At 41.0% G+C, this 57,671-nt stretch carries 56 protein-coding genes, 2 pseudogenes and 2 riboswitches (1 of these 60 running past the window's edge); of the genes and pseudogenes, 46 read left to right on the top strand and 12 right to left on the bottom strand.

Going from position 1 to position 57,671, the window contains the following annotated elements:
• Nucleotides 1-126 precede the first annotated feature (126 nt).
• Entirely contained in the window at nt 127-636 is a 510-nt protein-coding gene (locus ACFSY7_RS03950; RefSeq protein WP_380146939.1) for a QueT transporter family protein, read from the bottom strand.
• 8 nt (nt 637-644) lie between these two features.
• Nucleotides 645-689, bottom strand: a riboswitch (PreQ1 riboswitch).
• Nucleotides 690-905: 216 nt separating this feature from the next.
• On the opposite strand from ACFSY7_RS03950, the gene ACFSY7_RS03955 reads away from it, so the two are divergent.
• The 3 genes from ACFSY7_RS03955 to ACFSY7_RS03965 are packed head-to-tail and all read left to right on the top strand — an operon-like array spanning nt 906 to nt 3,734.
• Nucleotides 906-1,895 (top strand): ABC transporter substrate-binding protein, encoded by a 990-nt coding sequence (locus ACFSY7_RS03955; RefSeq protein ID WP_020189031.1) that lies wholly within the window; start codon nt 906-908, stop codon nt 1,893-1,895.
• 17 nt (nt 1,896-1,912) lie between these two features.
• The gene (locus ACFSY7_RS03960; RefSeq protein WP_020189032.1) at nt 1,913-2,944 is read left to right on the top strand and encodes an ABC transporter permease; all 1,032 of its coding nucleotides are present in this window, start codon (nt 1,913-1,915) and stop codon (nt 2,942-2,944) included.
• Nucleotides 2,937-3,734 carry an ABC transporter ATP-binding protein gene (locus ACFSY7_RS03965; protein WP_020189033.1) on the top strand — a complete coding sequence of 266 codons (798 nt, stop codon included), beginning with the start codon at nt 2,937-2,939 and terminating at the stop codon, nt 3,732-3,734. Before ACFSY7_RS03960 ends, ACFSY7_RS03965 begins: the two co-directional genes overlap by 8 nt.
• A gap of 215 nt (nt 3,735-3,949) precedes the next feature.
• Here ACFSY7_RS03965 and ilvA read toward each other — a convergent pair whose 3' ends face one another.
• Nucleotides 3,950-5,209 carry a threonine ammonia-lyase IlvA gene (gene ilvA, locus ACFSY7_RS03970; protein WP_380146940.1) on the bottom strand — a complete coding sequence of 420 codons (1,260 nt, stop codon included), beginning with the start codon at nt 5,207-5,209 and terminating at the stop codon, nt 3,950-3,952.
• Nucleotides 5,210-5,425: 216 nt separating this feature from the next.
• On the opposite strand from ilvA, the gene ACFSY7_RS03975 reads away from it, so the two are divergent.
• Nucleotides 5,426-7,636, top strand: coding sequence for an ATP-dependent helicase (locus ACFSY7_RS03975; RefSeq protein WP_380146941.1), 2,211 nt, complete (start codon nt 5,426-5,428; stop codon nt 7,634-7,636).
• Nucleotides 7,637-7,638: 2 nt separating this feature from the next.
• Nucleotides 7,639-7,941, top strand: coding sequence for a hypothetical protein (locus tag ACFSY7_RS03980; RefSeq protein ID WP_020189036.1), 303 nt, complete (start codon nt 7,639-7,641; stop codon nt 7,939-7,941).
• Nucleotides 7,942-8,104: 163 nt separating this feature from the next.
• Here the strand turns inward: ACFSY7_RS03980 and ACFSY7_RS03985 are convergent.
• The 3 genes and pseudogenes from ACFSY7_RS03985 to ACFSY7_RS03995 all read right to left on the bottom strand — a co-directional run.
• Nucleotides 8,105-8,389 (bottom strand): annotated as a pseudogene (locus ACFSY7_RS03985) (IS3 family transposase); the annotation flags it as partial.
• Nucleotides 8,390-8,555: 166 nt separating this feature from the next.
• Nucleotides 8,556-9,251, bottom strand: coding sequence for a bacillithiol biosynthesis deacetylase BshB2 (gene bshB2 / locus ACFSY7_RS03990; protein ID WP_126990972.1), 696 nt, complete (start codon nt 9,249-9,251; stop codon nt 8,556-8,558).
• A 14-nt stretch (nt 9,252-9,265) separates the two neighbouring features.
• Nucleotides 9,266-9,619 (bottom strand): YojF family protein, encoded by a 354-nt coding sequence (locus ACFSY7_RS03995; RefSeq protein WP_126990971.1) that lies wholly within the window; start codon nt 9,617-9,619, stop codon nt 9,266-9,268.
• Between the two features lie 114 nt (nt 9,620-9,733).
• Between ACFSY7_RS03995 and ACFSY7_RS04000 the strand changes: the two genes are divergently transcribed.
• On the top strand, nt 9,734-11,152 hold the full coding sequence (locus tag ACFSY7_RS04000) for a hypothetical protein (protein ID WP_380146943.1): 1,419 nt from the start codon (nt 9,734-9,736) through the stop codon (nt 11,150-11,152).
• Nucleotides 11,153-11,414: 262 nt separating this feature from the next.
• On the opposite strand, the gene ACFSY7_RS04005 is transcribed toward ACFSY7_RS04000, so the two are convergent.
• Nucleotides 11,415-11,555, bottom strand: coding sequence for a hypothetical protein (locus ACFSY7_RS04005; RefSeq protein ID WP_380146944.1), 141 nt, complete (start codon nt 11,553-11,555; stop codon nt 11,415-11,417).
• Nucleotides 11,556-11,656: 101 nt separating this feature from the next.
• Nucleotides 11,657-12,505 carry a bifunctional hydroxymethylpyrimidine kinase/phosphomethylpyrimidine kinase gene (gene thiD / locus ACFSY7_RS04010; RefSeq protein ID WP_380146945.1) on the bottom strand — a complete coding sequence of 283 codons (849 nt, stop codon included), beginning with the start codon at nt 12,503-12,505 and terminating at the stop codon, nt 11,657-11,659.
• A gap of 184 nt (nt 12,506-12,689) precedes the next feature.
• Here thiD and ACFSY7_RS04015 point away from each other — a divergent pair, with 184 nt between their 5' ends.
• The 6 genes from ACFSY7_RS04015 to ACFSY7_RS04040 all read left to right on the top strand — a co-directional run bounded on the left by ACFSY7_RS04015 (nt 12,690) and on the right by ACFSY7_RS04040 (nt 15,903).
• A complete protein-coding gene (locus tag ACFSY7_RS04015) occupies nt 12,690-13,301 on the top strand; it encodes a DUF4230 domain-containing protein (RefSeq protein ID WP_126990968.1) in 612 nt (203 codons plus the stop codon).
• 3 nt (nt 13,302-13,304) lie between these two features.
• On the top strand, nt 13,305-13,985 hold the full coding sequence (locus ACFSY7_RS04020; protein WP_020189042.1) for a uracil-DNA glycosylase: 681 nt from the start codon (nt 13,305-13,307) through the stop codon (nt 13,983-13,985).
• 12 nt (nt 13,986-13,997) lie between these two features.
• Nucleotides 13,998-14,165 carry a hypothetical protein gene (locus ACFSY7_RS04025; RefSeq protein ID WP_020189043.1) on the top strand — a complete coding sequence of 56 codons (168 nt, stop codon included), beginning with the start codon at nt 13,998-14,000 and terminating at the stop codon, nt 14,163-14,165.
• A gap of 4 nt (nt 14,166-14,169) precedes the next feature.
• A complete protein-coding gene (locus ACFSY7_RS04030; RefSeq protein ID WP_380146946.1) occupies nt 14,170-14,460 on the top strand; it encodes a YwdI family protein in 291 nt (96 codons plus the stop codon).
• Nucleotides 14,461-14,475: 15 nt separating this feature from the next.
• The gene (locus ACFSY7_RS04035) at nt 14,476-14,859 is read left to right on the top strand and encodes a DUF423 domain-containing protein (RefSeq protein WP_020189045.1); all 384 of its coding nucleotides are present in this window, start codon (nt 14,476-14,478) and stop codon (nt 14,857-14,859) included.
• A gap of 276 nt (nt 14,860-15,135) precedes the next feature.
• Nucleotides 15,136-15,903, top strand: a complete 768-nt coding sequence (locus ACFSY7_RS04040) for an HAD hydrolase family protein (RefSeq protein ID WP_380146947.1) — start codon at nt 15,136-15,138, stop codon at nt 15,901-15,903.
• Between the two features lie 36 nt (nt 15,904-15,939).
• On the opposite strand, the gene hemQ is transcribed toward ACFSY7_RS04040, so the two are convergent.
• Nucleotides 15,940-16,704 carry a hydrogen peroxide-dependent heme synthase gene (hemQ, locus tag ACFSY7_RS04045; protein ID WP_020189047.1) on the bottom strand — a complete coding sequence of 255 codons (765 nt, stop codon included), beginning with the start codon at nt 16,702-16,704 and terminating at the stop codon, nt 15,940-15,942.
• A 154-nt stretch (nt 16,705-16,858) separates the two neighbouring features.
• On the opposite strand from hemQ, the gene ACFSY7_RS04050 reads away from it, so the two are divergent.
• The 5 genes and pseudogenes from ACFSY7_RS04050 (at nt 16,859) to abc-f (ending at nt 21,889) form a co-directional block, all read left to right on the top strand.
• Nucleotides 16,859-17,692, top strand: coding sequence for a lipoate--protein ligase family protein (locus tag ACFSY7_RS04050; RefSeq protein ID WP_020189048.1), 834 nt, complete (start codon nt 16,859-16,861; stop codon nt 17,690-17,692).
• An 84-nt stretch (nt 17,693-17,776) separates the two neighbouring features.
• Nucleotides 17,777-17,995: pseudogene (locus ACFSY7_RS04055) on the top strand (DUF1450 domain-containing protein); the annotation flags it as partial.
• 185 nt (nt 17,996-18,180) lie between these two features.
• Nucleotides 18,181-19,479, top strand: a complete 1,299-nt coding sequence (locus ACFSY7_RS04060) for an HD domain-containing protein (protein ID WP_126990963.1) — start codon at nt 18,181-18,183, stop codon at nt 19,477-19,479.
• Nucleotides 19,480-19,498: 19 nt separating this feature from the next.
• Complete coding sequence (locus ACFSY7_RS04065; RefSeq protein WP_380146948.1) at nt 19,499-20,005, top strand: YwgA family protein; 507 nt, start codon at nt 19,499-19,501, stop codon at nt 20,003-20,005.
• A 285-nt stretch (nt 20,006-20,290) separates the two neighbouring features.
• Complete coding sequence (gene abc-f / locus ACFSY7_RS04070; protein WP_380146950.1) at nt 20,291-21,889, top strand: ribosomal protection-like ABC-F family protein; 1,599 nt, start codon at nt 20,291-20,293, stop codon at nt 21,887-21,889.
• A gap of 345 nt (nt 21,890-22,234) precedes the next feature.
• On the opposite strand, the gene ACFSY7_RS04075 is transcribed toward abc-f, so the two are convergent.
• Entirely contained in the window at nt 22,235-22,420 is a 186-nt protein-coding gene (locus ACFSY7_RS04075; RefSeq protein ID WP_126990960.1) for a 2-hydroxymuconate tautomerase, read from the bottom strand.
• A 70-nt stretch (nt 22,421-22,490) separates the two neighbouring features.
• On the opposite strand from ACFSY7_RS04075, the gene ACFSY7_RS04080 reads away from it, so the two are divergent.
• On the top strand, nt 22,491-22,991 hold the full coding sequence (locus ACFSY7_RS04080) for a YwhD family protein (protein WP_020189054.1): 501 nt from the start codon (nt 22,491-22,493) through the stop codon (nt 22,989-22,991).
• A 226-nt stretch (nt 22,992-23,217) separates the two neighbouring features.
• On the opposite strand, the gene ACFSY7_RS04085 is transcribed toward ACFSY7_RS04080, so the two are convergent.
• Nucleotides 23,218-24,309, bottom strand: coding sequence for a GGDEF domain-containing protein (locus tag ACFSY7_RS04085; protein WP_380146951.1), 1,092 nt, complete (start codon nt 24,307-24,309; stop codon nt 23,218-23,220).
• A gap of 149 nt (nt 24,310-24,458) precedes the next feature.
• Here ACFSY7_RS04085 and ACFSY7_RS04090 point away from each other — a divergent pair, with 149 nt between their 5' ends.
• The 3 genes from ACFSY7_RS04090 (at nt 24,459) to tnpB (ending at nt 28,134) form a co-directional block, all read left to right on the top strand.
• Entirely contained in the window at nt 24,459-24,899 is a 441-nt protein-coding gene (locus ACFSY7_RS04090) for a DUF1934 domain-containing protein (RefSeq protein ID WP_020189056.1), read from the top strand.
• A complete protein-coding gene (argS, locus tag ACFSY7_RS04095; RefSeq protein WP_380146952.1) occupies nt 24,899-26,566 on the top strand; it encodes an arginine--tRNA ligase in 1,668 nt (555 codons plus the stop codon). The genes ACFSY7_RS04090 and argS overlap by 1 nt, the downstream gene beginning before the upstream one ends.
• A gap of 422 nt (nt 26,567-26,988) precedes the next feature.
• Nucleotides 26,989-28,134: an IS200/IS605 family element RNA-guided endonuclease TnpB gene (gene tnpB / locus ACFSY7_RS04100; protein ID WP_126990957.1), complete on the top strand. Its 1,146-nt coding sequence runs from the start codon at nt 26,989-26,991 to the stop codon at nt 28,132-28,134.
• A 123-nt stretch (nt 28,135-28,257) separates the two neighbouring features.
• On the opposite strand, the gene ACFSY7_RS04105 is transcribed toward tnpB, so the two are convergent.
• Entirely contained in the window at nt 28,258-28,632 is a 375-nt protein-coding gene (locus tag ACFSY7_RS04105; protein ID WP_126990956.1) for an SIS domain-containing protein, read from the bottom strand.
• 244 nt (nt 28,633-28,876) lie between these two features.
• Nucleotides 28,877-29,008: riboswitch (adenosylcobalamin (AdoCbl) riboswitch) on the top strand.
• A 58-nt stretch (nt 29,009-29,066) separates the two neighbouring features.
• On the opposite strand from ACFSY7_RS04105, the gene ACFSY7_RS04110 reads away from it, so the two are divergent.
• The 20 genes from ACFSY7_RS04110 (at nt 29,067) to ACFSY7_RS04205 (ending at nt 52,683) form a co-directional block, all read left to right on the top strand.
• Nucleotides 29,067-30,026, top strand: a complete 960-nt coding sequence (locus ACFSY7_RS04110) for an ABC transporter substrate-binding protein (RefSeq protein ID WP_020189062.1) — start codon at nt 29,067-29,069, stop codon at nt 30,024-30,026.
• Nucleotides 30,026-31,021 carry a FecCD family ABC transporter permease gene (locus ACFSY7_RS04115; RefSeq protein ID WP_126990954.1) on the top strand — a complete coding sequence of 332 codons (996 nt, stop codon included), beginning with the start codon at nt 30,026-30,028 and terminating at the stop codon, nt 31,019-31,021. The genes ACFSY7_RS04110 and ACFSY7_RS04115 overlap by 1 nt, the downstream gene beginning before the upstream one ends.
• 2 nt (nt 31,022-31,023) lie before the next feature.
• The gene (locus ACFSY7_RS04120; protein ID WP_380146953.1) at nt 31,024-32,490 is read left to right on the top strand and encodes an adenosylcobinamide amidohydrolase; all 1,467 of its coding nucleotides are present in this window, start codon (nt 31,024-31,026) and stop codon (nt 32,488-32,490) included.
• Nucleotides 32,487-33,443, top strand: coding sequence for an adenosylcobinamide-phosphate synthase CbiB (cbiB, locus tag ACFSY7_RS04125; protein ID WP_380146954.1), 957 nt, complete (start codon nt 32,487-32,489; stop codon nt 33,441-33,443). Before ACFSY7_RS04120 ends, cbiB begins: the two co-directional genes overlap by 4 nt.
• A complete protein-coding gene (locus ACFSY7_RS04130; protein ID WP_380146955.1) occupies nt 33,433-34,500 on the top strand; it encodes a pyridoxal phosphate-dependent aminotransferase in 1,068 nt (355 codons plus the stop codon). The genes cbiB and ACFSY7_RS04130 overlap by 11 nt, the downstream gene beginning before the upstream one ends.
• On the top strand, nt 34,485-35,072 hold the full coding sequence (locus ACFSY7_RS04135) for a bifunctional adenosylcobinamide kinase/adenosylcobinamide-phosphate guanylyltransferase (RefSeq protein WP_380146956.1): 588 nt from the start codon (nt 34,485-34,487) through the stop codon (nt 35,070-35,072). The genes ACFSY7_RS04130 and ACFSY7_RS04135 overlap by 16 nt, the downstream gene beginning before the upstream one ends.
• The gene (cobS, locus tag ACFSY7_RS04140) at nt 35,053-35,823 is read left to right on the top strand and encodes an adenosylcobinamide-GDP ribazoletransferase (RefSeq protein ID WP_380146957.1); all 771 of its coding nucleotides are present in this window, start codon (nt 35,053-35,055) and stop codon (nt 35,821-35,823) included. Before ACFSY7_RS04135 ends, cobS begins: the two co-directional genes overlap by 20 nt.
• Nucleotides 35,796-36,398: a histidine phosphatase family protein gene (locus ACFSY7_RS04145; RefSeq protein ID WP_380146959.1), complete on the top strand. Its 603-nt coding sequence runs from the start codon at nt 35,796-35,798 to the stop codon at nt 36,396-36,398. The genes cobS and ACFSY7_RS04145 overlap by 28 nt, the downstream gene beginning before the upstream one ends.
• Complete coding sequence (locus tag ACFSY7_RS04150; RefSeq protein ID WP_380146960.1) at nt 36,341-36,736, top strand: bifunctional adenosylcobinamide kinase/adenosylcobinamide-phosphate guanylyltransferase; 396 nt, start codon at nt 36,341-36,343, stop codon at nt 36,734-36,736. The genes ACFSY7_RS04145 and ACFSY7_RS04150 overlap by 58 nt, the downstream gene beginning before the upstream one ends.
• Nucleotides 36,733-37,323, top strand: coding sequence for a cob(I)yrinic acid a,c-diamide adenosyltransferase (locus ACFSY7_RS04155; RefSeq protein WP_380146961.1), 591 nt, complete (start codon nt 36,733-36,735; stop codon nt 37,321-37,323). The genes ACFSY7_RS04150 and ACFSY7_RS04155 overlap by 4 nt, the downstream gene beginning before the upstream one ends.
• A gap of 287 nt (nt 37,324-37,610) precedes the next feature.
• Nucleotides 37,611-39,791, top strand: coding sequence for a (Fe-S)-binding protein (locus tag ACFSY7_RS04160; RefSeq protein ID WP_380146962.1), 2,181 nt, complete (start codon nt 37,611-37,613; stop codon nt 39,789-39,791).
• An 87-nt stretch (nt 39,792-39,878) separates the two neighbouring features.
• Complete coding sequence (locus tag ACFSY7_RS04165) at nt 39,879-41,069, top strand: acetyl-CoA C-acetyltransferase (RefSeq protein WP_044527189.1); 1,191 nt, start codon at nt 39,879-39,881, stop codon at nt 41,067-41,069.
• An 80-nt stretch (nt 41,070-41,149) separates the two neighbouring features.
• Nucleotides 41,150-42,307 (top strand): acyl-CoA dehydrogenase, encoded by a 1,158-nt coding sequence (locus tag ACFSY7_RS04170; protein ID WP_380146963.1) that lies wholly within the window; start codon nt 41,150-41,152, stop codon nt 42,305-42,307.
• A 132-nt stretch (nt 42,308-42,439) separates the two neighbouring features.
• On the top strand, nt 42,440-45,664 hold the full coding sequence (gene icmF, locus ACFSY7_RS04175; RefSeq protein ID WP_380146964.1) for a fused isobutyryl-CoA mutase/GTPase IcmF: 3,225 nt from the start codon (nt 42,440-42,442) through the stop codon (nt 45,662-45,664).
• A gap of 310 nt (nt 45,665-45,974) precedes the next feature.
• A complete protein-coding gene (gene rpoE, locus ACFSY7_RS04180) occupies nt 45,975-46,505 on the top strand; it encodes a DNA-directed RNA polymerase subunit delta (RefSeq protein WP_380146965.1) in 531 nt (176 codons plus the stop codon).
• A gap of 182 nt (nt 46,506-46,687) precedes the next feature.
• A complete protein-coding gene (locus ACFSY7_RS04185) occupies nt 46,688-48,277 on the top strand; it encodes a CTP synthase (protein WP_020189076.1) in 1,590 nt (529 codons plus the stop codon).
• Between the two features lie 173 nt (nt 48,278-48,450).
• Nucleotides 48,451-49,920 carry a hypothetical protein gene (locus ACFSY7_RS04190; RefSeq protein WP_380146966.1) on the top strand — a complete coding sequence of 490 codons (1,470 nt, stop codon included), beginning with the start codon at nt 48,451-48,453 and terminating at the stop codon, nt 49,918-49,920.
• Between the two features lie 35 nt (nt 49,921-49,955).
• The gene (locus tag ACFSY7_RS04195; RefSeq protein WP_380146967.1) at nt 49,956-51,101 is read left to right on the top strand and encodes an ABC transporter permease; all 1,146 of its coding nucleotides are present in this window, start codon (nt 49,956-49,958) and stop codon (nt 51,099-51,101) included.
• A complete protein-coding gene (locus ACFSY7_RS04200) occupies nt 51,098-52,024 on the top strand; it encodes an ABC transporter permease (RefSeq protein ID WP_380146968.1) in 927 nt (308 codons plus the stop codon). Before ACFSY7_RS04195 ends, ACFSY7_RS04200 begins: the two co-directional genes overlap by 4 nt.
• Nucleotides 52,021-52,683: an ABC transporter ATP-binding protein gene (locus tag ACFSY7_RS04205; RefSeq protein ID WP_126990940.1), complete on the top strand. Its 663-nt coding sequence runs from the start codon at nt 52,021-52,023 to the stop codon at nt 52,681-52,683. Before ACFSY7_RS04200 ends, ACFSY7_RS04205 begins: the two co-directional genes overlap by 4 nt.
• Nucleotides 52,684-53,392: 709 nt before the next feature.
• Here the strand turns inward: ACFSY7_RS04205 and ACFSY7_RS04210 are convergent.
• Complete coding sequence (locus tag ACFSY7_RS04210; protein WP_380146969.1) at nt 53,393-53,917, bottom strand: DUF2529 family protein; 525 nt, start codon at nt 53,915-53,917, stop codon at nt 53,393-53,395.
• Nucleotides 53,918-54,008: 91 nt separating this feature from the next.
• On the opposite strand from ACFSY7_RS04210, the gene ACFSY7_RS04215 reads away from it, so the two are divergent.
• The 5 genes from ACFSY7_RS04215 to glpX all read left to right on the top strand — a co-directional run.
• A complete protein-coding gene (locus ACFSY7_RS04215) occupies nt 54,009-54,380 on the top strand; it encodes a response regulator (RefSeq protein WP_020189082.1) in 372 nt (123 codons plus the stop codon).
• A gap of 84 nt (nt 54,381-54,464) precedes the next feature.
• Nucleotides 54,465-55,319 (top strand): class II fructose-1,6-bisphosphate aldolase, encoded by an 855-nt coding sequence (gene fba / locus ACFSY7_RS04220; RefSeq protein ID WP_020189083.1) that lies wholly within the window; start codon nt 54,465-54,467, stop codon nt 55,317-55,319.
• Between the two features lie 56 nt (nt 55,320-55,375).
• Nucleotides 55,376-56,023, top strand: a complete 648-nt coding sequence (gene fsa / locus ACFSY7_RS04225; RefSeq protein ID WP_020189084.1) for a fructose-6-phosphate aldolase — start codon at nt 55,376-55,378, stop codon at nt 56,021-56,023.
• 97 nt (nt 56,024-56,120) lie between these two features.
• Nucleotides 56,121-57,380: a UDP-N-acetylglucosamine 1-carboxyvinyltransferase gene (locus ACFSY7_RS04230; protein WP_380146970.1), complete on the top strand. Its 1,260-nt coding sequence runs from the start codon at nt 56,121-56,123 to the stop codon at nt 57,378-57,380.
• 129 nt (nt 57,381-57,509) lie between these two features.
• Nucleotides 57,510-57,671 carry the 5' end (the start) of a class II fructose-bisphosphatase gene (gene glpX / locus ACFSY7_RS04235; RefSeq protein WP_020189086.1) on the top strand. The gene runs 807 nt beyond the window's last position, so 162 of the gene's 969 nt are visible here — the first part of the coding sequence; the start codon lies at nt 57,510-57,512; the stop codon falls past the right edge of the window.

The raw sequence follows: 57,671 nt of genomic DNA on the forward strand, positions 1-57,671 counted from the left end.
TAAATCCCTGTACAATCGCTAATTTTAATGCGCTCGTAAATTTCGTCATAAAAAAACCACACCTCCAATTGTTAGATTGTGTCTAACAATTGGGGTGCAGTTCAGTGTGGGGAGTGCCTTCTTTTTTTAAATCAATTCCTTAAAGTTCAAGCGTTTGTTGAGGGCTTTCATAATTGGAATACCAGCAAGTAGCACAACAAATTCGCCAACTGCACATGTAAACCATGTTAGCAGGAAGGGAAGTTGAAAGGCTAAATGTAGCTCAAACGCAATAATCGACATCGTGAATGTAAAGACAAGCATCGTCGCGATCATACGCGCTGTTTCACCCTTAATATAGCGACTGATTAAAATAACGGCAACAAGTGAAATCACTGTTTGACCAACGCCGAATACTAAATCATACCAACCAAGTGGTGAAAATAAATTCGTTATGAAAACACCTAACACGATAGGAACGATATATTTTTTATTGAACGCAATTAAATGATTGAACATTTCAGCAACACGGAATTGAATCTGCGTAAAACCAAAAGGTGCAACGAGCATGGCAACGGCAACATAGAGTGCTGCGATGATGCCACTGATTGCGATAGATCGTACTTTAGAAGACGATCGTTGTATTGTATTTTGCATATTTTTTTCGCTCCTTAGTTTTTTTACGTGGGATGGTCTCGAACCACGGTCAGAAGTATATTTTAGCGATTTTTATAAAGAAAGTCAAAAAAGACGTAAAATGTTCATGCCATAAAAGTGTTGTTAAAACTAAATTTTTATGCTTTAATACTTTAAAGCGTAACTGTTTAACGTATAAAATTATCTAAATATTCATAATTTTATTGACGATTTAATTTTCAGTTGCAATAATAGCAAATAAGACTACATAGAACATGGGGGAAATAGGGATGAAGAAACGTTTTAGCTTACTAGCATTAACAGCGACAGCAGCGTTAGCACTAGCTGCATGTGGCGGGGATAAAGCAGCAGATGACAGTTCAAAAGCAGAGTCAGGTGACAAAACATATAATGTTGGCATTTTACAATATGTGGAGCACCCTTCGTTAAATGAAGCAACAAAAGGTTTTAAAGCAGCGCTTGATGAAGCGGGTCTTGACGTGAAATATCAGGAGGAAAATGCACAGGGTGATGCGAGTATTAATACGACAGCGGCAAATAACTTAGTCGCAGCAGCACCAGATGTTATTTTCACAAATGCAACTCCATCTGCACAAGCTGTGGCGGCAGCAACGTCAGATATTCCAACCTTATTTACATCTGTAACAGATGCGGTAGGTGCGGAACTAATCGATTCAATGGAAAAACCAGGCGGCAATGTAACCGGTACAGTAGATACACATCCAGATGCGATTCCAAATACAGTGAAGTTTTTAGCGGAGGAATTAGAGGCGAAAAAAATTGGCATGGTCTTTAACTCAGGTGAGCAAAATTCACGTGTGCAAGTAGATCGTGCGAAAGAAGCAGCAAAAGAGAATGGTGTCACAATCGTTGAGGCATCAGCTTCTACTTCAGCAGAAGTAAAACAAGCAACGGAATCATTAGTTGATAAAGTAGATGCATTCTACATTATCACAGATAATACAGTAGTTTCAGCATTAGAGTCTGTATTAGACGTAGCAGAAGCAAAGAAAAAACCAGTTATGGTTGGTGAGCTTGATTCTGTAGCACGTGGTGGTTTAGGTGCTTACGGCTTCAGCTATTATGATATTGGTAAAGAAGCGGGCGAAATGGCGGCTGAGATTTTAGAGGACGGTAAAAAACCTGCCGATATTCCAGCAGCATACCCAGCAAATTTAAAATTCGAAATTAATAAAGAAACTGCAGATAAATTAGGCATCGACATCGATAAAGACTGGGATGCAGAGGTAGTTGAATAAATAGGAGATGATTCAGTATGTTTACAGCACTCTTTGGATCTGTTGAACAGGGGATTATCTACGCAATTATGGCACTTGGCGTGTACCTTACATTCCGGGTTTTAGATTTTCCAGACTTAACAGTAGACGGTAGCTTTGTAACGGGCGCTGCAACAGCCGCGACGATGATTACATTTGGTTATAATCCATTACTTGCAACATTATGTGCACTACTAGCGGGCTTTGTCGCTGGTAGCATCACAGGGATTTTACACACGAAAGCACATATTAATGAGCTTTTAGCCGGGATTTTAATGATGATTGCACTGTATTCGATTAATCTTCGAATTATGGGCTTAACGACAGAAAATGCTGTAGGACGACCAAATATTCCATTATCGAATTCAGATACCGTATTCACGATGCTACATAATTTTTGGTCAAAATTAGGCATTGATGACACACTTAACAATCTTTTAGCCGCAACAGGCTTAACGAGCTTACCTCGTACATGGGGTATCGTGATTGTGATGTTTATCGTCGTCTTTATTCTTAAATTTATTTTAGACTGGTTCTTAAAAACAGAGTTCGGCTTAGCATTACGCGCTACAGGCGACAATGTGAAAATGATTCGTAGCTTTTCAGCGAATACAGATAGTGTGAAAATTTTTGCATTAGGATTATCGAATGCATTAGTGGCATTATCAGGTGCATTAATCGCACAGCTAAATAAATTTGCGGATGCCGGTATGGGGATTGGGATGATTGTTATCGGCCTTGCATCGGTGATTATCGGAGAAGCTATCTTCGGTAAGAAAACGATTGTCCGTGCAACACTTGCGGTTATTTTCGGGGCGATTATTTACCGCGTCGTCATTTCACTTGCATTACAAGTGGAATTCCTAGATACAGGTGATTTAAAGTTAATTACAGCAATCGTCGTTATTATCGCACTTGTTATTCCATATGCAATGGGTAAATATAAAGAGAAAAAACGTCGTGCAAAACGTCGAGCTGAGCTGATGAGACAAGTCGCTACGATGCCGGAAGGGGAGAAGCCACTTGCTTAATTTACAACATATTCATAAAATTTTTAACGAGGGCACTCCCGATGAAAAAATCGCGCTTAATCATATTAATTTAACGCTTGAAGCGGGCGATTTTGTGACGATTATTGGGAGTAACGGTGCGGGTAAGTCAACGATGATGAATATGATTTCAGGCGCACTCACACCAGATGTGGGCTCGATTACAATTAATCATAAGGACGTCACAGCGCTCCCTGAATATAAGCGCTCAAAATACATTGGTCGCGTATTCCAGGATCCAATGGCGGGTACTGCACCGACGATGACGATTCAAGAAAATTTGGCGCTAGCCTATTCGCGTAATAAACCACGTGGCCTGCGTAGTGGTGTATCCAAGGCACGTAAGGAAATTTTCTTAACGGCACTTGAGTCACTTCACTTAAACTTAGAAAATCGTCTAAATGCTAAGGTTGGGATGCTATCAGGCGGGGAACGTCAGGCATTATCGCTTTTAATGGCGACCTTTACAAAGCCAGATATTTTACTGCTAGATGAGCATACAGCCGCGCTTGATCCGTCACGCGCCGCGTTGATTACTGGCCTAACAAAAGAGCTTGTTGAAAAGGATCAATTAACGACGCTAATGATTACGCATGATATGCAGCAAGCGATTGATTTAGGCAATCGCCTAATTATGATGGATAAGGGTCAAATCATTTTAGAAGTATCACCTGAGGATAAAAAGAACTTAACAATTGAAGATTTAATGAATGAGTTCCAGCGTATTCGTGGTGAAAAAATGGTATCGGACCGCGCCTTATTATCGACGTGAAAAATGCAGACACTTTCAAAGATGTACAAATCTTTGAAAGTGTTTTTTTGTATAACAAAAGAGACTGGGACAAAACACGTCATTTTCCTTTTTTTTTCGCGTGCGCAATGAAAAACCGGAACCGCGCTATGGCACGATTCCGGTTTTTCTTATACTCCTAGGAGCGGCTGTTTTTACACGTATGTCAAAGCCTCTGTGTTTATTTATGGACTGAATTAAACGAGTAATGTAAATAAAGTGCTGTCATTATTAACTTCCATATAATCAAAGCCATTTGATTTAAAGCGTGCGAGCAGCGCATTGTAGTCGCCAGGATGTTTTAACTCGATGCCGACTAATGCAGGGCCGCTTTCTTTATTGTTTTTCTTCGTATATTCAAATGTTGTAATATCATCATTTGGACCAAGCACCTCTGTTAGGAACTGGCGAAGTGCGCCGGCACGTTGTGGGAAGCTGACGATGAAGTAATAAAGTAGCCCTTCATGAATCAATGACTTCTCTTTGATTTCCTGCATACGACCAATATCATTGTTACCGCCGCTGATAATACAAACAACGGCTTTGCCTTTGATTTGATCCTTGTAGTAATCAAGTGCAGACACGGATAATGCGCCCGCTGGTTCAGCGACGATGGCTTGCTTATTATAAAGCTCTAAAATAGACGTACACACTTTACCTTCTGGCACGACAACGATGTCATCGACCAATTGCTCACAAATTTTTGATGTAAGTTCACCGGCACATTGTACAGCAGCGCCATCGACGAACTTATCAATTTTTGGTAGCTCGACTGGATGATGCTCAGCAAGTGCTGCTTTCATGCTGGCAGCTCCTGCAGGTTCGACGCCAATAATTTGAGATTTAGGAGACAAATTTTTAATATATGTTGAGACACCAGAAATCAGTCCGCCACCGCCAATACTACCGAAAATGTAGTCGATTGGCTCCTCAATATCATTCATAATTTCTACGGCAACGGTGCCCTGACCCGCAATAACATCTAAGTCATCAAATGGGTGAATGAAGATATGATTTTCGGCTTCGCAAAATTCCTGTGCCGCTTTAGAAGAGGCATCAAATGTATCACCTGCTAAAATAATTTCAACATAGTCGCGTCCAAACATGCGTACTTGCTCGATTTTTTGATTCGGCGTAGTCGTTGGCATAAAGATATGCGCGTGAATGCCTAGATGGGCACACGCGAAAGCAACGCCTTGTGCATGATTTCCTGCTGATGCACATACGACGCCACTTTCACGGGCAGTCTCCTCAATTGTTTTAATTTTATAGAATGCACCACGTAATTTAAATGAACGTACATGTTGTAAGTCCTCACGTTTTAAATAGACGGTACAATCGTATTTTTTTGATAAGAAATCATCCTTCTCAAGCGGGGTGTGTTTGACGACATCTTTTAATAATTGATGTGCGATTAACACATTCTCAACTTGAACGCGTTTTTCAGTTGCTTCCATAGTATTGCCTCCTAGGTAAAATTATATTTGTTCATTTTAACATACTATTCCTAATAAAGTACGCAATTTTTAGTCAATTCAAAATATTTCGTTCATTATGCAGAAGAAAAGCGTTGTAGTGAGGTGGCCACGTTTTTTGAAAGCACCTACTGCCTTGTCAAAAGCAGAAATGTGTATAATAGAGGATAGATGATTTTTGAACGGAGGAAGTAATACATGGATTTTTTTAAGACGATGGAGCGTGTGACGGGTGTGGATCTAAATGATGTACAACGTAAGGCCGTACAATGTGCGGACGGGCCATTGTTGTTACTCGCATCACCTGGTTCTGGGAAAACGACGACATTAAATATGAAAATTGGCTATTTATTACTTGAGAAAAAAATCGCACCACAGCGCATTTTAGCAATGACGTTTAGTAAAGCGGCGGCACGTGATATGAGTGAGCGCTTTGAACGCTTTTTTGGCACATTGACGCATGAACGTATTCATTTCTCAACGATTCATAGCTTGGCTTATCAAATTGTGCGGCAATATTTTTATAAAACCGGTCGTCAGTTCCGTTTAATTGAAGGTACGAAGGATATGCAGTGGAATAAAAAAATCATTTTACGTAATCTCTTTACAGAAAAGCGAAAAACGCAGCCAACAGAAGATGAGATGGATGAGCTGTTGACGTATATTAGCTATGTGAAAAACCGTATGCTAGAAGGTGAGCGTTTAAAGGAAGCTCCTTGTAGTCTAACGGATGCGGCAGAAATTTTAACTCGCTATGAGGAATTCAAGCGCCGTGATGGGGTCAATGTGCTCTTAGATTTTGATGATATGCTAACATATTGCTATGAGATTTTACGCGATGACGAAGCAATTCGCACACATTATCAGCAGCAGTTTGAATATGTTTTAACCGATGAGGGCCAGGATAATTCTGTTATTCAGCATGAAATTGTCCGTATTTTAGCGGCACCACATAATAATTTGTGTATTGTAGCAGATGATGACCAATCGATTTTTTCTTGGCGAGGCTCAGATGTAGAAAAGTTACTCGAGTTTCCAAAAGTCTATCCAGATGCAGTCGTACTGACGATGGCACAAAATTATCGCTCGACAAAGGAAATTACCGATGTGGCAGACCATTTTATTAAGCGCAATAAAAAGCGCTATGATAAGAAAATGTTTACTGAAAATGGGCATGGGCGGCCACCAATCATTCATAATATGCGCCGTTATACGTTACAGCTCAATTATGTAGTAGAGGAAATTGAACGTACACAAGATGCGGGGGAAATTGCGGTATTGTATCGTAATAATACATCTGCTATCCGACTTGTAGATGCGCTTGAAAAGCATCAAATTCCATTTTATATGAAGGAAGTCGATGTGAAGTTTTTCCGTCATTTCATTATTGAAGATATTTTAAACTTTATGCGTCTGACATTTAATGATAAGCGAGCGGATATTTTAGAGCGCATTTACCCGAAAATGAATGCCTATATTAAAAAAGCGCAAATCACACAGTTGCTAAATAAAAATGACCGTACGACGTCTGTTTTCGATCAGCTTGCGACAAATGTGCATGCGCCTTATCAGGAGCAGGCACTTCGCAAGGCGAAAAAGAAAATTCGTACATTAAAAGATTTGCCACCAAAGGACGCCATTCAAATGATTCGTCATGACTTAGGTTATGAGAAGAGCTTGCAGCGTACGGCAGAGCATTTGAAATTAAATGAGGACCGTTTACTTGGTATCGTCACGCAGCTCGAGTATATTGCGGAGGGATTACCGGATTTAACGGCATTCGCGAAGCGTCTGACACGTCTTGAGGAAATTATGCGACAATCAAACGAGAAGCGCCCTGGGGTGGTGACATTGTCGACGTTCCATAGTGCCAAAGGGTTAGAGTTTGACCGGGTATATATGATAGACCTTGTGGATGGCATTATTCCAGCGCCAGATGATATTAAGGAATACAAAGACGGTAAAGAAGCGAAGATGGAAGAGGCTGTGCGCTTGTTTTATGTCGGTATGACGCGTGCCAAAACGAGATTAGAGCTATTAACCTATGAGCAAAATAATGAAGAAAAAACGGCACCCTCTGTCTTCTTAGATGATGTGAAAGCTATCTTACAAGGTGAGAAGGTAAAAGACTTTGATTTTAAGGAGCCAGCAATTGAACGTAAGGCAGTAGTGACAAATAAATCCTATCAGCAAAAAAAAGTGGCACGTGACATTCCAGAGGATGCAATTACAGAACGTAGTGACTTGCATCGTGGCATGGAAATTGAACATCATTTATATAGTAAAGGCTATATTAAACGAATTAATGGCAATGAGATTGAACTAGTTTTTGAGCATTATGGTACGAAGCAATTTATGATTGATTTTTGTTTGCAAAAAGGAATGCTTCGTCGTGTTGGAGAGGTTTAGCAATGGATGTACAACAAAAAGCACAGCAAACGTTTGAGCGTGTGTTAAAATTTTATGAAAAAGATGACCGTGTTGCATTGACGAAGGAAATGCAACAATTAATCGCCTTCGCTGCCAAGCAAGGCTATATTGATTATCAAATGCAGGTATTAATTTCACCGACAGAATTAGGTGAAGGCCAGATGACACATTTTTTACAAGCGATTATTTCCGCACAGGAAAATAATTGGCGTAAGAAATTACTGACGCATTCAAAAATTATGCGCCAGTGGTTCCGTTTAAATCGTGTCGTACGAGAATGGTAGAATAAAAAAAGAAGGAATCACGTTGGAACTGATCCACGAAAGTGAGACAAAGAAAAAGACACGTTCTTTCAGCTAAATTTGACGGACGCTTTCCTGGGGCATGGCGGAAGCCGCCTCGCTCGCAAGCTCACTGCGGGGTCTTCCACTCATGCTAGGGGCTCCCCTAGGAGTCGCCGTCAAATTCTTGTTTTGCCACCTTTTTTCGGTACTGAACTGGAGAAAGGTGGTTTAACTTTGCTAAAATTTGCGTATGATTATCGTAGTTGATGTATGCTTGAACAGTTTGAACGACAACGTCATTTGTCGTTCTCAAAAGCCCTTCAAGATAAAACGTTTCGCACTTTAGACTGGCGTGAAACGTTTCAATGATGGCGTTATCAGCGGGCGTGCCTTTACGGGACATGCTCATGATAATGCCTTTTTCTTTGACCGCTTGCTGGTATTCATATATGATGTGCCTTTAACTTTTATTTCATATGAATACGTTTGTTTTTTGCCCATCAAAAAACACTTCCAAAGATTTTTCTCTTTGAAAGTGTCTGTTTCTTTTTATATTGTCTCAGATTTTTAGGTCAGTTCGCGTTGGCGATTCCTTCTTTTTTTATAAACCGATATTAAAACGATTCTTCGAAATCTTGGTCCCATTTATACGAATACATCGACTCGTCAGTAAACCAATTACTTTCCGCTGTATCGCCTTCTTCTCGGCGTTTTTCTTCCTCTTGTAGCATCCAGCCAGTTTGAGAGGCATGTGCTTTCATTGAACCTAATTTATGTTCATAGACATCGCGAATATCATTAACGATGTCTGGTTCGCCAAGGCCTTCTACTGTATCATTAGCGAACGCGACACCATAGAGGCGAGGTCGTTCATTAACAGGCATACGACGAATGGCACGTACAACCGCTTTACATGTTGCTTCGTGGTCAGGGTGTACGGCATAGTTTGGATAGAATGTAATGACTAATGATGGTTGTAATTCATCGATTAATTTTGTCATCATTTGAACCATTTTTTCATCATCTTCAAACTCAACTGTTTTATCACGTAAGCCCATCATACGAAGGTCTTGAATCCCGATTGAATCACAAGAGGCTTGTAATTCTTTTTTGCGGATTTCTGGTAAACTTTCGCGTGTTGCAAACGGTGGGTTTCCTAAATTACGACCCATTTCACCTAATGTTAAGCAAGCGTATGTAATCGGCACACCCGCATTAGCATATTGCGCAAGCGTACCAGAGACACCGAATGCTTCGTCATCTGGGTGTGGGAATACGACTAAAATTTGGCTTTCTTGTTGTTCTAACATGAAAAAATCCTCCCTTAATAAGCGAAAGGCGTTTTACTAATTTCAAGCGCCACTGCTAATTTGCCCTCATAATCATGGCCAGCCATCAATAGGCGGCCTTGGTCATCTAACTCAAAATGTGTAATCCCTTGAGCATAAATCCAACCACCATTTGCTAGCTTTAAGCCAACGCGGTGAGGTGCCTCAGGTGTTACCTTTCCTAATTCGTATTGCACGACAACATTACGGATGAAGCAACCCGCATTAAATACTTTTTCATCAAAGTGGCTTGCGTAAGCACCGTTTGTTGTTTCTAAGTGAATATATACATCTTCGTTTGCGAAAGAGTTAATTAGCTCTTGTAGCTTTGTAATCTCAACTGTTTCCATTGTAAATCTCCTTCCGACGTTTCAAATCTATTTCTAATTATAGTGAAGTTGTCGCAGTTTGGCGATTTGTAAGCTCGGGAAAAGTGTTAAAAACAGTAAATGGGAGGTGAGGTTATGGGGATTTCAACAACTTATGTTACTTGTATGATGCCATTTTCATATCATGAGAGATCTAAATATAAATTGTACGATGCGCTAAAAGAGCAGGGATACACGTTTTTTACGTTAGATAATTTACAGCTTCAAAAGGCGTTTTACGGGGACATTTGTGTGCTTCACGAAGAAATGGACCAGTATTTTTTGCCGTATATTGAACGACGTATTTTTCCGAAAAAAGAAAAATCACAGGCTTTTCTGCGCTATTCAAAAAAAGTAGAACAATTTGCTACATTGCACATTCATCAAAAAGCGTATCAATTTAACGTCCTGAGTGTCGATATTATCGCATGCCCATTTCAAGTAGGTTTTATCTCTTTTCGTATTGAGCTAAAAGGAGACTACACTTTTGATGAAGTAGTGGATTTCATGCATCATATTCGTATTTTAGAGCCAAAGATGCCAGATGAGACAGGCATTCAGGTTCGTCGTAATGACCAGGTTTTTAAAAGTGTTAGTGAATATATGCTAAATGATTTATGTGCGTTTATGCATGACTTTATTAATCATGATGCAGTACGTGGAGGCTATTTTGGTAGCCTACCTTTTTTTGAAGACGAACGAATGCTTTTAGCTGGTTATATTGAGCCAGAGGAAGCCTTGTCGACAGCGGAACTCTATCGTTTGAGTCAACTTGATGGGCTTGATGAGCATGGCAACCCTTATATTTCGGCTGAGAATGATGAGTATATGGAAAATTATTTAGATAAACGAATGAATAAGCGGTTTTCACCTAAAATAGAAAAGCTTATAACCGAGCATGTGTATATGTCGATTGTGCTGCCTCATATTCCTAAAAAAATGCAGGCAATCGCTCAGTCTCGCTTTATGGGCACGGAATATTATCAGTTGATTTTGCATTATTTTTACAAGCTCACATTATTAAAATTATCGTATTTATATAGTGAAGTAAGCGTATTGCATGACCAGGATTATACAGAGCAGCTGATGGAGCAAATTGATCAGTTTTCGGCGTCGTATTATTTCCAGGAAGTGAGCAGTCGTTCGACAGGTATTGAGCTAGCGAATAAACTGCAAGAAGTGTTTAAAATCGAGCAACAATATACCGAGGCGAAGGAAACACTTGAGAGTTTATATCGTAATCAAGAGAGTACATCGACACGTCGACAAAATAGTCTATTATTTATGCTAACGATTTTTACGGTCCTCTCAGGTATTTATGGCATGAACCTGATTATCGACGAATGGAAAGAGCCGTACAAATTGTCGTATTTAAAAAGCTATACGTTTTTTGAATGGATTTCTTTTATCACAGCCATTTTTGGTATTGGCTTATCGATTGCGGTTATTGCAACATCAGGCTTTAGCAAGATACGTCTCCAATTACGCAAAAGGAAACGGCGACGTTATGAATAAAAAAGAAGGAATCGCGCCAAGAACTGACCCACGGAAATGAGACAAAGAAAAAGACAATATTTTTCAGCTGAATTTGACGGACGCTTTCCTGAGGCATGGCAGAAGCCTCCTCGCGGGATCTGAGCCCTTTAGGAGTCGCCGTCAAATTCTTGATTCATCATCTTTTTAGGTAGTCAACTGCGTTAGAATTACCAAAAGTCGTTTATTATTTTCGTAGCTGAGCTATTCTTGAACGACAACGTCATTTGTTGTCAAAAGCACTTTAAGATAAAACGGCGTTATCAGCGAGCGTGCCTTTGCAGGACATGCTCATGATAACGCCGTTTTCTTTGACCACTTGCTGATACTCATATGATGTGCCTTTAACTTTTATTTCATATGAATACGTCTGTTTTTTGTCCATCAAAAAACACCTCCAAAGATTTTTCTCCTTGAAAGTGTCTTTTTATGTTGCCTCAGATTTTTAGGTCCTTACGCGTTGGCGATTCCTTCTTTTTGGATAGCTTAATAAGTGATTGGTTCTAATTCTGTTAGCGTCACTTTTGGCGCACCAAAGCGTGATTTAGCACCGTGATGAACGGGGCCGACGAATTCATTTAATTTCCAGCCATGCTCAATACCTGCTGCGACAAATTCCTTCGCTTCAAAAACAGCCTCTTTGACAGATAGGCCAAGCGCTAAGTTTGCAGTGACAGAGGCTGCGAATGTACAGCCAGCACCGTGATTATACGTTGTATCGATTTTTGCTGTTTCTAATAAATAATGCTTTTCACCATCATAGAATAAGTCGAAAGCTTGGTCATGCGCAATACCACGGCTACCTTTAATAACAACATTTTTCGCACCTAATTGTGTGATTTTTTCAGCGGCAATTTGCATTTCAGCAATGGTCTTTGGTGTTTTAACACCTGCAAGTTGACCGGCTTCAAAAAGGTTTGGTGTTGTGACAAGCGCATGTGGTAATAAATATTGTACCATTGCTGTCACATTTCCAGGATTCAGCACTTCATCCTCACCCTTACAAACCATCACAGGGTCAATAACGACGTTTTTGACACCAGCTTCTGCTATTGCTTTACCGGCTGTTATAATTACTTCTTCAGTTGATAACATGCCTGTTTTTACAGCGTCAATCGTCGTTGAAAACGCTGTTTTTAGTTGTGCTTCAAGGACGTCGATTGGTAATGTATAGACACCGTGTGCCCAGTTATTATCAGGGTCCATTGTAGCGATAACCGATACTGCAGCCATGCCGTATGTGTTATGCTCTTGGAATGCTTTTAAATCTGCCTCAAGACCAGCGCCACCTGAAGCGTCTGAGCCTGCAATTGTTAAGGTTTTTGGTAATGCCATAATGGAAAACTCCTTCATTATCATATTTTTCAGTAAATACTAAGTACTGTCCATTATGCGCTGAAACTGATTATTTGAAAATGGTCAAAAAATGCTTTTTTTATAAGGTCAGATTACAGAGTATGCAAAAAACATAAAACTCTCTTATAATAATTCAGAGATTGTATTTAGGAGGAATAAACACATGAAAAAAGGCCGCGTTTTAGTGACGTCAGCCATTGTTCTATTTATTGCGGCGATTATTGCGCCGTTTGCTATTTGGAAAGCACTAACAGGAAGTAACGAAAAAATTGAAACCGCTGTATTAGTTGAGCGCATGAATGATTTGAATGAGCTAACGACAGCAGAAGCCTATACAAAAGTATTAATTGAACGTACGAATAATAAAATTTTTGGACAAGAAATTAGCATCGCCATTCCAGGAACGGAGCAAAAGGTGCTCGTTGTCGTGCCAGGAACGGTGCGAGCAGGCGTTGATCTAAGTGAGCTAACAGAAAAACAAGTGCGTGTGGATGAATCACAAAAAACATTAGAGATTACGCTACCAAAGCCTGCAATTTTAGGCACACCATCACTCGCATTAGATAAAGTAAAAGTATTCTCGAGCGAAGGGATTTTCCGCGACGAGGCGACGATTAAAGAGGGTTATGATTTAGCAAATCAGGCACAGAAAGAAATGCTAAAAGAAGTAGAGGCAGAGGGGCTTTTAACAAAAGCCCAAGACAATGCAGAGGAATCGTTGAAAAATATGTTTGGTTTAGTAAACTATAAAGTAGAGGTCAAATTTGAGGAGTAGGTTATGACGAAGCAAATTTTTGATAATACATGGCAGCAAGTTGTAGGGGAAGAGTTCGACAAGCCGTATTATTTACAACTACGTGAATTTTTAAAGCAGGAATATTTTAACGAGACTGTCTATCCGCCGATGGAAGATATGTGGAATGCTTTTCGTTACACAGATTATCCAGATGTAAAAGTCGTAATTTTAGGACAGGATCCCTATCATGGACCAGGTCAGGCACATGGCTTGAGCTTTTCTGTGAAGGAAGGCGTCAAGCATCCACCGAGTCTGCAAAACATTTTCAAAGAAATGCATGCGGATATTGGTGTGCCGATTCCACAGCAAGGAACATTAACGAAATGGGCCAAGCAGGGTGTGTTATTACTGAACACGGTGCTGACTGTGCGTGCGCATGAAGCACATTCACATAAAAACCAAGGCTGGGAGCAGTTCACAGATCGTGTCATTGAAAAGCTATCTGAGCGCGAGGAGCCGATTATTTTTGTGCTATGGGGTCGCCCAGCACAGCAAAAAGAGCGCCTTATTGATACGTCGCGTCATGCGATTATTAAAGCGCCACATCCAAGTCCGTTAAGTGCCCATCGAGGCTTTTTTGGCAGTCGACCATTTTCACAAATTAATGAGCAACTAGCATCTTTTGGTACGGCACCAATCGATTTTGATTTAACAAAATCATAAGGAGGATTTCCGATGAAGCCCAATTGTTTTAAATGCCAATATTTCCAGGTGACGTGGGACCAAGCATCACCACGTGCTTGTCGTGCATATGGCTTTAAATCGAGAGCCGTACCTTCCGTTGTTGTAAAAAACTCATCTGGTATGGATTGTTTAAAATTCGCACCGAAGCAGAAAGGATAGTTGTATGATTTCCTATGAAACGATTATTACAGAAATTCAAAAACATGCAGGTATAGCAACTGGTAGTGATGCGAAAATTCGTGAGGAGTTAGCCGCAATTCGTGCATTATGTGATGTAGCATTAGCAGATAATCATACCGCTGCGCCTACTCAAACGGTAGTACCACAGCAGCCTGTTCAACAAATGCAGTATGTACCAGTAGAGCCTGCCGTGATTCAACAGGCGGCTCCTAGCTTACCAACGAAGAAAATCCATGAAGAAGATGCGAATGGTGATTCGCTATTTGATTTTTAGATAAGGGAGAAAACAATGAAAAAGAATATAATTATCGGTGCAGTATTTGGCTTTTTAGCCGTTGCACTAGGCGCGTTTGGCGCACATGCACTAGAAGATTTACTTGTGAAAAACGGTTATGAGGATGTCTGGGAAACAGGTGTGCATTATCAAATGTTCCATGCAGTAGCGATTATGGTCATTGGGGTATTAATGAGTAAAAATATCATCGGCAATGTAAAATCATTACGTGTTGCCGGAACAGCTATGCTTATCGGAACGATTTTATTCTCTGGTAGCCTGTATGTTATGGCGCTTACAAAAATTACGGTATTAGGTGCGATTACACCGATTGGTGGCGTAGCCTTTTTAGTTGGTTGGATTGCCGTTGTGATGTCAGCCAAGCATATTAAAGAATAAGGGTAGATAAGCAGGAATCACATTATTGGTGATTCCTTTTTTAATTGACGTTAAAAGCTATGTTTCTTTTTTAGCATGATTATGTGGAAAAATGATGATATAGGTAATACATATTCATTGGAATAAACGATTTTTCTATAAAAAATATTAAAATGACATAATGATTCTCATCATAACTAATGCTATTTTCGCGAATCGTATAAAAGAGGCTTGTTTTCACTATATGGAGGGTATTAATACACTAAGCCCATATTAATACAGAAAGAAGTGGAACGTATGCAATTTGTCTTTAACTTAGACCAAGCCATTTCTTACGATAACCAACCCGTATCACTGAACTTACAATATATGTTTGATTTTTTGAAGGATAATGGACATCAATTGATTTTTACATCAACAGGAGCAGTGCGCAATATGTTGCTGAAGCTAGATCGACGCTTTCATAATGAAGCAATGATTAGCTTAGAAGGCGCGGTTATTTGTAAAGAAGGTGCACTAGAGCAATTATCAACATTTAATCAAATCGATTTCCAAACAATACAACAGTTAATTGAAAAATATGACGCGACATTTTTAATGGAGGGTGAGTGGGATTACTGTTATACAGGTGGCGACTATTATGCGATTGCACCGACAGTTGATCCGGCAAAGCTTGGACAAAATGTCTCGCTTAAAAAAGTTGGGCCTATTTCACATATAACAATTTTAGCTGCAGATGGTATCGAAGACATGCGCTTACAATTATCAAACCAGGGCTTTAATGTTCAAAGTAAGGGGCAAGAAAATCCCCAGCTACTCATTACACCAAAGCGCATCAATAAATGGCATGCACTACAAAAATTAGGTGTGTCTGAAAAAAACTATGTTGCAATTGGTTCAGACTTAACGGATTTAGCGGTGCTAGAACATGCTGAGCACGCGTCCATGATTGGTTTTACAATGGAGCTCGAGGATTATGCGGAGTCTCGTTTACCAAATGATGAAAAAGTAGAAAAATATATTATTGATAAATGCTATGAGTTATCGAAGAAATATACGGTATAAAAAAGAGGCTGGATATCCAGCCTCTTTTTCGTGCGATTAAAGTGCTAATAAGTTGCGTAATTTTTCTTCATTTAAAATATTACCAACGAAGAATTCGCCGAAGTCTGCATAGCGAGCAGATACTTCATCAAAGCGCATTTCATAAATTAATTTCTTGAATTGTAGTACGTCATTTGCGAATAGTGTAACGCCCCATTCATGGTCATCAAAGCCGATTGAACCAGAGATGATTTGCTTCACTTTGCCTGCATAGCTGCGTCCAATCATTCCGTGAGAGCGCATCATTGCTTGACGTGCGTCCATTTCTAGCATGTACCAGTTGGCGCCTTTTTCACGACGTTTATCCATTGGGTAGAAGCAAATATGTTCCCAGCGAGGTAGCTCAGGATATAGGCGAGCGCGTACATGTTCATTTTGATATGGATCTTGAGCAGGCTCGTCGCCAGCTTTTGCCTTTGCAAGATAGTTCGAAAGCTCAACAACGGATACATAAGAATATGTTGGGATTGTGAAATCAGCAATTGTAAGTTTCGCAAATTTTGTTTCGATTTCATTTAATTCTTCCATTGTTTCGCGTAATGTCATAAGCACGAAATCTGCTTTTTGACCGACGATTGAGTAAAAGGCATGAGAACCTGTTTTTGCTTCATCTGCTTTATTTAATTCGGCAAGGAATGCGATAAATTCATCGGTAGCTTCTTTACGGAAGTCCTCATCCATCTGTTTCCACATTGTCCAGTTCATTGCGCGGAAATCATGTAATACATACCAGCCATCTAATGTTTGTGCTGCTTCGATCATGTGTAACACTCCTTATTAAGTAAGAATCTTCTTCCATGCAATTTTAGCACAACTTCTGAAATTCGTCCGTTGAACAGGTAACGACATTTTCAAAAAATGACGAATTCGTGTACACTGAGTAAGAATTAGATTATGAGTACGGGAGATAACAGTTATGAAGGATTTTTTAACGCAAAAAACATGGCGCTACATCGATCAATCGGTTAGTGGTATCGGTCGTTCTCCATTAGAATCATTTGCGGCGGATGATACGCTTTGCCATTTAATCGGTGCAGGGATTTCACCTGCGACAGTACGAACATGGGTGCACAGTGCCTCAGTCGTAATGGGTATCCAGGATCATCGTTTGCCGTATGTACAAGCAGGGATGGATTTACTAGAAGAGCGCGGCTATCATCCAATCGTGCGCAACTCAGGTGGGTTAGCGGTTGTATTAGATGAGGGTGTGCTTAATATTTCGATTGTCATTAGCGAAAAAGAAGGACATATCGATATTAATACAGGCTATGACATGATGGTGGATTTGATTAAAGCGCTATTTCCAGAAATTGCAGCGCGTATTGAAGCATATGAAATCGTCGGCTCTTATTGCCCGGGGTCATATGATTTAAGCGTGGATGGTAAAAAATTTGCGGGCATTGCACAGCGTCGTATTCGCGGTGGGATTGCCGTTCAGATTTATTTATCTGTTGAGGGAAGTGGTGGCGAACGAGCTGAATTGATTCGTGATTTTTATGAACGTGCACTTCAGCAGGAGCCAACAAAGTTTGAGTATCCAAAAGTACGTCCAGAAGTGATGGCATCATTATCGGAAATCATTGGTCAGTCATTGACGGTACAAGAGGTAAATGCACGCTTGCAGCAATTTTTGTATACACATTCAGATGAATTACGTATGGGGCCTTTCGTGGAAGATGAGATGGAACAATATATGTATTATTTAAAGCGCGTTTTTGAGCGTAATAAAAAGTTGTTAATCGAATCGTAAATTTTTAGACACTTGAATGTCACAGTAGATTTCCGTACACTAAAATGGGTATATATTTAAGTATAGAAAGGGTTGCATTTACGAATGGCAAACGAATTTCGAGTTTGCGATGAATGTCAGGCCGTTAATTTAAAAACGTTGATTCCAAAATTAAAGGAAATCGATCCGGATGCAGAGATTGACATCAAATGCCAATCATATTGTGGACCGGGACTTCGTAAAACATTTACGATCGTTAATAACCGTCCATGCGCGGCACATACAGAAGAAGAATTAATGCCGAAAATCATCAAAAAATTAAAATCACAGAAAAAGCTTCCAGAAGGTTTTGTCGATAAATGGACGCCAGTAGAAGCAGAAGAAAAATAAGTATTTTAGCAGGTTGCGCAGTCGACCTGCTCTATTTTTTTCTCTAAAAGACAAAGGACAAAAGCCATCTTGTTTCGAAAATAGAGATGGTCGTACAATGGAATAAGGGGGTAATGCGTGTGAGTTATGCAACGAAAAAGTTAGCAGAAGAAAAGGTATTTAAAGATCCCGTCCATCGCTATGTGCATGTGCGAGATCAGGTGATTTGGGATTTAGTCGCAACGCGTGAATTCCAGCGCCTACGCCGAATTAAACAGCTCGGTACAACCTATTTAGTATTCCACGGTGCGGAACATAGCCGCTTCAGCCATTCATTAGGGGTGTATGAAATTACGCGTCGTGTCGTCGATGATGTATTTGTCGATTATCCAGAGTGGGATAATTCAGAGCGTCTTGTGGCGTTATGTGCGGCACTTTTACATGATCTCGGTCACGGGCCGTTTTCACACGCGTTTGAACATGTTTTTAATTTGGATCACGAGGCGTATACACGTGCCATTATTTTAGGGGATACAGAAGTCAATGAAGTGCTTCGTCGTGTCGCAGAGGATTTTCCGCAGAAAGTGTCAGATGTTATTGAAAAAACATATGAGAATCAACAGGTGGTCAGTCTAATTTCAAGTCAAATTGATGCAGACCGCATGGATTACTTACAGCGAGATGCATATTTTACTGGTGTAAGTTATGGTCATTTTGATATGGAGCGCATTTTGCGTGTTATGCGTCCGCGCGAGGACCAAATCGTCATTAAATCGAGTGGTATGCATGCCGTAGAGGACTATATTATGAGCCGCTATCAAATGTACTGGCAAGTTTATTTCCACCCGGTATCACGCAGCGCAGAGGTGATTTTGCGTAAGACATTAGAGCGTGCGCAGGAGTTATATCATGAGGGCTACACATTTAAAGTAGAACCAACGCCATTTAAATCATTTTTTGATGGCAATATTGAGCTTCAACAATATATTGAGCTAGATGAAACTATCATTATGACGTACTTCCATTTTTGGACGCATGAAGAAGATGCGATTTTAAGTGATTTAAGTAGTCGATTTTTAAATCGTCGTCTATTCAAATATATTGAGTATGACCCAGGTGCAGATTTTAAAAAGGTTTTAGAGTTAGAGGAATTATATAAAAAGGCCGGTCTGAATGCGAATTATTATTTAGTGCATGATTCGACATCAGACCTACCGTATGATTTTTACCGTCCAGGTGAAGAAGAGGGGCGCTTGCCGATTCATTTACTGCGCTCGAATGGTGAATTATCTGAGCTATCTCGTAGTTCAGAGGTGGTTGAGTCGATTTCAGGGAAACGACGCTTTGACCATAAAATTTATTTTCCAGAAGACGTATTATTAGAAAATGGCAAAAAGCGTATGCTACGTAAACAAATATTAGAAGTATTAAATCGATAGTTTGAAAGGGGAGCGACTTGTGTTAGAAGAACATGCCAATGTCGTACGTGTTGTATCATTAGCCGGTGAAGTAACAGGTCGAAAGAAGTTACAAAAAATCGTCTATATCGCGAAAAAATTGAATTATCCATTCCATGAAAAATATCATTTTCATATGTATGGACCTTATTCCGAAGAATTAACGATGCGTGTAGAAGAATTATGCACAATGGGCTTTTTAACAGAACGCAAGGAAGATAGAGGCTCTTATCAACAGTATCGTTATGAAGTAACGGATAAAGGAACGACATTTACAGAGAGCTTTTGTAAGGAAGCGGGCGGGTTGCCGCAAATCATTGAAGAGCTGAATACACAAAGTGCGCGCTTCTTAGAATTAGTATCGTCTCTGCTTTATTTCGACGAGCTTTCACGGGAGCAGCAAATAGTAAAAGTACGTACCGTAAAAGCAAAATTAAACTTTACAGATGAAGAGTTCGAGCATGCTTTTACGTTTATGACGAAACTAAATCAGTTTAAAAATAATTAAAACGGTGTATAATAACACTATCCTATAAACGAAAGGAATGAGGGTGGCCGATGAAGTAGTCTTATTTTTTAACGAACGAAGTGAACAAAACTTTGCGTAAAAAATAGGATTAGTCTGCCCAAATTCAATTTATACAGAGAAACGTCATCAGCATGGCTTTCTTATACAACCGCTAGAGTGGCGGAGTATGCCTGAATTTCAGGAAACACTCTCTGACTAATCCTTCCAAAATTTTTTGGAGGGATTTTTATATAGTGAAAAGTCCCTCTTTAGGAGGACAACCCCATGACAGAATTATGTCGTATACATCAACTTTCATATAAAGAAATTTTAACGAATAATACTGTATCGATAAAGGCAGGTGCGCGCATTGGCATCGTTGGCGCAAACGGTGCAGGGAAATCAACATTATTGAAGCTTTTAGCAGGGAAAATACAGCCGACAGAGGGGCATATAGAATGGTTCAAAAAAGCGTCGACCTTTTTAGTAGAGCAGGAGCAGGAAACGTTTGAGCGAGAGGTGGCGAAAAATGTACAGCAAGTTTGGCAGGTGCCAGCACGTAGTTATGAGCAGCTAAGTGGTGGGGAAAAGCTGAAGTTACGTTTAGCAGAGGCCTTTGCAAAGAAGCCACAGCTTTTATTACTCGATGAACCAACCAATCATCTTGATGCAGCTAGCTTAGCACTACTCACAAAGCAGCTAAAGCGCTACCGCGGCACAGTCATTGTCGTATCACATAATCGTGCTTTTTTAAATGATGTTGTAAATGAAATTTGGCATATCAAGGAGCAACAGGTAACGCGTTATAAGGGCAATTATGCGGCGTATCGTGAGCAGTACGAGGCAAAGCTTCTACGTCAGCAAAAAGAATATGACAAGCAGCAACAAGAGGTGGCGCGCATTGAACATCAAATGGCGAAAATCACCTCATGGAGTGAGCAAGCGCATGCCGATTCAACGAAGCATGAATTTGCGAAGGAATTTTATCGTGTGAAGGCCAAGCGTATGGATGCACAAGTGAAATCGAAGCAAAAGCGCCTCGAAAAAGAGCTTGATAAGCATCAGATTGAACAACCTAAAAAGAAGTACGCGGTGCAATTTGAATTTCAGCAAAGTGATCCAACAGGAAAGCATTTGCTAGAGCTGAAGCATGTATCGAAAAAATTTGGTGAGCAGGTCATTTTTAATGATGTGAATGCGACGATTGGCTACGGTGAGCGTATTGCACTCGTTGGCGCAAATGGTGCGGGCAAGACGACACTACTACGTATGCTGTTGAATCAAGAAAGCTATGACGGTGAAATTTGGCGTTCGCCGGCTGCAGACATTGGCTATTTAACACAGCAGGTTTTTGATTTGCCAGACGATCAAACACCGAGTGAACTATTTGAGCGCCCCACATTTGAAGAGCGTGGGCTTGTACAGACACTGATGATTCACCTCGGTTTTACGAGTGCGCAGTGGGAGGAGCCGATTGCACGAATGAGTATGGGGGAACGTGTGAAATGTAAGCTGATGGCCCTTATTTTAGCGAAGAAAAATGTGCTTATTTTAGATGAGCCGACGAATCATCTAGATTTGGAATCACGTGAGCAGCTTGAACAGGTGTTGGGCGACTATAATGGTACGATTATCGTCGTATCGCATGATGCCTACTTTGTTGAAAAAACGACGACAACACGTTTCTTTATTGAAAATCATCAATTAATTACACCAGCACAGGACGTAGAGACAGCAGATGATAAAGAGCGTATGCAACTCGAAAATCGTCTACAAGATGTGCTCGGTCAGCTAAGCTTTTTGACGGCAAAGGACGCGCAGTATGAGGAGCTTGATGAGGAGTTTCACCGATTGACGGTGCAATTACGACAATTAAAGTCATAGCAAAAAAGGAATCGTTTAAAGGAACTGACCCACGAAAGTGAGACAAAGAAAAAGACAATATTTTTCAACTGAATTTGACGGACGCTTTCCCGGGGCATGGCGGAAGCCTCCTCGCTCGCAAGCTCACTGCGGGGTCTTCCACTCATGCTAAGGGCTAGGGCTTCCCTAGGAGTCGCCGTCAAATTCTTGTCCCATCCTTTTTTTCGGTACGTACTTTTTTGTGCTATAGGCACCTTTTGGTTTCATTTGAACGGCGATAAGCGATGACGTAATGAAAAAAATAATCATAAAAAAAGCAGAAATCGCATTTTACTGCGATTTCTGCTTTTTTTATGATTATTCAAACTATTTATCAGACGCGCGTACGCCACCGTTTGCATAATGCTCTTTTTTCATTTCTTCAATGATGATGGTGATGTTTTCCTTTGGTGCGTTAACTGTGCGAGAAATTGCATCCGTAACTTCTGTTACAAGCGCACGTTTTTGGTCATCATTACGACCTTCAATCATTTTAATCGTTACTACAGGCATTTGTGACACTCCTCGTTTATAATGATATAGTGAATCTTAGTTAATCATATCAGAACGGAGGATTTTTGGAATGGCTGAAAAGAAAAAAATGGAATTTAATATTATAAAAAATGCACCTACAGATGGGCATAAAGGATACGGGATTGGTTCGTTATCATTAGAAAATGTATCACCTGTTATTATTGATGTAGAAGAGGGCACTGCTGCTGTTGACATCGGTGCGATGCATGCGCGTAGCGTTGTTGAAAAAGGCATTAAATTTACAACCAATCGTGAAGACTCAGAGGGTGGTAAAAACTACTGGCTTGTCTGGGTAACGATTGAACAAAAACCAGAGGGCGGCTACTATGCGGGGGTGACAGCTTGTGAAATGGTCGTCAATCGCGAAAAACGTCGTGGCTATAAAATTTTAGCAGACCACGTGAATCGCATGGACAAATCAATGAAACGTAAAATTATGGTCGACAATATGGACGAGAAGTCAAAACACGTTTTGGCTGATTTCTTAAGAGGCTTTGATGAGGCAATGTGGAATCGTAGCGATGAACAATTACGTAATGAGCTCGCATAAGTGACCAAAATATGAAGTTCTTCCCCCAAGGTTGAAACTAACCTGAAAAGGAAGTACACTAAAATATAAAGTCTAACACTAGACTTTGGACAGCAGTCTTGTATACTTTGTGTTTATGCAGGTATTTGAAACCCTAAACCCAAGCCAGATGCCTTGTCTTAAACATAAAACAAGCAGAAAAAGCTTTCAATGCGCCTAACGGACAATGGCGATATTGGAAGCTTTTTTAATGTTCTTTTTTTAGTTGATTGGCATGAAGAATGGAATTTAATTGTTTTGAATTACTTTGAGATTGGCGAATATCGTCTGCTAATCTGACGAGTGATTCACTTGTGATTGCATTGTCTGGGTAGTTGACGATACTAAACGATGCAGTTACATGTACTTCTTCGAAATTAGATAAAATAAATGCACGCTCGCGTAAGAGCATACGTAGCTCAGATGCATAATTTAATGCAATAGCGGGCGCTGCATCATAACAAATTAAATAAAATTCCTCGCCGCTTACGCGTGTTAAAAGGCTATTATGTTCTTGTGCGTAATCATCTAAAATTTTTGCGAGTTGCTTTAAAATTTCATCCCCGTATAAATGACCATAATGATGATTAACTGCGCGGAAACGATCAATATCAATTAAAACAAGTGCAAATGCCAGACGGTTGTTTGTCAGGCGATTTAATTCTTCGCGGAAAATGCGATTATTTGGGACACCTGTTAAATAATCTGTATCAGCCAGTTTTTCAACAGCGCGTGTATAAGCGAATTGTTTTTTGAAAATGTATAACACGCCATAGGTTGCATAAAAGGCAAAGGCACTCATGAATGTTAATGTCCAAAGTGATGGATCATCCCAAGTGACGGGTGTCACAATAAGAATGAAAAATAAAAATTCTAGCACGCATGGCCAAATATAGGCATGTACATTTTTAGAGGTAATCGGAATTTTCATCGCAATAAGTGACATGACGCTACCGACAACTATCGTATTAAGACCAAAAATCATCGTATTCATTGAAAAGTCAGCGGAAATCATGCGGAAGAGCCCCGCAATTACAGCCGTAATAAACCCTGCCTGTGGACCACCGATAATAATCGCCAATAACAAGACGGCAGAGCGTGTATCACCAATCACTTCGCTGGATAAATGTAAGGAAGTTCTCATTACTAAAATTGCGATGATTCCTGCGCCACATCCAACGAGAATAGGATAATAAGGCTGATATTCTTTTTTAAAGCCGCCAAAGAATTCATATAAAAAATAAGCTAATACGATAAACGTAAATAAAATTGAAAAGTTTATAATAAGGCTCAGTATCATTTGATTTCTCCTAGCTAATAGTGGTTCTATTATACACTAAATTATTTAGAGTCGTTTAGGCGCAGTGAAATTTCTCTACATCCTTGAAAAAAACTTATATCTTAGCCTATAATAATAAGGTTATATTAACAAAGAGCGGAGGAGCTTTTTTGAGTAATAATGCGATGCCGATTCAACTAAAATTTAAGACGACCATTAAACATGAAGGTGAACTACCTGAAATCATGGAAATTTTTGTGGACGCTTCTTATATGTTGAAAGACGGTAAAAAAGTGTACATTCAATATGAAGAACTATTAAATGATAAAAAGATGCGTACAACGTTACGTTTTGATGAATCCGATGGTATTATTATGCGTAACGGAGACATAAAAATGCGCTTACCGTTTCTGAAAGGGCTTGACCAACGAGGCCATTATGAAGCGGATTTTGGGACAATGCCAATCATTGTACGCACGCATCATATCGATAATAAACCACTTACAGAACAAGCAGCAGAAGGTACACTTTTGGTACACTACGAACTAATCGTAGGCGGAAATTCAGTCGGTGATTATACATTAGAATATAGCTATACGGAGGGAAAATAATGAACGCAGTAGAACAAGTCCAACAGTCAGTTAAAGACGCTTTATTAAAAGCTATTACAAAAGCTGAGCTTGTAGAAGACCCAAGTGCTTTAAATATCCACTTAGAAACACCACGTAGTAAAGAAAACGGTGACTACGCAACAAACATCGCGATGCAAATGACGAAATTAGCGAAAAAACCACCTCGTGATATCGCACAGGCTATTTTAGATAATTTAGAAACAGCTGGCACAAATATCGAAAAAATCGATATCGCGGGTCCTGGTTTCATGAACATCACATTAGCAAAAGACTACTTAACAAAAGTTGTCACAACTGTTTTAGACCAACAAGCAGCATACGGTCACTCTGAGGCAGGTGAACACCAAAAAGTACAAGTAGAATTCGTTTCTGCGAACCCAACTGGTGATCTTCACTTAGGTCATGCGCGTGGTGCGTCAATCGGGGATTCATTATGTAATATTTTAGATGCAGCAGGCTATGATGTATCTCGTGAATACTACATCAATGATGCGGGTAACCAAATTACGAAATTAGCAAAATCATTAGAAGCTCGTTACCGTCAAGCATTAGGTCAAGAAGCAGATATGCCAGAAGACGGCTACCACGGTAAAGATATCGTCATGATTGCGGAAACATTATCAAATGAATTTGGCGAAGACATCTTAAATAAATCAGACGAAGAACGCTTTGAATTCTTCCGTACACATGGTTTAAACCATGAATTTGGTAAACTTCAAAAAGACTTAAAAGACTTCCGCGTTGATTTCGACGTATGGTTCTCTGAAACTTCTTTATACAAAGATGGTAAAGTTGAAAAAGCCATCCAAACATTAAAAGATAATGGTCACGTATACGAAGAAGACGGCGCTGTATGGTTCCGCTCTACAACATTCGGTGATGATAAAGACCGTGTATTACGTAAAACAGACGGTTCATTCACTTACTTAACACCAGATATCGCATACCACGAAGATAAATTACAACGTGGCTTCGATAAAATCATCAACATCTGGGGTGCTGACCACCACGGTTACATTCCTCGTATGAAAGCTGCAATTCAAGCGTTAGGCTATGACCGCGACATGCTGGAAGTAGAAGTTATCCAAATGGTTAACTTATTACGTGACGGCGAAAAAGTGAAAATGTCTAAACGTACAGGTAACGCAGTAACATTACGTGAATTAGTAGAAGAAGTAGGTCTAGACGCAGTACGCTACAACTTCGCAATGCGCGCCGGTGATACACACTTAGATTTCGATTTAGATTTAGCTGTGAAGCAATCAAACGAAAACCCTGTATACTACGCACAATATGCACATGCACGTATTTGCTCAATCCTACGTCAAGCAGAAGAAAAAGGTTTCGCACCTTCAACAGATGCGCTTGAAACATTATCTACAGAAAAAGACATCGATGTACTGAAAAAAGTTGGGGATTTCCCACAAGTGGTAGCAGATGCTGCACGCGCTCGCGCACCGCACCGTATCACAAACTACGTACAAGAATTAGCTGCTACATTCCACAGCTTCTACAATGCTGAAAAAGTATTAGATGTTGACAATAAAGAACGCTCTGCAGCACGTCTTGCAATGATCACAGCAGTAGCACAAACAATTAAAAATGCGCTTAAATTAGTAGGCGTAGCTGCTCCTGAAAAAATGTAATTTAGCTAAATAAAAAGAGGCTTTGACATATGTGTAAAGCCGCTCCTATGAGCATAAAAAAACCGGAATCGCGCTGTGACGCGGTTCCGGTTTTTCGTTTCGAACGTTAAAAAAAGAAAATGACGTGTTTTGTCTTAGTCACTTTTTTATTATGTCTGTAGCAGAAGACGCTCACCTCAAGGAGCGAAGTGAGTAGGTGGGCGATGCATGCTATGCTTTTGGCGAACAGCGCGTTTCAAGAGATGCTCGTTAAAATACTCGTTAATAGGGCTTGCTATTGATTGAAAAAGGGTATGGAAAGACTAGAACTGTTTTGCTCTAAAAACGCCTGTCGGATTTCTACTGACGGTACTTCAATCGAAACGATTAAAAAATAGCTTCAATCTCAAAGCAAAAAATAATTAACGGAAGAGGTGAACGTATTGTCACAAAATAAAGCCTACAAATTTAGGTTATATCCAAATAAGGACCAACAAGCACGCATCCATCAAACGCACGGTCATTGTCGTTTTGTCTATAACCATTTTCTTGAACTTTGGAACACTTCCTATAAAGAAGAAGGCAAAAGCTTAAATCGTAGCTTGATGTCTAAAGTCCTCACGAAGATGAAGAAACAAGATGAAACAGCTTGGCTGAGAAACGTAGACAGTGTGGCATTACAAGCCTCTTATGAATATTTAATCGATGCCTTCAATCGATTTTTTAAGAAACAGAATAAATACCCTCGTTTCAAAAGCAAAAAAAATCCCGTACAAAGCTATACAACCAAAAATACAAATAACAATATCGCGATTGTCGGTAACCACATCAAACTACCGAAACTTGGGCTTGTGAAGTTTGCGAAGTCTTGTGAGATAGAAGGACGTATCATGCGCGCAACGATCAAATATCATGCAAGTGGCCATTTTTACGTATCGATTGCATGTGAAGTACCGGACGTTCAGCCGTTACCGAAAACCAATCAATCTGTCGGGATTGATTTAGGTATCACCGATTTTGCGATGCTGTCTGATGGACGTAAAGTGGATAACCAACGCTTTACGGTGAAGATGGAGAAGCAGCTAAAGCGGGAACAACGCAAGTTATCACGTCGCTACGAACAAGCAAAAAAAGAGAACCGCGTTTTACGTGACTGTATGAACTACCAAAAGCAACGTCGTAAAGTCGCGCGCTTGCGTGAACGTGTTGCGTTTCAGCGGGAAGATTTTTTAAATAAGTTATCAACGGAACTCATTCGCCAGTACGACATCATCTGCCTAGAAGACTTACACACCAAAGGCATGTTGAAAAATCATAAACTAGCAAAAGCCATTAATGACGTTTCTTGGTTTTCGTTTGTGCAAAAACTGATGTATAAAGCGAAGTGGTATGGCCGAGAAATCGTAAAGATTTCACGCTTCTATCCATCGAGCCAACTTTGCCATGTCTGTGGGCATCGAGATGGCAAGAAGTCCCTCGACATTCGCGAGTGGGTTTGCCCATCTTGCGGTGAAACGCTAGACCGAGACCTTAACGCAAGTCGGAACATTTTAGCCGAAGGACTCACGCTGTTAACCCAACAACCGTAGGGACTACGGGGCTCGCCTACTCAAGAAGTGAAGCCACTGTTCGAGCTGTCGGAACAAGCAAGCACTGTTCGTAGGAATCCCCCACTTCAAGCGCATTCGTAAAAACGGCTAAGTGGGGGTAGTTCAATTTAAAAATAAATTGGTTGCATCATGTGTACGTAAAATAGGCTCCGAATACTTCGTATAATTCGATGTTAAAAAGTAATAGTAGAGCATATCAACGACATACAACTGCGCGATAAGTGACGCTGTCGCGGCTGTGCGGATTTTACCGCTAACCTCTAATGCACTGTGTAAAAGTGTCACCGTGGCTTGTTTTGCAAGCTCGGAGTCTTGATTGCCGGTCACCGCAATGACAGGAATTTGTAGGCTCTTCGCAATGTTTTCTAGCTGCTCGATTTGCGTTTTTTCACCAGAATTTGAAATAAGCACAAGTACTTTATTTTCTGGGTTAGCAGAAAGCAGTGTTGTAATCAGATGAATGTCTGAATGGGTAATGACATTTTTTCCGAATTATTTAAAAAAAGAAAACCCTAACATGGATGGAATCACTTTCGTTTATTTACAAATAATGTAATCTAAAAGTAATAAAATTTCATTTTTTGTTTAAAATATTTTTTAAAAAGAAATTAAATTACATTTTAAAATAAAGTAAGCACGAAATCAGTGCGTAATTACATAAAAATGACACACTATTCCGAATATGCTTTCTTAACTCCTTGAAGTTTTGTATAATAGGGGCAATTAAACACACAGACATAGTAGGGGAAATGAGTGAAAATCTCATGCGGTCCCGCCACTGTAATGAAGTAATTCGAAGCCAGATTACCTACTATTTTCTTGAATGTGCTACGAGGATAGTCAACTTTTAGGGGGCTTCTGTATGTACAGGGGCCTTTTTATGTTCTCGGGAAATGAGAGGAGAATGGATTTTGAAAAAATGGATGTCATGGGGTTCCGCATTAGCGGTCTCAGCAATGTTATTATCAGGCTGCGGTACAGCAGATCAGACAAATGACAAGGAAAAAACAACACAGTCAGCGCAGCAAAATGCGTACCCATTAACAGTGAAGGATGCGACAGGTAAAGAAATTAGCATTAAGCAAGAGCCTTCAAAAATTATTACCTTATCACCAAGCATTACGGAATCATTATTCGCACTTGACTTAGGAGATAAGGTGACAGGTGTTACAACGAATGATGATTATCCGAAAGAAGCGACTAAAAAAACAATGGTTGGCGATATGAATCCAAATATCGAAAAAATCATTTCGTTAGAACCTGATTTCGTGTTAATTGATGCGTCATCATTAGGTACGGCTGAAGCAGGTTTAGAGCAGCTACGTGATGCAGGAATCACTGTATTTGTTGTGCCAACAGCAAATTCATTTGATGAAACGTATGCCAATATCGAACTAATCGGTAAGGTGACAAATAAAGAAGCTGAAGCGAAAAAAATTGTTGCAGATATGCAGAAAAAAGTAGCGGATGTACAACAGAAAATTAAAGATGCCAATGTGAAAGAACGTTCTGTATTTGTCGAAACATCAGATGCACCAGACATTTATACAGCGGGCAATAACTCGTATATGCAAGAAATGTTCGACTTAATTGGTGCGAATAATATTGCTAAAGATGGCGGCGAAAATTGGTATAAAATCGACCCAGAAGCGATTGTAAAAGGCAACCCAGATGTCATTATCGTGAAGTATGATTACGTACCAAATATCATGAAGAAAATTAAAAAACGTGATGGCTTTGATACCATTACAGCGGTGAAAGAAGACCAAATTGTGCAAGTCGATGACAATTTAACAAGTCGTACAGGTCCACGTTTAGCAGATGGCTTAGAAGAAATCGCGAAAGCTGTCTATCCTGAGGCATTTAAATAATGAAAAAACATGTTGTCGGGTATACCGTATCCTTTGCGCTATTAGTTGTAGCGGCATGGTTTGCGATTAGTATTGGCTCGGTGAAGGTTCCACTATCTGTATTGTGGAATCCATCATCAGCGGATGCAGCCTCGGCAAATATTATATGGAAAATCCGCGTGCCACGTGTGATTTTAGCCGGTCTTGTAGGGGCAGCACTTGCTATGGCAGGTGCTGCCTTTCAAGGTTTATTGAAAAATCCACTGGCTGATCCATATACGCTGGGGGTTTCTTCTGGGGCATCGGTCGGAGCGGTGATGACAATTTTCTTCGGTATTTCGTCATCCGCGCTTGGCCTATACACATTACCGATTTTTAGTATGATTGGTGCAATGGTCGCAATGGTGTTAGTGCTTGGCTTTTCACGCCTTGTCGATCGTTCGATGAAAATGGAAACATTGATTTTAACAGGGATTATTATTAGTGCCTTTTTAAGCTCCGTTATTTCACTTATGATTGCACTAACTGGTGAGGAACTGCGTCAGATTTTAAACTGGCTCATGGGGAGCGTATCGATGCGTGGCTGGCCGTATATTAAAATGATTTGGCCATTTTTACTTGTTGGTGCCTTGATGCTATGGATGAATCGCAAGGAACTAAATGCCTTATTATTTGGCGAGGAGCGCGCGCATTATTTAGGGGTCAATGTGAAGCGCAGCAAGTGGATGATTTTAGTGGGCGGCTCGATTTTAACAGGCTGTGCCGTAGCGGTGTCAGGGACAATTGGCTTTGTTGGTTTAGTTGTACCGCATATGACACGTCTACTTTTCGGTGCAGATCATCGTCATTTACTACCGCTCTCAATTATTAATGGTGCCACGCTACTTATCGTCTGTGATTTAGTAGCGCGCACGATTATTGCACCATCCGAATTACCGATTGGCGTCATTACATCATTTATTGGTGCGCCAGTATTTGCTTATATTTTCTTTAGACAACGTAGAAAGGGGCGTTAAACATGTTAGAGATTCACGGCTTAACAGGGGGCTATGATAAAAAAGAAATTGTTCGAGATGTGAGCTTTTCATTACAGAAGGGGCGAATGCTCGGCATTTTAGGGCCAAATGGTAGCGGGAAATCGACGCTTTTAAAAATGATTAGTGGCATTTTACCGCTAACTGCCGGTGATATTTTAATCGATAACAAGCCTCGAACAAGCTACAAACAAAAGGAATTAGCTCGCAAGATGGCCGTGCTACCACAGCTTCATGCTCATGCTTTTTCCCATACCGTCGCGGAAACAGTCGCGCTTGGGCGTTACCCGCATCAAAGCGGCTTATTTTCACAGTGGTCAGCAGAAGATGAGGCAGCGACAACGGAGGCAATGACTCAAACGGGTGTCGCAAAGTACCGCGATGAGGAGCTGGAATATTTATCAGGCGGCGAGCAGCAACGGACCTTTATTGCACAGGCACTTGCCCAGCAGGCGGAGCTTTTACTGCTAGATGAGCCGACAAATCATTTAGATTTAGAACATCAACGTCAAATTATGGACATGCTAAAGCATGAGGTAGCAACGCGACAGTTAACGGTTGTGTCGATTTTTCATGATATGAATTTAGCGGCGTTGTACTGCGATGAGCTTCTATTACTAGAAAATGGACGCGTACGCGCATACGGTGCGCCTGCGGAAGTCTTGACTGAAGACGAGATTGCACAAGTGTATCATACGGCGGTCGCACGCTTTGCACATCCACAGCTAGCGACGCCGCAAATGGCACTGCTGCCGAATATTGAAATAGCACAAAATCGCGTGACGCTCGAGCAGTTCCGAGTGGAAAATGAATTTGTTCATTTAAAGGCTACAAAACCGCTTCGTACATTATCTGCGGCACTGCATAATCCGGGTTTTGGCTGGTTCCGTCATTTTTTAAATCGCACTGTCGATGCGCAGTATATGTGTGATGATGCACATGCAGAAATGAAAAATTATATTAAAAATCATCATTTACCAATTGAGCAAACCGTTGCGATGATGACAGCGGTAGATGTAAAGCATGCGGTGATTCGCCGTTATAAAGAGGAAGACCATGAAATCTTTGTGATGGTCACAGCCGGTGTCGGCAATGCTGTCGATGCGGCACGCGGCCATTTACATGCGGAGCCACAGCGTGTTGGCACGATTAATTTATGGGTCATTATCAATGGGGTATTAAGTGATGAATCATTCATGCAGGCGATGATGACGACCATTGAGACGAAAGTAAAGGCGATGCAAGATGGCGAAATTTATGATACCCAAACAGGGACGATTGCGACGGGAACATCAACAGATAGTGTGCTAATTGCTTCAACGCAAAGCGGGCAAAATTATGAGTATGCGGGAACGATTACAGACATCGGCAAATTAATTGGTCGTGGTGTGTATGAAACGATGATTATTGCGCTAGATGACTATAAGCGTGCGAAAGGGTGGATTCAATGATTTTGAATCATCTTATCGCCTGCGTTATCGGTGTAATCATCGACCGCATTTACGGTGAGCCACGCTATATAAAGCATCCTGTTATTTTAATTGGGAATTTCATTGCATGGTTAACGAAAAAGTTAAATCACGGCAATCAGCGTAAAGTAAAAGGAGCGATGGCAGCGGTGATGACGATTGTTGTGACGACGCTCATCGCTTTTTTCATTGTCTATGGTAGCTATCAGCTGCATGTATTTTTAGGTGTCGCAGCCGAAAGTATATTAATAGCACTTGGGCTTGCGCAGAAAAGCTTAAAGCAGGCGGCACACGATGTGTATGAACCACTCGTTGCCGGTGATTTAGACGAGGCGCGTACGAAGCTTGGCTGGATTGTCGGACGTGATACCAAGCATTTAGATGAAGCCAATATTACGCGAGGTGTTGTCGAAACCGTTTCTGAAAATACGAGTGATGGCGTGACAGCGCCGCTATTTTACGCCTTATTATTTGGGGCCACTGGTCTATGGTGCTACAAGGCCATTAACACATTAGATTCGATGATTGCCTATAAAAATAAGACATACAGAGACTTCGGATTTTTTGCGGCGAAGGTCGATGATATCGCCAACTTTATCCCAAGCCGAATTACTGGATTTTTACTATTAATTGTTACGAAAAATCATTATGGTTTACCGTTTAAAGAAAGATTCCAGAAGTGGCATGTGGACGCAAAAAAACATCCAAGTCCAAATAGTGGTTATTTAGAAGCGGCAACAGCCTATCAGCTAGGCATTCAATTAGGTGGCTTAAATTACTATGGTGGCATCGCTTCTCATCGTCAGGAGATGGGCGAGCCGCATGTTGTATTATCAGCAAAACATATTGATGAGGCGGTTGTACAAATGCAGGTGACAACAATGGCATTTTTATTGATTGGCATCATGATAGGAGGGATTTTCATTGTTACCTAATCACGGAGCAAATCCACAACAAGTATATGAGGCAATGAATTTGAAGGAACCTGATACGTTAATTGATTTCAGTGAAAATGTGAATCATTTACCGTTTCCGTTAAATTTAGATATCGAGAAACTACTGCCGGTCATTACGGCGTACCCCCATCCAGATGGCGAACCATTTTTAAGTGCAGTGGCGGCGTATCATGGGATTGAGAAGGAGGAGGTTTTACTTGGCAACGGCGCGGCAGAAATTTTTGCGCTGCTTGGGAATGTATTAGCAAATAAACGTGTGCTGGTCGTGCATCCGACCTTTTCTGAATACGAGGCGACGCTTGCACCGCATCATGTTGAATTTGAGCGTGTGCTTGTTGAGGACATCGCTACGTATCAACTACCGATGAAGACCTTACAGAAAAAAATTCCATATGCTTCCGCAATTTATTTATGCACCCCAAATAATCCGACTGGTGTGCTACCACCGCGTGAGGAGATTCAGCAAATGATTGACTGGGCACAGAGAACAGCGACACTTGTTGTGCTCGATGAAGCATTTTTAGATTGGATTGGGGAGGAGCACACATTTATTACAGATGCACCTAACTATGATCATGTGCTTGTCGTCCGGTCGATGACAAAAATGTATAAAATGCCGGGGTTACGTCTAGGCTATGCGGTAGGCAATGCATCGCTTATTCGCTCACTAGCACGATTTGCATCACACTGGCATATTAACGGTGTCGCAAGTGCGCTTGGTGCTGAAATGCTTAAATTACATAATTACCGAGAAAAATCAATTCGTGAAGTAGCGGTTTCACGTGAAACATTACGCACGTTTTTAGAGCGACAGGGCTGTGTTGTGACGAATAGCCAAACGAATTATATGAGTTTTCAGCTTGCGGAAGTTGAAAAAAGCGAGGCATTTTATCACTTTATGCTAGCGCGTGGGCTTGTGCTACGTCATTCGAAAAATTTCCGAGGAATGGATGGCTCATGGTTCCGCATTGGTATCAAGGCGCGCCCACAAATGGAAGCCTTTGAACAGGGGATGATTGCATGGAGCCAGCAGTAGCACCCCTTATTTTTATAACTGGTGGCGTGCGTAGCGGCAAAAGTCATTTTGCAGAAGCACTAACAAAGCAATTATGTAAGCCAACGCATCAACTCGTATACATTGCGACCGGTGTAGCATTTGATGATGAAATGGCGCGACGCATTGCGCATCATCAACAGCTTCGCGCTGGTGAGGGCTGGCAAACAATTGAGCATCCGACTAATTTTTCGACACTGCCACCACATATCCCAGACAATGCGGTTGTACTCTGGGACTGTGCGACGACATGGCTTGGCAATGAGTGCTATGACGATAATGCGTGGCAGGACCAAGCGAGGTTACAGGCTCGAATAGAAGCGATGAAGGAGGCTCTTTGGACACTTCGCAAAAGGGGCATTCCACTCGTCATCGTTTCAAATGAGATGCTTGATTCGCCGGTTCCACATTATGATGAAACGCGTGTCTATACGCAAACGCTTGGTGAATTGCATCAATGGTTTGTGGCGGAGGCAACGATTGCGATTGAAATGGAATATGGCTATAAAAAAATATGGAAAGGGGCAGACGTTTTTGAAAACTATTTTCGCTAGTGTATTGCTGACTTTTCAGTTTTTTACGATTGTGCCAGTAACTAAAAATATCGATTTGAATCATAAAACGGTAACGGGCATGTTTCAGTTTTTACCGTGGCTAGGTGCCTTTATGGGAGCGGTTGTTGCGCTCATTTTTGAAGGCTTGCAGCTAACAAATAGCAGTTCGCTTCTAATTGGCTTCCTGGTGGCGATGGCCTTTATTATTTGGACGGGTGGGCTTCACTTAGATGGCTTTACAGATATGGGCGACGCGTATTTTTCGTATCAGGATGTGAAGAAGCGTCAGGAAATTTTAGATGACCCGCGCGTTGGTGCCTTTGGTGCAATGGCGCTGTTATTTTTAGTGTTGACGAAGATTATCTTTTTGACAGAGCTCGTAACACAAGGCATCCTCGCAAGCTATTGGCTGATTTTCGTGCCTTTTTTAGCGCGCGCAGCACTCGGCTTTTACCTTGTATGGACGAAGCCATCAAAAGATAAGGGCATCGGCTTTTTCTTCCGCACACATATTCACTTGACGCAGTATTTACTGTTTACCGTAGTGTCATTACTTATCGGCACAGCGCTCATTACGTACTGGGCACACACATGGATTCCGGCAGTACTTGTCGGCATTACACTAATCGCTGTAGTGTTTTATAAAATGTGGACGAAGAAAAACTTTGGCGGAGCATCTGGTGATTTATACGGTGCATTCATCGAGGGAACGGAGGCGCTGTTATGGATTACGCTGTTGTGCTTGAGTTAGTACGTCATGCGAGAACGCCGGGGAATATCGCGCATCGCTATGTTGGCTGGACAGATGAATCGATTGCGGAGGCATCACTTCCTATTTTAAATGACACCGTTTCACAAGTGATTTGCAGTGATTTAAAACGTACAGTTGAAACGGCTGCGCAGTATTTTCCACAGGCGAAACCGTATTGTATTGCGGCATTTCGTGAAAGTCATTTTGGCGATTTTGAAATGAAAACGTATGAGCAATTAAAAAATAATGAGGCGTATCGCAACTGGATTAATAGGCCGGAGCAATTAGCGCCGCCAAATGGAGAAACACTGGTATCGCTTTATCGCCGCGTACGAGCGGGTATGGAACAACTAGAGGCGAAGCGGCATCAATATGCGGTGCTGCATGGTGGCACGATTCGTGCGATCCTTGTGCAATTTGGGCCAAAGCCAAGTGCCTTTTGGGATTGGCAAGTAGGGCATGACACACGCTTTGTACTCGCATGGGCGACGCGTCAGGCTTTTGAGGAGGGACAACGATGCACATCATTATCGGTGGCGCCTTTAATGGCAAACGAGCCTACGTCAAACAATTAATTGATGCGACGTGGTATGAGCGAGAACTACCTGAAAAGGTCGCGGGCAATATAGTTCTTGCTAACATAGAAGGAATTTTACAGGAACATCTCGAAGAAGAAGAGGAGCAAGTTGCGTCCGATATTGCTGAAAAAATCCGTTTACTCGATGCACAAAGCGACGAGTTGGTTGTCATTTTAACGGATATGGGACGCGGTGTTGTACCGCTTGAAAAAGAACAACGCCAACTACGTGATACATGTGGTCGATTGTATCAATTGCTTTTTAAAGAGGCGACGACGATTACGCGTATTTGGTATGGCATTCCAGAAATTTTAAAAAAGGGGCTGGCACAATGAACATTTATACACGTACAGGGGATAAAGGGAAAACGAGCATTATCGGAGGACGCGTTGATAAGGATGATTTCCGCGTAGAAGCATATGGCACAATTGATGAATTAAATGCGATTATCGGGAAGGCAATGACGGAATTAGACGCAGAAAAATTTAATGATTTATTAGATGATTTAGAAAAAATCCAAAATGAATTATTTGATGGTGGCGGCGATTTAGCGAATGTTATGAAAGAGCGCCATTATAAATTAGCAGACGAGCCGATTGAAGAGATGGAAGCGCGTATCGATGTGTTAATGAGCGAGGCACCAGAGCTTCAAAAATTTGTCTTGCCAGGGGGTTCACCAGCAGCAGCAACCTTACACATCGCACGCACAGTGACACGTCGCGCAGAGCGTCTGACAGTGACACTACTAAAAAATGCCGAAGAGGGCGATGTATCACCTGTTGTACAGCGCTATTTAAACCGTCTATCAGACTATTTATTCGCAGCAGCACTTGTTGTGAATGCACGTCTTGGTGTACCAAACAATGAGTATGTTCGTAGTGCAAATGTGTTTACGACTAGTAAGAAAAAGGACAAAAAGTAATATTACATGTAGATGTCGATGTACATCTATCCATAAAAGTAAAATTCATTTTGTAGTAAAATATTCCAATAAAACCACAAAAAAGATATAAGGTATCACATAACGTGCATACCTTATATCTTTTTTTAATATTGTTTTTAAAGAAAAATATGTATTTTTACGAAAAAATAAAACATATTGCGGAAAATTATTGACTGAGTGATGATTCATAAAGTAGAATATTACTAATTCCAAATGTAACCAAATGCTATACAAAAAGGAAAATCAGTCTTTAGGGGGGAAAAGGCATGAGTCCATTATTAATCGCGAACTGGATTTTGGCGATTCTAGTTATCGCGTATGGTGTGTATTTATTTGCATACCTAATTAAGACAAGAATCGAATTCATTAAGATGGGTAAGAAAGAGGAATTCGATCACAATGTGAAAGAGCGCCTGAATAAAATTTGGGTGTTTGTGTTTGGACAAAAGAAACTGTTGAAGGATAAGAAGAGTGGTATTCTTCACGTTATGATGTTCTACGGTTTCATTTTAGTTCAATTTGGTGCAATCGATTTTATCTGGAAAGGTTTAGCACCAGGATCACATTTACCTCTTGGACCGTTATATCCATATTTTACGTTCTTCCAAGAGCTCGTTACACTAATGATTTTAGTATCGGTAATCGGCGCATTCTACCGTCGATACATTGAAAAACTTGTTCGTTTAAAACGCGGTCTAAAAGCGGGGCTTGTGCTCATTTTTATCGGATCACTAATGGTTTCTGTATTAGTTGGTAACGGTATGGGCCTCATTTGGCACGGTGAAACGACTTGGGTATGGACGGAACCAGTTGCATCTGCAATTGCCGCAATATTCTCATTCTTACCACAAGCCGCAGCAATCACAGTATTTTATATTATGTGGTGGATTCACTTATTAGTGCTTCTAACATTCTTAGTATATGTTCCACAATCAAAACACGCGCACTTAATCGCAGGACCGGCGAATGTATATTTAAATCCATTAACGCCTCCAGGGAAGCTAAAACCAATCGACTTCAGCGCATTTGAAGAAGATGATGAGGCAGAAGGCGAAGAAGAAGTCGAAGCGTCATTTGGTGTTGGTAAAATTACCGATTTCACTGACTTACAGCTCGTCGACTTATACGCTTGTGTGGAATGTGGTCGTTGTACAAATATGTGTCCCGCAACAGGCACAGGTAAAATGTTATCACCAATGGATTTGATGACAAAATTACGTGACCACTTAACATTTACAGGCGCGGTACAAACACAGCAAAAGCCGTGGGTACCAAGCTTTATTTTCAACAATGCAAAAGGCAATCAATTAGCAGCTGCAGCGGGTGCTGAAGGTGCAGTAATTGAAGATATTTATAGCCCGTCATTAATCGGCGATGTTATCACAGAGGAAGAAATTTGGGCATGTACAACTTGCCGTAACTGTGAGGACCAATGTCCGGTAATGAACGAGCACGTAGAAAAAATTATCGACCTACGTCGTTACTTAACGATGACAGAAGGTAAAGTAAACTCGGATGCACAGCGCGCAATGAACAATATCGAGCGTCAAGGGAATCCATGGGGTATCAACCGTAAGCAAAAAGAAGAATGGCGCGAAGCTCGTCCAGAACTTCACATCCCAACTGTGAAAGAAGCTCAAAAAGCTGGCGAAGAATTTGAATACTTATTCTGGGTAGGGTCAATGGGATCATTCGATAACCGTTCACAAAAAATCGCCTTATCATTTGCTCATCTGTTAAATGAAGCAGGCGTGAAGTTCGCAATTTTAGGTAACAAAGAGAAAAACTCTGGTGATACACCACGTCGTTTAGGTAATGAGTTCTTATACCAAGAGCTTGTTGAAGCGAATATTAAAGAGTTTGATAAAGCAGAAGTGAAGAAGATTATTACAATCGATCCACATGCGTATAACACATTCAAAAACGAGTACTCTGACTTCGGCTGGAGTGGTGAAGTTTATCACCATACAGAGTTCTTATTCAAATTATTACAAGAAGGTCGTATTAAGCCGCAACATGCAGTAAACGAAAAAATCGTTTTCCATGATTCATGTTACTTAGGCCGTTACAACAATGTATACGATGCACCGCGTGAAATCTTAAAAGCGATTCCAGGTGTAGAGCTTGTTGAAATGGAACGTAATCGTGACGAGGCAATGTGCTGTGGCGCTGGTGGTGGGCTGATGTGGATGGAAGAGCATGTCGGCAACCGTATCAATGTCGCGCGTACAGAGCAAGCACTTGCAACAAATCCAACGGTAATTTCAGCTGGTTGTCCATATTGCTTAACGATGTTATCAGATGGTACGAAGGCGAAAGAGGTAGAGGATTCTGTTGGCACATACGACGTAGCAGAATTACTAGAAAAATCGATTTTCGGTGATGCACCACCTGCTGCTGAAGAACCTGTAGCAGCGGGCGTAGAAGAAGCAAGTTTATCAAATTAATCGTTAGGAAAAACGTGGGATTCCGCGTTTTTCTTCTGTCCGTTTCATGATTTAGGTCCAACTTTATTCTAAGTAAAGAGGTGTTGAATAGTGAAATCAGTCATTGTAGCAGGAGCAAGAACACCATTCGGTAAATTCGGAGGTGCACTTAGTAGTTTAACGGCGAGCGACTTAGGTGGTATCGCCATTAAAGGTGCACTTGAGCAAACGAATATTAAACCGGAAGAAGTCGACGAAGTAATCGTGGGGACGGTACTTCAAGCGGGGCAAGGTCAAATCCCGTCACGACAAGCAGCGCACAAAGCAGGCATTCCGTATACGGTAAAGACCGAGACAATCAACAAAGTGTGTGCGTCAGGTCTACGCAGTATTACGTTAGCAGACCAACTGATTCGCTTAGGTGACGAGCGCATTATCGTTGCTGGTGGTATGGAGTCGATGTCCAATGCACCGTACTACTTACCGCAAGGACGCTGGGGATTACGTATGGGAGATGGCAAGCTAGTCGATGGCGTGCTTCACGATGGCCTAACCTGTGCATTCCATCCGGATCATGTGCATATGGGTGTTTACGGCAATGAAACAGCAGATAAGTTTACGATTACGCGCGAGCAGCAAGATGCATTTGCCGCGCGTAGTCAGCAGCTTGCTGTGAAGTCGATTGAGGCCGGTATTTTCGCGGAAGAAATCGTTCCTGTAACGATTCCACAGCGTAAGGGTGAGCCCGTCGTTGTCGATACAGACGAAGCACCACGTAAAGGGACAACAGCGGAGTCACTGGCAAAGCTGAAGCCCGCATTTGGCAAGGATGGCACAGTGACAGCCGGCAATGCACCAGGGATTAACGATGGTGCAGCAGCCGTTGTCGTTGTCGCAGAGGACGAGGCACAAAAGCGAGGGCTTGAACCATTAGCAACTGTTATTGGTCATGCAGAAATCGCAATTGAGCCGGAGCGCTTCCCAGAAACACCGGGCCTAATCATTGAAACAATTCTTAAAAAGACAGGCAAGACATTAGAAGATATTGCATTATTTGAACTAAATGAAGCCTTCTCAGTCGTGGCATTAACAGCGAATAAACTTGCTGGTCTCGACCCTGAAAAGGTGAATGTCAATGGAGGCGCAGTTGCGCTTGGGCATCCAATTGGCGCTAGTGGAGCGCGCATCGTGCTAACACTCGCAAAAGAATTAAAGCGTCGCGGTGGCGGTATCGGCATCGCAGCGATTTGTTCGGGTGGCGGACAAGGAGACGCCATCATGATTGAAGTAGCACCATAGATTTGTGTTCGAGCTTGCATTGAAGATTAAGGTTAGAACACGCTGCAAAATTAGTTATTTAGAAATAGGGGGAAAACAACATGCAATTCAAATTATCAGATGAACACGAAATGTTACGTAAGATGGTACGCGACTTCGCCGTAAATGAAGTGGCACCAACAGCAGCAGAGCGCGACGAAGAAGCACGTTTTGATTGCGAGATTTTCGATAAGATGGCAGAGCTTGGCTTAACAGGTATTCCATGGCCTGAAGAGTACGGTGGTGCAGGTATGGACTTTTTAGCATACTGTATCGCAGTTGAAGAGTTAGCACGCGTTTGTGGCTCAACAGCTGTTACGTTATCAGCTCATACATCATTAGCAGGTTGGCCTGTTTTCAAATTTGGTACTGAAGAGCAAAAGCAAAAATACTTACGCCCGATGGCTGAAGGTGCAAAAATTGGCGCGTATTGCTTAACAGAATCAGGTTCAGGTAGTGATGCAGGTGGTATGAAAACAATCGCAACGAAAGATGGCGATGACTATATCTTAAATGGCTCGAAAATCTTCATCACAAACGGTGGGGTAGCAGATATTTATATCGTAATTGCACTACTAGACCCGAAAGACCGTCGTAGTACAACAGCATTCATCGTTGAATCTGATTTCGAAGGCTTCAAAGTAGGGAAAGAAGAGCACAAAATGGGTATTCGTGCATCTGCTACTACGGAAATCATCTTCGAAAACTGCCGTGTGCCAAAAGAAAATATTCTTGGCGCTGAAGGTGAAGGATTCAAAGTTGCAATGAAAACATTAGATGGCGGCCGTAACGGTATCGCAGCACAAGCTGTTGGTATCGCACAAGGCGCACTTGATGCAGCAGTAGAATATGCTGGTCAACGTGTTCAATTTGGTAAACCAATTTCTGCAAACCAAGGCATTAGCTTTAAACTAGCAGATATGGCGACAGCAATCGAAGCTTCTCGTCTATTAACTTACCAAGCAGCGTGGTTAGAAACGGAAGGACTACCATACGGTCAAGCGTCAGCAATGGCGAAATTGATGGCTGGGGATACAGCAATGAACGTAACGACTGAAGCGGTTCAAGTATTCGGTGGCTACGGGTATACAAAAGAATATCCTGTGGAACGTTTCATGCGTGATGCAAAAATCACTCAAATTTATGAAGGTACACAAGAAATTCAACGTATGGTTATTGCGCGTGGTTTAGAAAATACGCGTCCATTACAAAAAGCATAATTTTGATAGTACAGATATGATTCATGTTGAGGCTATTCGTTAGTTGTATTCGATCCTATAGAGAACATTTTCTATAAAGAGAGGACGCATCAGCGGGTAGTCTCTTTTTTTACTAAAAGGGGGAGTTCTATTATGGAAGCAACGGTATACCAAGCGAAAAATGCATTACGTTTTGTGACAGCATCAAGTTTATTCGATGGGCATGACGCCACAATTAATATTATGCGTCGTATTTTGCAAGCAAGCGGTGCAGAAGTAATTCACCTAGGGCATAATCGTTCTGTAGAAGAAATTGTCGATGCAGCGATTCAAGAGGACGCACAAGGGATTGCGGTCTCTTCTTATCAAGGTGGTCACGTCGAATACTTTAAATATATTTATGACCTACTGAAAGAAAAAGGCGCTGAGCATATTCAAATCTTTGGCGGAGGTGGCGGGGTTATTTTACCGTCCGAGGCGAAGGAGCTTCACGCATATGGTGTCAATCATCTGTTCTCACCAGAGGATGGGCGCACATTAGGCCTTCAAGGTATGATTAATTTAATGCTTGAAAACAGTGATTTCAAAACGGTTGAGCAAGAAGATATGTCCCTGCTTGATGCTATGTCACCAGATAATCAACTAGCGCTTGCAAAGGCGATTACGATTGCTGAAAATAAAGCGTCTGAGGAATTTATGGCGGAGGCACGCAAACGTTCAAAAAACACACCAGTTTTAGGTATTACAGGTACAGGTGGTGCAGGTAAGAGCTCTCTCACAGATGAATTAATTCGTCGCTTCTTACAAGAACTACCAGATGTACGTATTGCGATTGTGTCGATTGACCCGACAAAGCAAAAAACAGGCGGAGCATTACTTGGTGACCGTATTCGCATGAATGCTATTTTTAATAATCGTATTTATATGCGCTCACTGGCAACGCGTGAGTCGCACTCAGAGATTTCAGACAATCTCGATGATGTACTAGACGTAGTGAAGGCAGCAGGCTTTGATTTAATTATCGTAGAAACAAGCGGTATTGGTCAGGGGGATGCGGCCATTACAAAAGTATCGGATCTATCGATGTATGTAATGACGAGTGAATTTGGTGCGCCAACACAGCTAGAAAAAATCGATATGATTGATTTTGCCGATTTGATTGTCATCAATAAATTTGAGCGTAAAGGGTCAGAGGATGCGATGACGCATGTGAAAAAACAATATCAGCGTAGTCATAATCGCTTCAATGAATCACCAGACGATATGCCCGTCTATGGTACAATTGCGAGTCAATTTAACGACAAGGGAACGAACTCATTATTTGCGGCACTGTTGCATGTGCTACGTGATAAAGCAGGTCTTAACTGGGAAACATCTTATAGTGAATTTGTAAAAACGCAAAAGGACCATGTTATTATCCCGAATGACCGCCGCTATTATTTACGTGAAATTACCGATACGGTACGTGGCTACAAAAAAACAACCGCACAGCAGGTCGATATTGCGCGTAAAATCTTCCAGCTAGAGGGTGCGATTTCATTAGTGGATGATGCACCGACACAAGCGATTTTAACGGAAAAATTGAAAGCGCTTCAAATTGAACTGACACCACAATCGAAGAAGATTTTAGATAACTGGGAGGCGCTAAAAGAAAGCTACTCAGGGGATGTTATGGTGACAAAAGTACGTGATAAGGAAATTCGCACGATTTTAGTGAGCGAGTCTTTATCGGGTACAAAAATTCCGAAAATCGTCCTACCAAAAATGAAGGACTACGGCGAAATTTTACAGTTTGCGTATAGCGAAAACGTACCAGGCTCGTTCCCCTATACAGCAGGCGTATTCCCATTCAAGCGTCAGGGAGAAGATCCAAAACGTCAATTTGCAGGTGAAGGCACACCAGAGCGTACGAATAAACGCTTCCACTATTTATCAGCGGGCGATGATGCCAAACGTTTATCAACGGCCTTTGACTCGGTGACCCTTTACGGTGAGGACCCGAATGAGCGACCAGATATTTACGGGAAAATTGGTGAATCAGGCGTGAGTGTTTGTACGCTAGAGGATATGAAAAAGCTGTATGCCGGTTTTGATTTATGTGCACCGTCAACATCGGTATCGATGACAATTAACGGACCAGCGCCGATTATTTTAGCGATGTTTTTAAATACGGCGATTGATCAGCAGGTGACGCAGAAGGAAGCAGAGCTTGGACGTGAGCTTACAGAAGAAGAACATGCAGCGGTAAAAGCAGAAACCTTACATGTCGTGCGTGGTACGGTACAGGCGGATATTTTAAAAGAAGACCAAGGGCAAAATACATGTATTTTCTCAACAGAGTTTGCACTACGTATGATGGGCGATATTCAGCAATACTTCATCGACCATGATGTACGTAATTATTACTCAGTGTCGATTTCTGGCTACCATATTGCAGAAGCAGGTGCGAATCCAATTTCACAACTAGCGTTCACGTTATCAAATGGCTTCACATTTGTGGAATACTATTTAAGCCGTGGTATGAATATTGATGACTTTGCGCCGAATCTATCGTTCTTCTTCTCAAATGGCTTAGACCCAGAATATACAGTGATTGGCCGTGTGGCACGTCGTATTTGGGCAGTTGCGATGCGTGATAAATACGGTGCGAATGAGCGTAGTCAAAAATTAAAATATCATGTACAAACGTCAGGTCGTAGCCTCCATGCACAGGAAATTGATTTTAATGATATTCGTACGACGCTGCAAGCATTAATGGCACTGCAAGATCAATGTAATTCACTGCATACAAACGCATACGATGAAGCGATTACAACACCGACTGAAGAGTCTGTTCGCCGCGCGATGGCCATTCAGTTAATTATTACGAAAGAGCATGGCCTCTCAAAAAATGAAAATCCTTTACAAGGCTCCTATATTATTGATGAGTTAACGACATTAGTAGAAGAAGCGGTACTTGCAGAATTTGACCGTATTGATGACCGTGGTGGCGTGCTTGGCGCAATGGAGACGCAGTATCAGCGTGCAAAAATTCAAGAAGAATCAATGTACTATGAGCATTTGAAACATTCTGGTGAGCTACCAATTATCGGTGTGAACACGTACTTAAATCCAAATGCCAATGATGAAGAATTATTCGATAATATGGAGATTGCGCGTGCATCGACAGAAGAAAAAACAACGCAAATTGTGAACTTACGTAAATTCCAAGCGAAGCATGAAGGGAAATCTGCTGAAATGCTGAAACGTCTGCAAGAAGTTGCGAAATCAGGAAATAATATTTTTGATGAGTTAATGGAGACGGTTAAATACGCAAGTTTGGGACAAATCACAAATGCTTTATATGAAGTTGGCGGTAAATATCGTCGAAATATGTAATAAAAGAAGGTTCATAGACGTGTTTTTATGGTTTTTTCTGTATAATATAGGGAAAAGCTATGCTGAGGAGCACCAAGGTATATGGAGAGAATCATACACTATTTAATTATAATCGCTTGCGCCATTGCGACGTATTTGTTGTATAATAAACAATTGGGCGCGATTCCACTTTTAATTTTAGCCCTATATTTATTTTACTACGTTTATCGTAGTGTCAAACGTCAGAAAAAAGACAATTGAATGTGGCGTAACAGAGCACAATATGTATATAATAATTAGTATGTTTAAGTAGAGAAAGGACGTGCACGAATTGAACCTTCGTGATTTAACATCAGAACAATTAACTCAAGAATCATTAATTAACTTAGCACATCGTATTTTAGTTGAAAAAGGCCAAGCGATTCCATTTAACGAAATTACTGACCAAATTATTGCTTTAGGCGCGCGTACAGAAGCGCAACTAAAAGATGCAATCGTACAATTCTATACAGATATGAACATCGACGGTCGTTTCCTAGTATTAGGTGAAAGCCGCTGGGGTCTACGTGAATGGTACGCAATTGACCAAGTTGAAGAAGAAACTGCTCCAACTGTAAAAGTTCACGAACATGAAGACGAAGAAATTGATTTAGAAATCGACAAAGAGGACGACGAAGAATTAGTGTTAGAAGATAACGAAAATGACTTCGACGATGAATCAGATGACGATCTTGATCGCGATTTAAACGAAGACGAAGAGGACGACGAATTAGCTGGCCTTGACGTTGTTGAAGAAGACATCGATTTAGACGATGAAGACGATTTAGACTACGAAGACGAAGAGGACGAAGACGAAAAATAATCTTCACTCTTGACATTAAATAACAAAACGTTTAACCTTTTATATGGGCTCCTTAAAAAAGGAGTATGACCGTGTAAATTTACGCTCCCCCTGCAATTAGTTGCGGGCGGAGCGTTTTTTTGTTTTTTCTAAAGGTATTTTTAGTGCTTTGGGAAAGAAAGAATTACTGAGGAGGAATTATTTTGACTAAATATATTTTCGTAACAGGCGGCGTTGTATCATCACTTGGTAAAGGGATCACTGCAGCATCACTTGGCCGTTTATTAAAAAACCGTGGCCTAGAAATCACAACACAAAAATTTGACCCGTACATCAATATTGACCCAGGGACAATGAGCCCGTATCAACATGGGGAAGTATTCGTTACAGATGACGGCGCAGAAACGGACTTAGACTTAGGTCACTATGAACGTTTCATCGACATTAACTTAGGCAAACATTCAACGGTCACTTCTGGTCGCGTATACGCCTCAGTATTACGTAAAGAACGTCGCGGTGATTACAATGGTGGTACGGTACAAGTTATTCCTCATATCACAAATGAAATCAAAGACCGTATCCAACGCGCAGGCCGTGAAACAAACGCGGATGTCGTGATTACGGAAATCGGCGGGACGGTTGGTGATATCGAATCACTACCATTTTTAGAAGCAATTCGCCAATTAAAACGTGATCTAGGTAGTGACAACGTGCTTTACCTACACTGTACACTTGTACCGTATATCGCAGCGTCAGGCGAATTAAAAACAAAACCAACACAGCACTCAGTAAAAGAATTACGTTCGTTAGGGATTCAACCAAACGTACTAGTATTACGTTCGGACCGTCCAGTACCACAGGGCATGAAAGATAAAATCGCGTTATTCTGTGACGTCGAATCAAATGAAGTCGTGGAATGTGTCGATGCAGAAAGCTTGTACGATATTCCATTAGCACTTCAAGCACAAGGGTTAGATTCAATCGTACTTGACCACTTCGGTATCCAAGCACCAGCTGCTGATATGACCGAATGGAAAGCACTTGTGGAACGCGTGAAAAACCTTTCGAAAACAACAAAAATCGCACTTGTTGGGAAATATGTTGAGCTGCAAGATGCGTACATCTCTGTAGCAGAAGCATTAAAGCACGCAGGCTACGCGCATGATACCGATATCGATATCGACTGGATCAATGCGGAACACATCAACGCTGAAAATGTGAACGAATTACTGTCAGATGTAGACGGCATCCTTGTACCAGGTGGCTTCGGTGACCGTGGTGTCGAAGGGAAAATTGAAGCAATTAAATTTGCGCGTGAAAACAATGTACCATTCTTAGGTATTTGTTTAGGGATGCAAATGGCGGCCGTTGAATTTGCACGAAATGTTCTAGGCTTAGAAGGCGCGCACTCAACCGAATTGGCTGAAACGCAATACCCAATCATCGACTTATTACCAGACCAAGAAGACGTAGAAGATCTTGGCGGTACATTACGTCTTGGCTTATACCCATGTAAATTAAAAGAAGGCTCTCGCGCACGTGAAATCTACGCAGAAGATTTAGTGTACGAACGTCACCGTCACCGCTATGAATTCAATAATGAATACCGTGAAGCAATGGAAGCAGCTGGTCTTGTCTTCTCAGGCTTATCACCAGATGGCCGTTTAGCAGAAATCATTGAGCTACCAGAAAAAGACTTCTTCGTGGCGGCACAATTCCACCCAGAATTCGTGTCACGTCCACAACGTCCACAACCGTTATTCCGTGACTTCATTGGTGCTTCTGTAAAATAATCGGTACTAGTAAATGAGGACTACCTCTTGAGGAGTCCTCATTTTTTTCACCTATTCTATATTTAAATAGTGAAATATAGTGAAAAAGTGTTAAAGCAATGAAGGAAATACAGACCATAGAGATAGGTGTTGATTTCCTATATAATGGAATTAAAGAGAAAAGGAGTGTGGATATGGGGAAAAAAGTAGGGATTATCGTAGGTGTACTTGTTTTATTATTAGCAGCAGCAGGCGGCATTTATTATTACATGACAAATACACCAAAGAACAAATATTTATTAAGTGAAAAGCAATCAATGGAAACATGGGGTAGCTATTTCGATGAACGTTTCAAAAATGAGGTAGCACTTCAAGATGAAATGGTTAATGAATCGTACCGTGGATCGGTTAAATTGAGTGCAGAGGTTTCAGACTCATTACTATCATCACTTGGTGTTCCGGCATCAATGGTCGAATCAACAAATCTTGTATTTAACGCAGGTCATGACGAAAAGAATCAACAATCAGAATTATCATTTGTACCAACTTTTGCGGGTACAGAAATAGATAAATTTGAGTGGACAGCTGACAAAGATGCACAGTACATTGCAGCACCATTATTCAATGATAAATTAATGGTTAAAAATGCTGATATGAAAAAAGTATATGAACGCATTGCAGGCGAGCCAGCACCAGAGGATTTCGATCCGAGCATGCTGAACTTAAATGAATTAATGGCATCAAATATGACGCAAGAAGAAGCGGAAGAAATGCAATACCGTTATTTAAAAGTCGTAATGGATTCTTTAGAAGATGAGCAGTTTGAAAAAGGAAAAGAAACGACAGATGTATTCGGTAAAAAAGAAGAGCTAAATACAGTAACGATGACATTAGAAGATGCAGATATTAAACGTGTCTTAAAAAATGTTGGCGCTGAGCTGAAGAAAGATGAAAAAATCAAAAAAATGTTTGGTTCATCTATCACAAGCGTAACAACAAAATCATACGAGGAATCAATTGATGATTTACTGAAGGACATCGATGATGAGAAATTTGGTAAAATTGTTGCGAAAAACTTCTTAGACGGTAAAACAATCGTAAAACGTGATATTAACTGGACAGGTGCAGATGGCAAAGAAGACAACAACATGCTATTTACGATGACAGAAAAAGTGGACGATGATGTACAAGTAGTAGCAGAGCTTAAAAGTAGTGACCAAGCGGTTGAAGGCTTCCGTTTAGAAGGTACATCAAAAGGTAAAGGCACAGTAAAAGATGATTACACAGTGACATCAATTACTGAAGGCGAAGAGTTTGCCATTAACATGAAAAACGACGAAAAATTAGATGGCAATAAACGTACGAATAATATCGACTTTACGATTACAGATCAAACAGGTGAAACGTACAACGCAAAATATGAAGGTACGCTTGATTCAGATGTGAAGAATAATAAACAAACATCAAAAGGGACAATTAGCTTTGATGTGGACGGCGAACCAATTAAAATTAATATTGATACAACAACAAATGTAAAAGAAAAATTAAATGTGAAAGCAGACGGCGCTGTTGATTTAAATACATTATCAGATGCTGAACTACAAGAACTTCAAGATTCAATTGAAACGAATATGGAGATGCTATTTAGTCAGTTTGGCGCTTAATCATTTGAATAAATAAGAAGAAGGGTGGTGCTTTTATGAAGATACTGAAAGCGTACCACTCTTTTTTATTGCAAAAGTGGTACATCATTCCGTATTTAGTGTTTGCCTGTTTTATTATACTTGCGACGATTGTCGGTATTCAAAAACAGTCAGTCGAGTCAACGATCCATATTGGCGTCGTAGATAACGATGAAACAGCAGAGACACGTATGATTTTAAAATCCATACAACAAGGTGATGGCTTCGCGAATGGCTTTCACTTAAAGGAATACGATGAAAAGGCAGCAGAGCAAGGCGTGCGCGATAAAAAAATTAATGGCTATATCATTTTGAAAGAAGGCATGACTAAGGCATTTTATAAAAATGGTTCATTACCCATTGAGGTCGTGACATACGATGATCGCTCGCTGCAAGGACTTCTTATTAATCAACTGACTTTATCTGTCTATGACCGCTTGATGGTCTCGGAGGCAGGAATTTTGACGTATGGTCATTTTTACCGCGATGCCTCGAATGATGAAATTATTGCGATGATGATGGATTTATTAGCGAATGGCTTAAATCGTGGCGCAATTTTTGATGCCCATCAAATAGAAACGATTCCGTTTGCCGATTACTATGTCGTATCGGCGTATGTACTCGTATTGCTAGGCTTCTTTTTAGCACTGCTCACAATTTTCCAGATGAATATGCCAAGAGCAATGCGCGACCGGCTAAAAATGTATCCATTTGCAAAGGAAAAACTTCTACTTGCGCGCTATGCACTCGCAACGGTTTATACACTTGCGTTTGCGTTTATTAGTATATTTGCGCTGTATCACTTCGTACAGCCCGCATTTGAAACGTATAATCTATCGTATTTAGTGCTCACAATTAGTAGCCTTGTCGTCTTAATGGCATTCGTGTATGTCGTCATTGACTTATTGTGTGCAAACCGTTTAGCGGGCATCGTGAAAATAATTGTGACGCTATTCATTATGCTCGGCTCAGGTGCGATTATTCCGACGATGTACTTCCAGCGCACATGGCTATATTACAACCCATTTGCGCCATTATTTGATGCGCTGTTGCAGTTGTTTATGAACAATTATGTTATCGATTACGCGTTATCGATTTGGTTGAGTATCGGTATATTACTCGTGCTACTGCTTGTAATCATTGGAAGGAGGGGGCGCGCATGAAGTCTTTCTTTCAATTGATTGTTGTTAAAAACTGGCGCACTTATGCGATTTTATTCGCGGCCCTTCTTGTATTAGGAGGCGTTCTAAAACTGCTGATTGCAGAGCAAAATCGTCTCATTGAATTACCCGTTGCTGTGCAAAATTTTGACGATAGTGAATCGTCAAAACAATTGATGACAGCATTAAAAAAACAGCCACGCTTCCACGTCACAAATTTATCAACAGAGGAGCGCTATCCTGAGGATGAAGTAGCGAAGCAGCGTGCTGTGGCGGTTGTGGTCATTCCAGATGACTATGAAAAACGCTTAGCAGCAAGACAGACAAGCGGCGTATTAACGCTTTATGTACAACATAATATGGTTGGCGATATTGTAACAGAAACAATTAGTAAAACCGCTTATAAACAGCAGCTACCATATATCGTCGCACAGCATTTAAAAGTAAAAAACATCGCGCTTGAAGATGTTTTCGCAAAATATAAAAAGGTGGAGCCAAAGGGACAATTAACGATGCGTTCATTAGTCGATTCATCGCCGCAGTCACTTGGCTTAGCAGCTGTCATTATTGTGATGCTGCTTGTTGGTGTCGCACAAATTGGTCTTAATCGCGCACTTTGCCAGCCACAAGCATTGGCGAGGGTGCGTATTTATGAGACGAATTATCGCAAGTTTTATATGGTGTATGTCGCGGCCCATAGCTTCGTATTAGTTGTCGGGGCACTTGGTCTGATGATGCTGATTGGCCTATCGGTATCTGCTACAGCCATTTTCATATTACTTGCGGCCGCCGTTGTTTTTGAAATTGGCGTCGCATTGCTACTGACGCATGTGCGCACATGGAGTCATCAATTATTTATGGCACTTATTTTCGCGATGACGCTTGCTGTTATTATCATCTTGCTACAGTTAGGAGGGGTGGCATGATTACGCTACAAAATGTCACGAAACATTACCGAAAAAAAGCCGTATATGAAAAGTGTTCACTTGAAATTCCGACGGCTGGTATGACGCTTTTTATTGGCCAAAATGGTATCGGGAAATCCACGCTACTTAAAATGATTGCGGGCATTGAAAAGCCTGACGCTGGCACCATTTTATATGATGGTGTGCAGTGGAGTGCGAATGAACGAAAAAAACGTATTGGCTATGTGCCGCAGGAAATTGCGTTGTGGGAGCATATGACCGTCGATGAAAATCTGGCGTTCTTTAAAGGTCTATTGAAAGAAACGATTGATGATGAATTAATCGCGTATTATTTAAAAAAGCTCTCGATAGAGCAGGAGCGCAAAACCGTCGTGAAAAAATTGTCCGGTGGTACGCAGCGTAAGGTGAATTTAATTATTGGGTTACTCGCAAAACCAACGATTTTAATTTTAGATGAGCCGACTGTAGGCATTGATTTAAAATCACGTACAGAAATTCAGCATGTACTACATGAATTATCAGCGACGTGTACGGTACTGTTAACGACGCACTTACTAGATGAAATCGAAGCGTTCACAGATAATATTGTGCTGATCGGCGAGGATACGTTTTACCGTGATATGCTAGAAGAAAAAAATATCGCGTATACGAAGTTGTAAAATACGTGTAAAAAGAAACGCTCCTATGAGCATAAGAAAAACCGGAATCGCGCGGTGGCGCGGTTCCGGTTTTTCATTGCGAACGTTAAAAAAGCAACATGATGTATTTTGTCCCAGCCTCTTTTAAATGAACGATTTTGCTAAGAAGCGTGTTTTGGCTACAACTTACTTAAAAATATGTGCCATTCGCGCAAATAATTAGGCATTTTCGCTAAAAAGCAGAGATGTTTACGAAAAACCTGTCATTTATTCAAAAGATGCAGCCTGAAAAAGTGCCAAAAATCGCTCAGAATCACCAAAAAAGGGTCGATTCGGGCGCTCCGAGGGGCAGTTTCAACACAGCATGACCGAGAAAAATCAATATTTCAAGAAAATCGGCTGTCATTTATTCACCACTAGTAAAAAGGAGAATGGCAACCACTTTTTGAACCCGAAAAAGCGCATTTTGGGACAAAAACGCCCGGTTTTTATCCCTTTTAAGGGAGCCTTTTATTAAAAAAGCATCTGTCAACGCGCAAAAAAACAGGAAAAATCATGCTGCTTTTTTGTCATAGGATAGCCGCTGCGCAAATATATACAAAAACAGCGTGCTCTTTGACCTGTACGTGTCGCTTAGTTAAAAATATGTCGTAGCCAAAACACGCTTCTTGAGGGAATGAACGATTTTTCATTGCACATAAAAAAAACCGCACAGAGGCGGCTCGGTACATTATTCTTCGTCATTAAATAGCATGTCGTCATAGTGCACCTTAATGGCTTCGTAAAGATAAAGCGCTGCTAAAAGATGCGGCACAACGATGCGTTCGCCGATATCATTTGGAATTAATCCTTGTTTCATTTTTAGTGACACGTACACATACGCAAGGTCCGCCATTTTTCCTGCGTCTGCTTCTTTTTCACTTGTAATGACCGCGAATGGAATAAATTGATCGTATAACGTTTGTGCAAGCGTAAGTGCTTCTTCGTCATTGGCATGGCGCGTCACGATAAGCACACGGTCCATATCTGTGATAGCAGCATCGTCTGTCCAAGGCGTCATTTTCGCAAATGGCTCCTCGGCATGTGCCGCATTATATTCAAGTGCTTTCATCTCACCAAAGCAGGCAAAATATACCTTGCCATCTGTAATGCCTGCTTGTGCAAGTAGGCGCGCAGCCTCCTCAATCGGTTCCTCCTGGTCAGAAGCAATACGTTGTAATAAGCCCGTTAATTGTGTTGTTAACATTTTTAACATTTTTTTCACCTCATGATGCTCATTATAAGGATTTTTTTAAACAGTTGTAAAGGGAAGATATGATACTATGAAGGAAAGGGAGAGGGAAGCTATGAAAAAAATTTTAATCGTCGATGACCAACCTGGGATTCGCATTGTGCTACAAGAAGTATTAAAAAATGAAGGCTACGAAATTCAAACAGCAGGCAGTGGGCTAGAAGCAATTGAATTAATCAAAAATGAAGATTTTGATGCGCTACTTACGGATATGAAATTACCTGGAATGAATGGTGTAGAAATTCTTCAGCATGCGGCTGATTTGAACAAAAAATTCGTCATCATGATGATGACAGCATATGGCGAGCAAGAGCTTGTAGATCAGGCGAAAAGCCTTGGTGCAGCTCATTTTTTCAAGAAGCCATTTGAAATTATCGAAGTGCGCGAAACAATTAATGAATTGTTAAAAGATAACGACTTAAAGTAGTAAATTGTGTCACTTTTTGATATGATTGTACTGTTTAAGAATAATAAATAAATTATGCTTGATTTCATGAGGAGGATTCATATTATGGCTTTGGTTTCTATGAAAGAAATGCTAGAAAAAGCAAAAGAGGGTAAATACGCGGTAGGACAATTCAACATTAACAATCTTGAATATGTCCAAGCGATTCTACAAGCTGCAGAAGAAGAAAAATCTCCAGTAATCCTAGGTGTATCTGAGGGTGCGGGTAAATATATGGGCGGCTTTATTTCTGTCGTGTATATGGTAAAAGGCTTAATCGAAAGCTACAAAATTACCGTACCAGTAGCGATTCACCTTGATCACGGTTCAAGCTTCGAAAAATGTAAAGAAGCAGTTGATGCTGGTTTCACATCGGTAATGATTGATGCTTCACATCACCCATTCGAAGAAAACATCGAAATTACTTCTAAAGTTGTTGAATACGCACATGCACATGGCGTATCTGTAGAAGCGGAACTTGGTACAGTAGGTGGCGACGAAGATGGCGTTATCGGCGGTATCATGTACGCAGATCCTGAAGAATGCCGTAAAATGGTTGAAGCTACAGCAATCGATTGCTTAGCTCCAGCATTAGGTTCAGTTCATGGTCCTTACCATGGTGAGCCAAACTTAGGCTTCAAAGAAATGAAAGAAATCTCTGAATTAGCTGATTTACCATTAGTTTTACATGGTGGTTCTGGTATTCCATTAAAAGACATCCAAAAAGCGATTTCTTTAGGTACTGCTAAAATTAACGTAAACACTGAAAACCAAATTGCACAAACAGCAGCAATTCGTGAAGTGTTAGAAAACGACAAAAAAGTTTACGATCCACGTAAATATATGGGTCCTGGCCGTGAAGCAATTAAAGCAACAGTTATCGGCAAAATCCGTGACTTCGGTAGTAATCAACAAGCATAATCACATATAATTTGGCAACTAGCCATCGTTTTATAAATTAGGGGGAACAATCCACAATGAAATTTTTCATCGATACAGCAAACTTTGACGAAATCAAAGAAGCTTATGCATGGGGTATCCTTTCAGGTGTTACAACAAACCCATCATTAGTAGCAAAAGAAAAAAACATCTCTTTCCACGACCGTTTAAAAGAAATCGCTGAATTAGTTGACGGTTCAGTATCTGGCGAAGTTATTTCTTTAGATGCAGAAGGCATGATTAAAGAAGGTTTAGAACTTTCTAAAATCCACCCGAACATCACTGTAAAACTTCCAATGACTGAAGCTGGTCTTACAGCTTGTGCCGCTTTAACAAAAGAAGGCATTAAAACAAACGTTACATTAATCTTCTCAGCGAACCAAGCATTAATGGCTGCTCGTGCTGGTGCAACTTACGTATCACCATTTATCGGCCGTCTTGATGATATCGGTATCGATGGCGTTGAATTAATCCGTGAAATCGCTGAAATCTTCGCGATTCATGAAATCGATTCACAAATCATTGCTGCATCAATCCGTCACCCTCAACACGTGACACAAGCAGCTCTTGCAGGTGCACATATTGCAACAACACCTTACAAAGTATTAAAACAATTATTTAAACACCCACTTACTGACAAAGGAATCGACGGATTCATGAAAGATTGGGCTAACAAAGACAAATAATTTGTTCCAATAATTTATAACAATTTAGTCCTGAAGCTGCGCGCTTGTTTGCGTGTGGTTTCGGGACAAATTTGTATTTAAGGAGATTTTGACTTCTATGGACGTATTTAAAGTAAATGGTGGCAACCATTTAAAAGGAACGATTAAAGTGAGCGGTGCCAAAAATAGTGCAGTAGCTTTAATTCCGGCTACAATTTTAGCAGATTCAAAAGTGACGATTGAGGGCCTACCAGAGATTTTAGACGTGTGGACTTTAAAATCGTTACTAGAAGAAATTGGCGGTGAAGTGACATTTGAGGACGGCGATATGACCGTCGATTCAACGAAGATGATCGATATGCCGCTTCCAAATGGCAATGTAAAAAAACTACGTGCCTCATATTATTTAATGGGTGCAATGCTTGGCCGCTTTAAACAGGCTGTCATTGGTTTACCGGGTGGTTGCTACCTTGGACCACGCCCGATTGACCAGCACATTAAAGGCTTCGAGGCACTTGGTGCGACCGTGACAAATGAGCATGGCGCGATTTATTTACGTGCTGAAAAATTAACGGGTGCAAAAATTTATTTGGACGTTTCAAGTGTCGGTGCAACGATTAATATTATGCTCGCAGCAGTTCTTGCAGAAGGACAAACAATCATTGAAAATGCGGCAAAAGAGCCTGAAATCATTGATGTTGCGACACTGCTTACAAGCATGGGTGCGCGTATTAAAGGCGCTGGGACAAATGTCATTCGTATTGACGGTGTGGAAAGCTTACATGGTACGACCCATACGATTATTCCAGACCGTATTGAAGCAGGTACATACATGCTACTGGCTGCGGCGATTGGCGATGGTATTGTCATTGATAATGTCATTCCAATGCACGTCGATTCATTGACGGCAAAAATGCGTGAAATGGGCATTGAAGTAATTGAAGACGAGGAAAGCATTATGATTCCGAAAGTCGAACAGATGAAAGCTGTCGATATTAAGACACTTGTGTATCCTGGATTCCCAACAGACCTTCAGCAGCCATTTGCGGCACTTTTAACGCAGGCGAACGGGATGGCGGTCATTACGGATACGATTTATTCTGCACGCTTTAAACACATTGCAGAGCTCAATCGTATGGGGGCAGCAGGCAAAGTTGAAGGGCGTACATCAATTATTACGGGTCCAACTGAGCTAACGGGTGCTACAGTTACTGCTACAGATTTGCGTGCAGGTGCGGCACTTGTTATTGCAGGCTTAATTGCACATGGTGAAACAATTATTCATGATATTTATCATATTGAGCGCGGATATAGTCATATTGTAGAGAAATTAACCGCTATTGGAGCAGATATTCGTAAAGTCGAAATCAAAGACTGATGAAATATTTTTTCATTTGCTAACATTGTGAAAAAACACATAAATTGTATATAAACTGTGCTACAATAGATTTGGTTTTTAAACCACAACCACTCGGTATAGAGTGGCAAACGGGAGGAACAGTAAAACATGAAACGTAGTTTATCAATGGAAGTAGTACGTGTAACAGAAGCAGCAGCAATCGCATCAGCTCGATGGATGGGTCGCGGTCTTAAAATGGAAGCGGATGACGCAGCAACAACTGCAATGCGCCAAGTATTCGACTCAATTCCTATGGACGCAACTGTTGTA

The sequence above is a fragment of the Kurthia populi genome, from assembly GCF_042686175.1.
Taxonomy (GTDB): domain Bacteria; phylum Bacillota; class Bacilli; order Bacillales_A; family Planococcaceae; genus Kurthia; species Kurthia populi.

Bases quoted from the DNA above. Each gene is read 5' to 3' on its own strand.
- ACFSY7_RS03950 (WP_380146939.1), bottom strand. From the start codon at position 636: ATGCAAAATACAATACAACGATCGTCTTCTAAAGTACGATCTATCGCA.
- ACFSY7_RS03955 (WP_020189031.1), top strand. From the start codon at position 906: ATGAAGAAACGTTTTAGCTTACTAGCATTAACAGCGACAGCAGCGTTA.
- ACFSY7_RS03960 (WP_020189032.1), top strand. From the start codon at position 1,913: ATGTTTACAGCACTCTTTGGATCTGTTGAACAGGGGATTATCTACGCA.
- ilvA (WP_380146940.1), bottom strand. From the start codon at position 5,209: ATGGAAGCAACTGAAAAACGCGTTCAAGTTGAGAATGTGTTAATCGCA.
- ACFSY7_RS03975 (WP_380146941.1), top strand. From the start codon at position 5,426: ATGGATTTTTTTAAGACGATGGAGCGTGTGACGGGTGTGGATCTAAAT.
- ACFSY7_RS03980 (WP_020189036.1), top strand. From the start codon at position 7,639: ATGGATGTACAACAAAAAGCACAGCAAACGTTTGAGCGTGTGTTAAAA.
- bshB2 (WP_126990972.1), bottom strand. From the start codon at position 9,251: ATGTTAGAACAACAAGAAAGCCAAATTTTAGTCGTATTCCCACACCCA.
- ACFSY7_RS03995 (WP_126990971.1), bottom strand. From the start codon at position 9,619: ATGGAAACAGTTGAGATTACAAAGCTACAAGAGCTAATTAACTCTTTC.
- ACFSY7_RS04000 (WP_380146943.1), top strand. From the start codon at position 9,734: ATGGGGATTTCAACAACTTATGTTACTTGTATGATGCCATTTTCATAT.
- ACFSY7_RS04005 (WP_380146944.1), bottom strand. From the start codon at position 11,555: ATGGACAAAAAACAGACGTATTCATATGAAATAAAAGTTAAAGGCACA.
- thiD (WP_380146945.1), bottom strand. From the start codon at position 12,505: ATGGCATTACCAAAAACCTTAACAATTGCAGGCTCAGACGCTTCAGGT.
- ACFSY7_RS04015 (WP_126990968.1), top strand. From the start codon at position 12,690: ATGAAAAAAGGCCGCGTTTTAGTGACGTCAGCCATTGTTCTATTTATT.
- ACFSY7_RS04020 (WP_020189042.1), top strand. From the start codon at position 13,305: ATGACGAAGCAAATTTTTGATAATACATGGCAGCAAGTTGTAGGGGAA.
- ACFSY7_RS04025 (WP_020189043.1), top strand. From the start codon at position 13,998: ATGAAGCCCAATTGTTTTAAATGCCAATATTTCCAGGTGACGTGGGAC.
- ACFSY7_RS04030 (WP_380146946.1), top strand. From the start codon at position 14,170: ATGATTTCCTATGAAACGATTATTACAGAAATTCAAAAACATGCAGGT.
- ACFSY7_RS04035 (WP_020189045.1), top strand. From the start codon at position 14,476: ATGAAAAAGAATATAATTATCGGTGCAGTATTTGGCTTTTTAGCCGTT.
- ACFSY7_RS04040 (WP_380146947.1), top strand. From the start codon at position 15,136: ATGCAATTTGTCTTTAACTTAGACCAAGCCATTTCTTACGATAACCAA.
- hemQ (WP_020189047.1), bottom strand. From the start codon at position 16,704: ATGATCGAAGCAGCACAAACATTAGATGGCTGGTATGTATTACATGAT.
- ACFSY7_RS04050 (WP_020189048.1), top strand. From the start codon at position 16,859: ATGAAGGATTTTTTAACGCAAAAAACATGGCGCTACATCGATCAATCG.
- abc-f (WP_380146950.1), top strand. From the start codon at position 20,291: ATGACAGAATTATGTCGTATACATCAACTTTCATATAAAGAAATTTTA.
- ACFSY7_RS04075 (WP_126990960.1), bottom strand. From the start codon at position 22,420: ATGCCTGTAGTAACGATTAAAATGATTGAAGGTCGTAATGATGACCAA.
- ACFSY7_RS04080 (WP_020189054.1), top strand. From the start codon at position 22,491: ATGGCTGAAAAGAAAAAAATGGAATTTAATATTATAAAAAATGCACCT.
- ACFSY7_RS04085 (WP_380146951.1), bottom strand. From the start codon at position 24,309: ATGATACTGAGCCTTATTATAAACTTTTCAATTTTATTTACGTTTATC.
- argS (WP_380146952.1), top strand. From the start codon at position 24,899: ATGAACGCAGTAGAACAAGTCCAACAGTCAGTTAAAGACGCTTTATTA.
- ACFSY7_RS04115 (WP_126990954.1), top strand. From the start codon at position 30,026: ATGAAAAAACATGTTGTCGGGTATACCGTATCCTTTGCGCTATTAGTT.
- ACFSY7_RS04120 (WP_380146953.1), top strand. From the start codon at position 31,024: ATGTTAGAGATTCACGGCTTAACAGGGGGCTATGATAAAAAAGAAATT.
- cbiB (WP_380146954.1), top strand. From the start codon at position 32,487: ATGATTTTGAATCATCTTATCGCCTGCGTTATCGGTGTAATCATCGAC.
- ACFSY7_RS04135 (WP_380146956.1), top strand. From the start codon at position 34,485: ATGGAGCCAGCAGTAGCACCCCTTATTTTTATAACTGGTGGCGTGCGT.
- ACFSY7_RS04145 (WP_380146959.1), top strand. From the start codon at position 35,796: ATGGATTACGCTGTTGTGCTTGAGTTAGTACGTCATGCGAGAACGCCG.
- ACFSY7_RS04150 (WP_380146960.1), top strand. From the start codon at position 36,341: ATGCACATCATTATCGGTGGCGCCTTTAATGGCAAACGAGCCTACGTC.
- ACFSY7_RS04155 (WP_380146961.1), top strand. From the start codon at position 36,733: ATGAACATTTATACACGTACAGGGGATAAAGGGAAAACGAGCATTATC.
- ACFSY7_RS04160 (WP_380146962.1), top strand. From the start codon at position 37,611: ATGAGTCCATTATTAATCGCGAACTGGATTTTGGCGATTCTAGTTATC.
- ACFSY7_RS04170 (WP_380146963.1), top strand. From the start codon at position 41,150: ATGCAATTCAAATTATCAGATGAACACGAAATGTTACGTAAGATGGTA.
- icmF (WP_380146964.1), top strand. From the start codon at position 42,440: ATGGAAGCAACGGTATACCAAGCGAAAAATGCATTACGTTTTGTGACA.
- ACFSY7_RS04190 (WP_380146966.1), top strand. From the start codon at position 48,451: ATGGGGAAAAAAGTAGGGATTATCGTAGGTGTACTTGTTTTATTATTA.
- ACFSY7_RS04195 (WP_380146967.1), top strand. From the start codon at position 49,956: ATGAAGATACTGAAAGCGTACCACTCTTTTTTATTGCAAAAGTGGTAC.
- ACFSY7_RS04200 (WP_380146968.1), top strand. From the start codon at position 51,098: ATGAAGTCTTTCTTTCAATTGATTGTTGTTAAAAACTGGCGCACTTAT.
- ACFSY7_RS04205 (WP_126990940.1), top strand. From the start codon at position 52,021: ATGATTACGCTACAAAATGTCACGAAACATTACCGAAAAAAAGCCGTA.
- ACFSY7_RS04210 (WP_380146969.1), bottom strand. From the start codon at position 53,917: ATGTTAAAAATGTTAACAACACAATTAACGGGCTTATTACAACGTATT.
- ACFSY7_RS04215 (WP_020189082.1), top strand. From the start codon at position 54,009: ATGAAAAAAATTTTAATCGTCGATGACCAACCTGGGATTCGCATTGTG.
- fba (WP_020189083.1), top strand. From the start codon at position 54,465: ATGGCTTTGGTTTCTATGAAAGAAATGCTAGAAAAAGCAAAAGAGGGT.
- fsa (WP_020189084.1), top strand. From the start codon at position 55,376: ATGAAATTTTTCATCGATACAGCAAACTTTGACGAAATCAAAGAAGCT.
- ACFSY7_RS04230 (WP_380146970.1), top strand. From the start codon at position 56,121: ATGGACGTATTTAAAGTAAATGGTGGCAACCATTTAAAAGGAACGATT.